This window comes from Pseudomonas sp. MWU13-2517 (assembly GCF_023242545.1).
Classification (GTDB): Bacteria; Pseudomonadota; Gammaproteobacteria; order Pseudomonadales; family Pseudomonadaceae; genus Aquipseudomonas.
The window spans coordinates 229,606-287,147 of record NZ_JALMFA010000007.1 but is presented as its reverse complement, the minus strand read 5'-3'; the positions used below and the strand labels follow the sequence as shown (position 1 = coordinate 287,147).

The 57,542-nt window shown below is 60.2% G+C and carries 51 protein-coding genes (2 of these 51 only partly in view); 29 read left to right on the top strand and 22 right to left on the bottom strand.

The window, feature by feature from the left end; translation table 11 throughout:
* Positions 1–2,459, bottom strand: partial view of a preprotein translocase subunit SecA gene (secA, locus tag M5B97_RS12785; RefSeq protein ID WP_123715719.1) — the 5' portion only. Its footprint begins 277 nt before the window's first position; only the first 2,459 of its 2,736 coding nucleotides appear in the window; its start codon is at positions 2,457–2,459; the stop codon falls past the left edge of the window.
* A gap of 305 nt (positions 2,460–2,764) precedes the next feature.
* Between secA and M5B97_RS12780 the strand changes: the two genes are divergently transcribed.
* Positions 2,765–3,220 carry a DciA family protein gene (locus M5B97_RS12780; protein ID WP_123715720.1) on the top strand — a complete coding sequence of 152 codons (456 nt, stop codon included), beginning with the start codon at positions 2,765–2,767 and terminating at the stop codon, positions 3,218–3,220.
* Between the two features lie 4 nt (positions 3,221–3,224).
* Here M5B97_RS12780 and M5B97_RS12775 read toward each other — a convergent pair whose 3' ends face one another.
* Positions 3,225–4,703 (bottom strand): helicase HerA-like domain-containing protein, encoded by a 1,479-nt coding sequence (locus M5B97_RS12775; protein WP_248731634.1) that lies wholly within the window; start codon positions 4,701–4,703, stop codon positions 3,225–3,227.
* Positions 4,704–4,908: 205 nt separating this feature from the next.
* Between M5B97_RS12775 and M5B97_RS12770 the strand changes: the two genes are divergently transcribed.
* Entirely contained in the window at positions 4,909–6,798 is a 1,890-nt protein-coding gene (locus M5B97_RS12770; RefSeq protein WP_248731633.1) for a methyl-accepting chemotaxis protein, read from the top strand.
* A gap of 34 nt (positions 6,799–6,832) precedes the next feature.
* On the opposite strand, the gene M5B97_RS12765 is transcribed toward M5B97_RS12770, so the two are convergent.
* Positions 6,833–7,003, bottom strand: coding sequence for a hypothetical protein (locus M5B97_RS12765; RefSeq protein WP_248731632.1), 171 nt, complete (start codon positions 7,001–7,003; stop codon positions 6,833–6,835).
* A gap of 80 nt (positions 7,004–7,083) precedes the next feature.
* On the bottom strand, positions 7,084–7,932 hold the full coding sequence (gene purU, locus M5B97_RS12760; RefSeq protein WP_019821236.1) for a formyltetrahydrofolate deformylase: 849 nt from the start codon (positions 7,930–7,932) through the stop codon (positions 7,084–7,086).
* A 348-nt stretch (positions 7,933–8,280) separates the two neighbouring features.
* On the opposite strand from purU, the gene mvaT reads away from it, so the two are divergent.
* Positions 8,281–8,655 carry a histone-like nucleoid-structuring protein MvaT gene (gene mvaT, locus M5B97_RS12755; RefSeq protein ID WP_003175830.1) on the top strand — a complete coding sequence of 125 codons (375 nt, stop codon included), beginning with the start codon at positions 8,281–8,283 and terminating at the stop codon, positions 8,653–8,655.
* Positions 8,656–8,741: 86 nt separating this feature from the next.
* Here the strand turns inward: mvaT and sbcB are convergent, their stop codons facing one another.
* A complete protein-coding gene (sbcB, locus tag M5B97_RS12750) occupies positions 8,742–10,169 on the bottom strand; it encodes an exodeoxyribonuclease I (protein WP_248731644.1) in 1,428 nt (475 codons plus the stop codon).
* Between the two features lie 167 nt (positions 10,170–10,336).
* On the opposite strand from sbcB, the gene M5B97_RS12745 reads away from it, so the two are divergent.
* Genes M5B97_RS12745 through M5B97_RS12720 form a run of 6 tightly spaced genes read left to right on the top strand, consistent with a single transcriptional unit; the run spans position 10,337 to position 17,007 of the window.
* A complete protein-coding gene (locus tag M5B97_RS12745) occupies positions 10,337–11,029 on the top strand; it encodes an RDD family protein (protein WP_248731631.1) in 693 nt (230 codons plus the stop codon).
* Entirely contained in the window at positions 11,026–12,006 is a 981-nt protein-coding gene (locus M5B97_RS12740) for a stage II sporulation protein M (RefSeq protein WP_134660124.1), read from the top strand. Before M5B97_RS12745 ends, M5B97_RS12740 begins: the two co-directional genes overlap by 4 nt.
* Positions 11,993–13,522 (top strand): DUF4129 domain-containing protein, encoded by a 1,530-nt coding sequence (locus M5B97_RS12735; RefSeq protein WP_248731630.1) that lies wholly within the window; start codon positions 11,993–11,995, stop codon positions 13,520–13,522. The genes M5B97_RS12740 and M5B97_RS12735 overlap by 14 nt, the downstream gene beginning before the upstream one ends.
* Positions 13,519–14,676: a DUF4350 domain-containing protein gene (locus tag M5B97_RS12730; protein ID WP_134660126.1), complete on the top strand. Its 1,158-nt coding sequence runs from the start codon at positions 13,519–13,521 to the stop codon at positions 14,674–14,676. Before M5B97_RS12735 ends, M5B97_RS12730 begins: the two co-directional genes overlap by 4 nt.
* The gene (locus M5B97_RS12725; protein WP_134660127.1) at positions 14,673–15,668 is read left to right on the top strand and encodes a MoxR family ATPase; all 996 of its coding nucleotides are present in this window, start codon (positions 14,673–14,675) and stop codon (positions 15,666–15,668) included. The genes M5B97_RS12730 and M5B97_RS12725 overlap by 4 nt, the downstream gene beginning before the upstream one ends.
* Positions 15,669–15,675: 7 nt before the next feature.
* Complete coding sequence (locus M5B97_RS12720; RefSeq protein ID WP_248731629.1) at positions 15,676–17,007, top strand: DUF58 domain-containing protein; 1,332 nt, start codon at positions 15,676–15,678, stop codon at positions 17,005–17,007.
* Between the two features lie 58 nt (positions 17,008–17,065).
* Here M5B97_RS12720 and M5B97_RS12715 read toward each other — a convergent pair whose 3' ends face one another.
* Together M5B97_RS12715 and M5B97_RS12710 are read right to left on the bottom strand one after the other, a co-directional pair.
* On the bottom strand, positions 17,066–17,425 hold the full coding sequence (locus M5B97_RS12715) for a PilZ domain-containing protein (RefSeq protein ID WP_134660268.1): 360 nt from the start codon (positions 17,423–17,425) through the stop codon (positions 17,066–17,068).
* Positions 17,426–17,650: 225 nt separating this feature from the next.
* On the bottom strand, positions 17,651–18,025 hold the full coding sequence (locus M5B97_RS12710) for a tetratricopeptide repeat protein (protein ID WP_134660129.1): 375 nt from the start codon (positions 18,023–18,025) through the stop codon (positions 17,651–17,653).
* A 175-nt stretch (positions 18,026–18,200) separates the two neighbouring features.
* On the opposite strand from M5B97_RS12710, the gene pyk reads away from it, so the two are divergent.
* Complete coding sequence (gene pyk, locus M5B97_RS12705; protein WP_123715747.1) at positions 18,201–19,652, top strand: pyruvate kinase; 1,452 nt, start codon at positions 18,201–18,203, stop codon at positions 19,650–19,652.
* 55 nt (positions 19,653–19,707) lie between these two features.
* Here the strand turns inward: pyk and M5B97_RS12700 are convergent, their stop codons facing one another.
* On the bottom strand, positions 19,708–20,457 hold the full coding sequence (locus M5B97_RS12700) for an enoyl-CoA hydratase-related protein (protein ID WP_248731628.1): 750 nt from the start codon (positions 20,455–20,457) through the stop codon (positions 19,708–19,710).
* A 30-nt stretch (positions 20,458–20,487) separates the two neighbouring features.
* Positions 20,488–21,420: an iron-sulfur-binding ferredoxin reductase gene (locus M5B97_RS12695; protein ID WP_248731627.1), complete on the bottom strand. Its 933-nt coding sequence runs from the start codon at positions 21,418–21,420 to the stop codon at positions 20,488–20,490.
* A 216-nt stretch (positions 21,421–21,636) separates the two neighbouring features.
* Here M5B97_RS12695 and M5B97_RS12690 point away from each other — a divergent pair, with 216 nt between their 5' ends.
* The 4 genes from M5B97_RS12690 to M5B97_RS12675 all read left to right on the top strand — a co-directional run bounded on the left by M5B97_RS12690 (position 21,637) and on the right by M5B97_RS12675 (position 27,893).
* Positions 21,637–23,160 carry a fumarate hydratase gene (locus M5B97_RS12690; RefSeq protein WP_104994706.1) on the top strand — a complete coding sequence of 508 codons (1,524 nt, stop codon included), beginning with the start codon at positions 21,637–21,639 and terminating at the stop codon, positions 23,158–23,160.
* A gap of 152 nt (positions 23,161–23,312) precedes the next feature.
* Positions 23,313–25,079 carry an ATP-binding protein gene (locus tag M5B97_RS12685; RefSeq protein WP_248731626.1) on the top strand — a complete coding sequence of 589 codons (1,767 nt, stop codon included), beginning with the start codon at positions 23,313–23,315 and terminating at the stop codon, positions 25,077–25,079.
* On the top strand, positions 25,073–26,407 hold the full coding sequence (locus tag M5B97_RS12680) for a sigma-54 dependent transcriptional regulator (protein WP_248731625.1): 1,335 nt from the start codon (positions 25,073–25,075) through the stop codon (positions 26,405–26,407). Before M5B97_RS12685 ends, M5B97_RS12680 begins: the two co-directional genes overlap by 7 nt.
* A 166-nt stretch (positions 26,408–26,573) precedes the next feature.
* Positions 26,574–27,893 (top strand): MFS transporter, encoded by a 1,320-nt coding sequence (locus M5B97_RS12675; RefSeq protein ID WP_123715752.1) that lies wholly within the window; start codon positions 26,574–26,576, stop codon positions 27,891–27,893.
* Between the two features lie 98 nt (positions 27,894–27,991).
* On the opposite strand, the gene M5B97_RS12670 is transcribed toward M5B97_RS12675, so the two are convergent.
* Positions 27,992–28,747, bottom strand: coding sequence for a hypothetical protein (locus M5B97_RS12670; RefSeq protein ID WP_123715753.1), 756 nt, complete (start codon positions 28,745–28,747; stop codon positions 27,992–27,994).
* Between the two features lie 193 nt (positions 28,748–28,940).
* Between M5B97_RS12670 and M5B97_RS12665 the strand changes: the two genes are divergently transcribed.
* Positions 28,941–29,573: a flavin reductase family protein gene (locus M5B97_RS12665; protein WP_123715754.1), complete on the top strand. Its 633-nt coding sequence runs from the start codon at positions 28,941–28,943 to the stop codon at positions 29,571–29,573.
* Between the two features lie 126 nt (positions 29,574–29,699).
* Here the strand turns inward: M5B97_RS12665 and M5B97_RS12660 are convergent, their stop codons facing one another.
* Together M5B97_RS12660 and M5B97_RS12655 are read right to left on the bottom strand one after the other, a co-directional pair.
* Positions 29,700–29,945, bottom strand: a complete 246-nt coding sequence (locus tag M5B97_RS12660) for a hypothetical protein (RefSeq protein ID WP_123715802.1) — start codon at positions 29,943–29,945, stop codon at positions 29,700–29,702.
* A 41-nt stretch (positions 29,946–29,986) separates the two neighbouring features.
* Complete coding sequence (locus tag M5B97_RS12655) at positions 29,987–30,328, bottom strand: antibiotic biosynthesis monooxygenase family protein (RefSeq protein WP_110621500.1); 342 nt, start codon at positions 30,326–30,328, stop codon at positions 29,987–29,989.
* A 328-nt stretch (positions 30,329–30,656) separates the two neighbouring features.
* On the opposite strand from M5B97_RS12655, the gene M5B97_RS12650 reads away from it, so the two are divergent.
* Positions 30,657–31,586, top strand: coding sequence for an AraC family transcriptional regulator (locus M5B97_RS12650; protein ID WP_123715755.1), 930 nt, complete (start codon positions 30,657–30,659; stop codon positions 31,584–31,586).
* Between the two features lie 59 nt (positions 31,587–31,645).
* Here the strand turns inward: M5B97_RS12650 and M5B97_RS12645 are convergent, their stop codons facing one another.
* From M5B97_RS12645 to edd, 4 genes are read right to left on the bottom strand one after another with little or no spacing between them, the layout of a single operon-like run.
* The gene (locus M5B97_RS12645; RefSeq protein ID WP_167659665.1) at positions 31,646–33,073 is read right to left on the bottom strand and encodes an ATP-binding protein; all 1,428 of its coding nucleotides are present in this window, start codon (positions 33,071–33,073) and stop codon (positions 31,646–31,648) included.
* A gap of 31 nt (positions 33,074–33,104) precedes the next feature.
* Complete coding sequence (locus M5B97_RS12640; protein WP_123715803.1) at positions 33,105–33,839, bottom strand: response regulator transcription factor; 735 nt, start codon at positions 33,837–33,839, stop codon at positions 33,105–33,107.
* Between the two features lie 32 nt (positions 33,840–33,871).
* On the bottom strand, positions 33,872–34,828 hold the full coding sequence (locus M5B97_RS12635; protein WP_248731624.1) for a glucokinase: 957 nt from the start codon (positions 34,826–34,828) through the stop codon (positions 33,872–33,874).
* The gene (edd, locus tag M5B97_RS12630; protein WP_123715757.1) at positions 34,825–36,651 is read right to left on the bottom strand and encodes a phosphogluconate dehydratase; all 1,827 of its coding nucleotides are present in this window, start codon (positions 36,649–36,651) and stop codon (positions 34,825–34,827) included. The genes M5B97_RS12635 and edd overlap by 4 nt, the downstream gene beginning before the upstream one ends.
* A gap of 221 nt (positions 36,652–36,872) precedes the next feature.
* On the opposite strand from edd, the gene gap reads away from it, so the two are divergent.
* The 7 genes from gap to M5B97_RS12595 all read left to right on the top strand — a co-directional run bounded on the left by gap (position 36,873) and on the right by M5B97_RS12595 (position 45,709).
* Entirely contained in the window at positions 36,873–37,874 is a 1,002-nt protein-coding gene (gene gap, locus M5B97_RS12625) for a type I glyceraldehyde-3-phosphate dehydrogenase (RefSeq protein ID WP_123715758.1), read from the top strand.
* Positions 37,875–37,961: 87 nt separating this feature from the next.
* Positions 37,962–38,480, top strand: a complete 519-nt coding sequence (locus tag M5B97_RS12620; RefSeq protein WP_248731623.1) for a sigma-70 family RNA polymerase sigma factor — start codon at positions 37,962–37,964, stop codon at positions 38,478–38,480.
* 73 nt (positions 38,481–38,553) lie between these two features.
* Positions 38,554–39,522 carry a FecR domain-containing protein gene (locus tag M5B97_RS12615; protein WP_248731622.1) on the top strand — a complete coding sequence of 323 codons (969 nt, stop codon included), beginning with the start codon at positions 38,554–38,556 and terminating at the stop codon, positions 39,520–39,522.
* 116 nt (positions 39,523–39,638) lie between these two features.
* Positions 39,639–42,197, top strand: a complete 2,559-nt coding sequence (locus tag M5B97_RS12610) for a TonB-dependent receptor (protein WP_248731621.1) — start codon at positions 39,639–39,641, stop codon at positions 42,195–42,197.
* 135 nt (positions 42,198–42,332) lie between these two features.
* Positions 42,333–42,941 (top strand): biliverdin-producing heme oxygenase, encoded by a 609-nt coding sequence (locus M5B97_RS12605; RefSeq protein WP_248731620.1) that lies wholly within the window; start codon positions 42,333–42,335, stop codon positions 42,939–42,941.
* Between the two features lie 89 nt (positions 42,942–43,030).
* Positions 43,031–43,432: a YbaN family protein gene (locus M5B97_RS12600; RefSeq protein WP_134660269.1), complete on the top strand. Its 402-nt coding sequence runs from the start codon at positions 43,031–43,033 to the stop codon at positions 43,430–43,432.
* A gap of 138 nt (positions 43,433–43,570) precedes the next feature.
* On the top strand, positions 43,571–45,709 hold the full coding sequence (locus M5B97_RS12595) for a methyl-accepting chemotaxis protein (protein ID WP_248731619.1): 2,139 nt from the start codon (positions 43,571–43,573) through the stop codon (positions 45,707–45,709).
* Here M5B97_RS12595 and M5B97_RS12590 read toward each other — a convergent pair whose 3' ends face one another.
* Entirely contained in the window at positions 45,710–46,273 is a 564-nt protein-coding gene (locus tag M5B97_RS12590; protein WP_248731618.1) for an NAD(P)H nitroreductase, read from the bottom strand.
* A gap of 139 nt (positions 46,274–46,412) precedes the next feature.
* On the opposite strand from M5B97_RS12590, the gene M5B97_RS12585 reads away from it, so the two are divergent.
* Genes M5B97_RS12585 through M5B97_RS12575 form a run of 3 tightly spaced genes read left to right on the top strand, consistent with a single transcriptional unit; the run spans position 46,413 to position 50,035 of the window.
* Positions 46,413–47,840 (top strand): di-heme oxidoredictase family protein, encoded by a 1,428-nt coding sequence (locus M5B97_RS12585; RefSeq protein WP_248731617.1) that lies wholly within the window; start codon positions 46,413–46,415, stop codon positions 47,838–47,840.
* A 30-nt stretch (positions 47,841–47,870) separates the two neighbouring features.
* Complete coding sequence (locus tag M5B97_RS12580; RefSeq protein ID WP_134660141.1) at positions 47,871–48,935, top strand: imelysin family protein; 1,065 nt, start codon at positions 47,871–47,873, stop codon at positions 48,933–48,935.
* 2 nt (positions 48,936–48,937) lie between these two features.
* Entirely contained in the window at positions 48,938–50,035 is a 1,098-nt protein-coding gene (locus M5B97_RS12575) for a DUF1513 domain-containing protein (RefSeq protein WP_248731643.1), read from the top strand.
* A gap of 66 nt (positions 50,036–50,101) precedes the next feature.
* Here the strand turns inward: M5B97_RS12575 and M5B97_RS12570 are convergent, their stop codons facing one another.
* The 5 genes from M5B97_RS12570 to colR form a co-directional block, all read right to left on the bottom strand.
* On the bottom strand, positions 50,102–50,329 hold the full coding sequence (locus M5B97_RS12570; RefSeq protein WP_248731616.1) for a hypothetical protein: 228 nt from the start codon (positions 50,327–50,329) through the stop codon (positions 50,102–50,104).
* On the bottom strand, positions 50,326–51,045 hold the full coding sequence (locus M5B97_RS12565; RefSeq protein ID WP_248731615.1) for a lipopolysaccharide kinase InaA family protein: 720 nt from the start codon (positions 51,043–51,045) through the stop codon (positions 50,326–50,328). Before M5B97_RS12565 ends, M5B97_RS12570 begins: the two co-directional genes overlap by 4 nt.
* Before the next feature lie 4 nt (positions 51,046–51,049).
* Positions 51,050–51,730: a class I SAM-dependent methyltransferase gene (locus M5B97_RS12560; protein WP_134660143.1), complete on the bottom strand. Its 681-nt coding sequence runs from the start codon at positions 51,728–51,730 to the stop codon at positions 51,050–51,052.
* A 190-nt stretch (positions 51,731–51,920) separates the two neighbouring features.
* A complete protein-coding gene (locus tag M5B97_RS12555) occupies positions 51,921–53,201 on the bottom strand; it encodes a HAMP domain-containing sensor histidine kinase (RefSeq protein ID WP_123715772.1) in 1,281 nt (426 codons plus the stop codon).
* Positions 53,191–53,874 carry a two-component system response regulator ColR gene (gene colR, locus M5B97_RS12550; protein ID WP_010565305.1) on the bottom strand — a complete coding sequence of 228 codons (684 nt, stop codon included), beginning with the start codon at positions 53,872–53,874 and terminating at the stop codon, positions 53,191–53,193. Before colR ends, M5B97_RS12555 begins: the two co-directional genes overlap by 11 nt.
* A 270-nt stretch (positions 53,875–54,144) precedes the next feature.
* Here colR and M5B97_RS12545 point away from each other — a divergent pair, with 270 nt between their 5' ends.
* The 3 genes from M5B97_RS12545 to M5B97_RS12535 all read left to right on the top strand — a co-directional run.
* Positions 54,145–54,843: a response regulator transcription factor gene (locus M5B97_RS12545; RefSeq protein WP_123715773.1), complete on the top strand. Its 699-nt coding sequence runs from the start codon at positions 54,145–54,147 to the stop codon at positions 54,841–54,843.
* Positions 54,833–56,131: an ATP-binding protein gene (locus M5B97_RS12540; protein ID WP_248731614.1), complete on the top strand. Its 1,299-nt coding sequence runs from the start codon at positions 54,833–54,835 to the stop codon at positions 56,129–56,131. Before M5B97_RS12545 ends, M5B97_RS12540 begins: the two co-directional genes overlap by 11 nt.
* Before the next feature lie 86 nt (positions 56,132–56,217).
* Positions 56,218–57,542 carry the 5' portion of a glycosyl hydrolase family 8 gene (locus tag M5B97_RS12535; protein ID WP_248731613.1) on the top strand. It continues 103 nt past the right edge of the window, so only the first 1,325 of its 1,428 coding nucleotides appear in the window; the start codon lies at positions 56,218–56,220; the stop codon falls past the right edge of the window.

Genomic DNA, 57,542 nt, shown 5'->3' with positions numbered 1-57,542 from the left:
CGCTTGATCGAATCCAGCAGTTCGGAGAACAGCGTGAACGACTCGCGCTTGTACTCCTGCTTCGGGTTCTTCTGGGCGTAGCCACGCAGGTGGATGCCGTGACGCAAGTGGTCCATGGTCGACAGGTGGTCTTTCCACAGGTCGTCCAGCACGCGCAGTACGATTTGTTTCTCGAACGTGCGCAGTGCCTCGGCACTCGCCTGCTCTTCCTTTTCGTTGTACGCGGCCAGCAACTCAGCCATCAGCTTCTCGCGCAGCGTCTCTTCGTACAGGTGATCGTCTTCGTCCAGCCACTGCTGAACCGGTAGGTCGACACCGAAGTCGCTCTTCAACGCCGCTTCCAGGCCCGCGACGTCCCACTGCTCAGGCAGGGACTGTGGCGGGATATGGGCGCTTACGGTGGCGTTGAGCACGTCCTGACGGAAGTCGGCGATGGTCTCGCCAATGTTGTCGGCGGCCAGCAACGTGTTACGCATGTGATAGATCACTTTACGCTGTTCGTTGTTGACGTCATCGAACTCAAGCAGCTGCTTACGAATGTCGAAGTTACGGCCCTCTACCTTGCGCTGGGCCTTCTCGATGGCGTTGGTCACCATGCGGTGCTCGATCGCTTCACCCGACTGCATGCCCAGGGCCTTCATGAAGTTCTTCACCCGGTCCGAGGCGAAGATACGCATCAGGCTGTCTTCCAGCGACAGGTAGAAGCGGCTGGAGCCGGCGTCACCCTGGCGACCGGCACGGCCACGCAACTGGTTGTCGATACGACGCGACTCATGACGCTCGGACGCAATCACCTGCAAGCCACCGGATTCCAGTACGGCCTGGTGGCGCTTCTGCCAGTCGGCCTTGATCTGGGCGATCTGCTCGGGGCTAGGGTTTTCCAGTGCCGCGACTTCCACTTCCCAGTTACCGCCCAACAGGATGTCGGTACCACGACCAGCCATGTTGGTGGCAATAGTCAGCGCACCTGGACGACCGGCCTGGGCAATGATTTCGGCTTCTTTTTCGTGGAATTTGGCGTTGAGCACCTTGTGCTCGATGCCTTCCTTGTTGAGCAGGTTGGACACGTGCTCGGAAGTCTCGATGGTGGCAGTACCTACCAGTATCGGACGGCCTTGCTTCATGCCCTCTTTGATGTCGTTGATGATGGCCGCGTATTTCTCTTCGGCCGTCAGGAACACCAGGTCGTTGAAATCTTTACGCGCCAGCGGCTTGTTCGGTGGAATCACCATCACGGCCAGGTTGTAGATCTGGTGGAACTCGAACGCTTCGGTGTCGGCTGTACCGGTCATGCCGGACAGCTTGTTGTACAGACGGAAGTAGTTCTGGAAGGTGGTGGACGCCAACGTCTGGCTTTCAGCCTGGATGTTGAGCCCTTCCTTGGCCTCGATGGCCTGGTGCAGGCCTTCGGACAGACGACGACCCGGCATGGTACGACCGGTGTGTTCGTCAACCAGTACGACCTGGCCGTCCTGGACGATGTATTCGACGTTGCGATGGAACAGCTTGTGAGCGCGCAGGCCGGCATACACGTGGGTCAACAGGCCCAGGTTGTGTGCCGAGTACAGGCTTTCGCCCTCGGCCAGTTCGCCGATCTGGGTCAGCATCTCTTCGACAAACTGGTGACCGGCTTCGTTGAGTTCAACCTGACGGGTCTTCTCGTCGATGGTGAAGTGACCTTCTTTGGTCACCACACCTTCGACTTCCTCGATGTGCTGCACCAGACGCGGGATCAACTTGTTGATCTCGGTGTACAGGCGCGAGCTGTCTTCGGCCTGGCCGGAGATGATCAGCGGGGTACGGGCTTCGTCGATCAGGATGGAGTCGACTTCGTCGATCACGGCAAAGTTGAGTTCACGCTGGAATTTTTCTTCCATGCTGAACGCCATGTTGTCGCGCAGGTAGTCGAAACCGAATTCGTTGTTGGTGCCGTAGGTGATGTCGGCGGCGTAGGCGGCACGTTTCTCTTCCGGCGGCTGGAACGGCGTTACCACGCCGACGGTCAGGCCGAGGAATTCATACAGCGGGCGCATCCAGTTGGCGTCCCGGCGAGCCAGGTAGTCGTTCACCGTCACCACGTGCACACCCTTGCCGGACAGTGCGTTGAGGTAAACGCCCAGTGTTGCCACCAGGGTCTTGCCTTCACCAGTGCGCATTTCGGCAATCATGCCTTCATGCAAGGTCATGCCGCCGATCAGTTGAACGTCGAAGTGGCGCATGCCCATGACACGCTTACCGGCTTCACGGGCGACCGCAAAGGCTTCGGGAAGCAGTTTATCGAGGGTTTCACCTTTGGCTATGCGGGCCTTGAACTCTTGGGTCTTGGCGCGCAATTGGTCGTCCGAAAGGGCAACCATCTGCTCTTCGAGGGCATTGACCAGCTGCACCGTCTTGAGCATGCGTTTGACTTCGCGCTCATTCTTGCTTCCAAAAAGTTTCTTTAACAAAGGCGCAAACATATCGGCAGGTTCTTCCACACATAGGGATGGAGGGCGCACCGTGAGTGGCCCGAGCAGCCCTCACGGCCGCATGCGAACGCGCATTCTACCCGGAATCGTGGGTGAGGAAAGTGGCGTTGTTCCCAGAGGCAGGCATGGAGCTGTGAGAGGGCTTGTTTAAAATAAGGGCTTTTGCGCGAACTTCAACCCATGGAGCACAGAAGTTACCGATTGATTTCACGGGTAAAACCGCTCGGATGCGTGGCCCGCGGGCATACCGGCGCTTTCTGTTAAGATAGCGGCTCTGTTACTTTAGGTGTCTAAACATGGCATTTCGCCCGCTTACAGCCCGTGCCCCTGGCGTGTTGCTCCGCGAAGCCAAGCCCTTGAAAGCCATCTTTGGCCATGCGCAACGCTTGGGCCATTTGCAACGCCTGCTCGAAAGCCAGCTGCAACCCGCCGCACGAGAACATTGTCATGTAGCGTCCTGGCGTGAAGGGCAGCTGCTATTAATTGTCACAGACGGCCATTGGGCGACCCGCTTGCGTTATCAGCAAAAACGCTTGCAGCGACAATTGATGGCATTCGACGAATTTGCCAGCTTGACGCGCATTCAGTTCAAGGTGCAGCCCTCCACCTCGCCGCAAAAAACGGCAGGCCAGACCATGGACCTTTCGGAAAATGCGGCCGAAGCGATTCAGGCTACGGCCGATGAGATCCGGGATCCGGGCCTGCGCGCGGCGCTGGAGCGGTTGGCCGCCCATGCCAGGCCCAAATCCTGAACCGCTACTTGCGCTTGCTGCCACCCAATAACGACCCCAACAAGCCACGTACCAACTGGCGGCCCATCTGATTGGCGGCCTGCTGCATCGCCGACTTCAGGGCCTTGCCTGCCGTCGTTCCCAGAAATGCGCCGGCTTTATCGGTAAAGCTCGGTTCTTCGGCCGCCGGAGTGGCTTGCTCCTGGGTACCCAGGTCTTTGCGGGCCATCAGCACTTCATAGGCCGATTCCCGGTCTATCGGCTTGTCGTACCGCCCCAATAAAGGCGAACCGGCGATCAACGCAGCCCGCTCAGCTTCACTGAGTGGCCCGATCCGTGATTGTGGAGGCGCGACCAGCACCCGCTGGACAACTTCCGGCGTACCTTTTTCCTGCAAGGTGCCCACCAGCGCCTCACCCGTGCCCAGTTCCGTCAACACCGACAAGGTATCGAACGCAGGGTTGGGACGAAAACCATCGGCCACCGCCCGCAGGGATTTCTGCTCTTTGGTGGTAAATGCCCGCAAACCATGTTGTATGCGCAGGCCCAGTTGCGCGAGCACCGTGTCAGGCAGGTCACCCGGGGATTGCGTGACAAAATACACGCCCACCCCTTTGGAGCGAATCAGGCGCACCACTTGCTCCAAACGGTCCTGCAGGGCCTTGGGCGTATCCGCGAACAACAAATGCGCCTCGTCGAAGAACAGCGCCAGAAGCGGTTTGTCTGCGTCGCCGCGCTCGGGGAGTTGTTCGAACAACTCAGCCAGAAGCCACAGCAGGAAGGTCGCGTAGACCTTCGGCGCCTCATGCACCAAGCGGCTGGCGTCCAGCAGGTGGATCCGCCCGCGCCCGTCGCTGGCGGGCTGCAAAATATCTTCGAGTTGCAAGGCCGGCTCGCCAAACAAGGCTTCGGCACCCTGCTGCTCCAGCACAGCGAGGCGTCGCAATAGCGCCTGACTGGAGCCGGTGGTCATCAACGCCGCATCGTCGCCCAGCAGTTCCGGGTGATAGCGCAAGTGGTTGAGCAGTGCCTTGAGGTCCTTGAGGTCCAACAGCAACAAGCCCTCACGGTCCGCCACCTTGAAGGTTGCATAGAGCGCCGACTGCTGACTGTCGGTAAGTTCCAACAGGCTACCGAGCAACAACGGCCCCATTTCGCTGATGGTCGTACGCAACGGATGGCCGGATTGCCCCTGGATATCCCACAACGTTACCGGGTAGGCCTTGGCGGTGTAATTGAGGAAAGGCATTCCTGCAATGCGCTCGGCGACCTTACCCTGGGGGTCGGCTGCGGCACCCAGGCCGCAGAGATCACCCTTGATGTCGGCGGCGAATACCGTCACGCCCGCATCACTGAAGGCTTCCGCCAGACGCTGCAGGGTGACGGTCTTGCCCGTGCCGGTGGCACCGGCAATCAAACCATGCCGGTTGGCCAGGCGCATCGCCTGGGCAATGGGCTGGCCGTCAAGGCCGGCACCGATAAGAAGTTGCGTGGAGTCAGGCATTTCGTCACCTATGGTTAATCTTTAGTGCAGCCAAGCCGATACAAGCCAATGTGAGACCCACAAAGTCTAAAAATAGGTCAGAGGGCTCCTACAAAAACCCACAGAACTATTGCCAGAAGTACCACACCTTTTTTGACGCTGCCATTTTGCGCCTCCCAAAAGGACGCGCTTTGGATATTTAAGACCTTAGCGGACCCTACAAGCCATGAATAAAAACCTGCGCTTCAGCCACAAAATCCTGCTTGCAGCCTCCCTTATCGTCATCGCCGCCTTCGCGCTGTTTACCCTCTACAACGACTACCTGCAACGCAACGCGATCCGCGACGACCTCAATAACTACCTGCATGAAATGGGCGATGTCACCGCCAGCAATATTCAAACCTGGCTCACCGGGCGCATCGTCCTGGTGGAAAACGCCGCACAAAATATTGCCACCAATCCCGAACCGTCCGCCGTCGCCACCCTGCTGGAACAGAAAGCACTGACCTCCTCATTCATGGCGACCTACGTCGGCGACAGCAAAGGGACCTTTACCATCCGTCCCGACACCAAGATGCCGGACGGCTTCGACCCGCGAGTCCGCCCCTGGTACAAAGGCGCCCAAAGCAGCAACGGTTCTACCCTGACCGAACCCTATATCGATGCAGCAACCGGGCAGTTGATCATTTCGATCGCCACGCCCAGCGCCAAAGGCGGCCAGAGTATCGGCGTGGTGGGCGGCGACCTGAGCCTGCAAACCCTGGTGGATAACATCGGCGCACTGAACTTCGGTGGCATGGGCTACGCGTTCCTGGTCAGTGCCGACGGCAAAGTGCTGGTGCACCCGGACAAGAACCTGGTGATGAAGGCCCTGGCGGATGTGTACCCGAAAAACACCCCGAAGATCAGCGCTGACTTCAGCGAAGTGGAGGCGAACGGCAAAACCAATATCGTGACCTTTACCCCGATCAAAGGCTTGCCGTCGGTCAACTGGTACCTGGGTATTTCGGTGGATAAAGATAAATCCTTCGCAATGCTCAGCCAGTTCCGCACGTCGGCGGTGATCGCCACGATCATCGCGGTGGTGATCATCATCGCCCTTCTGGGCATGCTGATCCGCGTCCTGATGCAACCATTGCACGTGATGACCCGGGCCATGCAGGACATCGCCGATGGCGAGGGCGACCTGACCCGACGCCTGACGATCCAGAATAATGATGAGTTCGGCACCCTGGGCAAGGCCTTCAACCGTTTCGTGGAGCGTATCCATACTTCGATTCGCGAAGTGTCCTCCGCCACCGAGCAAGTCAACGAAGTGGCCTTGCGGGTGGTCAGCGCCTCCAACTCGTCAATGGTCAACTCGGACGAACAGGCCAATCGCACCAACAGCGTCGCCGCCGCCATCAACGAATTGGGTGCCGCCGCCCAGGAAATCGCGCGCAACGCGGCACAAGCCTCGCAGCAAGCCAGTGACGCACGGAGCTTGGCCGAAGACGGCCAGCAGGTGGTGGAAAGCAACATCAGGGCGATGAACCAACTGTCCGAGATGATCAGCGCTTCCGGCAACAATATCGAAGCGCTTAACAGCAAGACGGTCAATATCGGCCAGATCCTCGAGGTGATCACCAGCATCTCTCAGCAGACCAACCTATTGGCGCTCAACGCCGCCATCGAAGCGGCACGCGCCGGGGAAGCCGGCCGAGGGTTTGCGGTAGTGGCCGACGAAGTGCGCAACCTGGCCCATCGCACCCAGGAATCGGCGCAACAAGTACAGAAAATGATCGAGGAGCTTCAGGTCGGCGCTCGGGACTCCGTCAGCACCATGAGTGAAAGCCAGCGCCACAGCCAGGACAGCGTGGAAATCGCCAACCTGGCCGGCGAACGCTTGAGCAGCGTGACCCAACGCATTGGCGAGATAGACGGTATGAACCAGTCCGTCGCTACCGCCACCGAAGAGCAGACCTCGGTGGTGGAGTCGATCAACATGGACATCACCGAGATCAACACCCTTAACCAGGAAGGTGTGGAGAACCTGCAATCAACCCTGCGCGCCTGCACCGACCTTGAGCAACAAGCATCGCGCTTGAAGCAATTGGTGGGCAGCTTCCGGATCTGACGCCTGCGCCCGCCGCTTCCAGTGCGGCGGGCCGCTATTTTTGCCGGGTCTCGTCTTTGTGCTGCTCCTGCTCCCACAACTCGGCTGCGCCGGGAAACTCGGTGCCATCCTCTGCGTCCAGGTCGTCCGGGTCATACCGGCTCAAACACCCCTCCCCCAAGGTTGCGGGGGCTTTTGATGTGGCTTTGTCCAGTGGGTCGCTCATCGTTCAGTCCTGCGCAGATGTAAAAAGGGCCTGGGTCGATTTAACGCCCAAGCCCTTGTTGGTTCAATCACAACGCGGGATCAGAACACAACGGTCTTGTTGCCATGCACCAGGACGCGATCTTCCAAGTGATAACGCAGGCCACGCGCCAGCACCATCTTCTCGACGTCACGCCCGAAACGCACCATGTCTTCAATGCTGTCACTGTGACTGACACGAACCACGTCCTGTTCGATGATCGGACCTGCGTCCAACTCTTCGGTAACGTAGTGGCACGTTGCGCCAATCAACTTCACGCCACGCAGGGATGCCTGGTGATACGGCTTGGCCCCGACGAACGACGGCAAAAAGCTGTGGTGAATGTTGATCACCTTGCCGGCGTATTCGCGGCACAGTTCCGGCGGCAGGATCTGCATGTAGCGCGCCAGCACCACCACGTCGGCATCGTGCTGCTTGACCAGACGAGAGACCTCGGCGAACGCCGGCTCCTTGTCCTGCGGATTGACCGGTACGTGGTAGTACGGGATGCCATGCCATTCCACCATGCTACGCAGGTCGTCATGGTTGGAGATCACACAGGCGATCTCGCAATCCAGCTCATCACTGTGCCAGCGGTGCAACAGGTCGGCGAGGCAGTGGGACTCACGACTGGCCATCAGCACGACACGTTTTTTCTGCTCGGTGTCGGTGATGTGCCATGTCATCGAGAACTCTTCCGCGATCGGCGCGAACGCCTCACGGAAGGCTTCAAGACCAAAGGGCAGCGTGTCGGCACGAATTTCGTGCCGCATGAAAAACCATCCGCTGAGATCGTCCGAGTGATGGCTCGCTTCGGTGATCCAGCCGTTATGGGAGGCCAGAAAGTTACTGACTTTGGCAACGATGCCAACCCGGTCCGGGCAAGCAATCACCAGCCGAAAAGTGCGCATTAGGGGGAAACTCCAGAACTTCGCAAAGGCCGCCATTCTAGCGATTGCGCAGAAAAACTGCAGTATTCCTTGCGCCCTGTTCTGAGCCCGGGTCGCGCCCCGCCTTAATAGCTTAAGGATTTACCACCTCTATATGACCGTACAACGGCAAGCTCACGCATTTATCAAAAAAATAAACCAGACTATCTTTAGGCTTGCGACCTACTAATTAACTCGACTGCGCAGCATTACGACAAACATTCAAAGTAATTCACATAAATGCCTGCTTAAATGTTTACTTGATGAAATTGCCTGACTATTATTAGGCCACTCTCCCTCTCAATCAGCGCTCTACATAAGGTAGTCCACATGTCACTGATCAACGAATACCGCGCCACCGAAGAAGCTATCAAAGAGCTGCAAGCCCGTTTGAAAAACCTGTCCCAAGACGACAAGCTGAAAACCGAGCTGGAATTCGAAGGCAAACTGCGCACTCTGATGGGTGAATACTCCAAATCCCTGCGTGACATCATCGCGCTGCTGGATCCAGAGTCGAAAGTTAAAGCACCGCGTGGCGCCGTGAAAACCACCGGCACCAAACGTGCTCGCAAGGTCAAGCAATACAAGAACCCGCACAATGGCGAAGTGATTGAAACCAAAGGCGGCAACCACAAAACACTGAAAGAGTGGAAAGCCAAGTGGGGCGGCGATGTGGTTGAAGGCTGGGCTACCCTGCTGGGCTAAGCCAGGTCGGGCTCTCGCCTGATACGCGATACACGAAAAACGCCAGCTTGCTGGCGTTTTTCATGCCTGGACTCTGCAACTAGCGACTACACGTTCAAACGAGCAGCCAGCGAATCGGCATACTCCTGCCATTGGTCCAGTACCTGGCACTGAAACGGTGTAGCACTAACAGCCAACTCTGAGCATGCTTGTTTAAATGCGAACAGCGTATTGGGTGCTCCCCATTCAGCATTTGACAAACGCTGCTGACAAAAAAGTTTCCAACGTTGTTGCTCGTCGTTGTCCAGGGTTTCAGGAAAGTTACGGGCACGGTAGCGAAATAATAATTCCGGCAAACGATGATCATCGAAAGGCCACTGCTGACGTGCTAGTTGTGCAGGCTCCGCCGCACGGACTTGTTCGCATAAACGGCGATCGCGGTCGCCGATAAAACCATCGTAGAGCTGCTGCTCGGGGTCGGCAGTCGATGCAAAATCTTCCTCGCTGTAAATGGCTGCCAACTTGTCACGCCAAACTTCCTGTGCGTCAGTTAGTCGCAGTGCCCGCGCCTGACAGGTGTCCATATCCAACTGAAGACGCTCGCGGTCCTGCGCCCGTAACACATTCAGCGGGGCAACGACCGGACAACGGTTGATATGCAACAACTTGAGAGGAACCGGCAGTTCACCTTCCCCTAGGTCATCACGGCGCGTGTAGAGGCGCTGACGCAACACATCGGCGTCCAGGTCCAGCAAAGCCTGGGGGTCAAGCCCGAGGTCGCAGACGATCAACGCATTGCGATTGCGCGGGTGCCAGGCTAACGGCAGCACTACCCCCAGGTAATGGCGCTCGGCGGAGAACCGCCCGGAAATATGCACCATCGGTTGCAACAGGCGCACCTGATCCATCACCCGTTGCTTACTGCGCAGTTGAAACAGCCATTCATACAACTTGGGCTGTTTTTCTCGAACCAGCCGTGCCAGGGCGATGGTTGCACGCACATCGGACAACGCATCATGAGCCTGCCCGTGATCGATACCATTGGCTTGCGTCAACCGCTCCAGTTTGAGGGTTACCCGCCCATCCTGCTCCGGCCAGGCAATCCCCTCGGGACGCAGGGCGTAGGCGGTGCGGACTACATCGATCAAATCCCAGCGACTGTTTCCCCCCTGCCACTCCCGTGCGTAAGGATCGAAAAAATTTCGATACAAGCTGTAGCGCGTCATTTCATCGTCGAACCGCAGGGTGTTATAGCCGGCACCGCACGTGCCGGGCGCAGCCAACTCGGTGTGCACCCGCGTCATGAAGTCGGCTTCGGCCAAGCCCTTCTCCGCCAGCACGCCAGGGGTAATACCGGTGATCATGCAGGCAGCCGGATGGGGCAGGATATCGTCGCTGGGTTGACAATAAAGATTGAGCGGCGGGCCAATCTCGTTGAGTTCGAGGTCGGTACGAATTCCGGCCACCTGGAGCGGGCGATCGCTGCGTGGGTTGATGCCGGTGGTTTCATAGTCGTACCAGAAAATGGAGGTCACGAGCTGTTCCTGTGCTGAAGATCGACAAAGTCTAGGCGCAGCGAGGCGTCCGGGGCCAGCGATACCTGTACTGTACAAATACCCAGTAAAACCTTGGAGGGTTGCTTCCACCGTCGACACTGCTAGCATCCGTGTCTGTTAACCGCTCAGCACTGCCAAGGATCGCAATGCCATCAGCCCCGCTGGATACCCGCTACCAGATCGAAACCCCGGAGGGTATCGACCTGCCCTTGCGCCCCGCCGGCTTGCCGGCACGAGCATTAGCCTTCGCTTTTGACCTGGGTCTGCGTGGGCTGCTCATGGCTATCCTGATCGTGCCCCTGGCGCTGCTTGGCAACATCGGCATCGGCCTGGGCTCGCTGCTCCTGTTCCTGGTCAGTTGGTGGTACATGGTGCTGTTTGAAGTCCTCAACCAGGGCAGTTCCCCAGGCAAGCAGGTCATGGGCCTGCGTGTCGTGCAGGACGACGGCACACCCATCGGCTGGTCGGCCTCCCTGATCCGCAACCTGTTGCGCTTTGTCGACATGCTGCCTTTCGGCTACTTCCTCGGCGCCATCAGTTGCCTGCAACACCCACATTTCAAACGGCTCGGCGACCTGGCCGCCGGGACGCTGGTGGTCTACCGCGAGAAGCCGCTGGTTCGGCCCCGCATACCTCAAGCTGCCGCCCTGCGCCTGCCTTTTGCACTGGACCTGAACGAACAACGTGCCATCCTCGCGTTCGCCGAACGCCAGGGCGAACTGTCGGCCGAGCGAGTGCATGAACTGGCCTCGATCCTCGCTGTGCCCCTGCACGTGTCCCCGGCCCGTGCAGCGGAACAACTCAACGGTGTGGCTCGCGGCTTGTTGGGGCCGACATGAAGCAGAGCCAATTTGAAAGCCGCCACCAGCAGCAATGGCAAACCTTCGCCAGACAACTGGAACAGTTGGAACAAGGTAAAGCCAAGGCCGGTGATGTCACCGACTTCCCCTATCAGTATCGGCGGCTTTGCCAACACCTGGCCCTGGCCCAGGAGCGCGGCTATAGCAGCTACCTGGTGGACCCGCTACAGCAACTCGCACTGCGCGGGCACCAACAACTGTACCGTCATCGCAGCCAACTGGCGGCGAACGTATTGGCTTTCATCCTGGCCGACTTCCCCCGCCTGGTGCGCGAGCAGTGGCGCTTTTTGCTGGTCGCCAGCCTGTTGTTCTTTGGCAGCCTCGTGGGTATAGCCCTGCTGGTCTATCTGTTCCCCGACCTGATCTACAGCATCGTCAGCCCTCAACAGGTCGCTGAAATGCAAGGCATGTACGACCCCGATGGCAGCCACCTGGGACGCGCGGCCGAACGAGCCTCCAGCGAAGACTGGATGATGTTTGGCTATTACGTGATGCACAACATCGGCATCGCCTTCCAGACATTTGCCGCCGGCTTGCTGTTTGGCCTGGGCAGTGTGTTCTTCCTGATTTTCAACGGTTTGATCATCGGGGCGATCTCCGGGCACCTGACCGAAATCGGCTATGGCCAGACGTTCTGGTCATTTGTGATCGGTCACGGTGCATTCGAACTCAGTGCCATCGCTCTGGCCGGCGCGGCAGGTTTGCAACTGGGCTGGTCGCTGATATCTCCCGGGCATTTGACGCGCAGCGAGTCCCTGCGCCTGGCAGCGCGCAAAAGCGTGCAGATGCTCTGTGGCGTGATGGTATTCCTGCTGATCGCTGCGTTTATCGAAGCGTACTGGTCATCCATCGCCACGATCGCCCCCTGGATCAAATACCTCGTGGGCGCCGTACTGTGGTTGTTGGTGGCCGCTTACCTGAGCCTGGCTGGACGGTCCCGTCATGCGCCTGACTGATGCCAGCGTGGTGATTCGCCCCCGTACCTCCTGGGAAGCCATGGACCTTGGCGTACTCATGGCCAGGGCACATCGCCGGCTGTTAATGAGCAGTTGGGCGATGGTCACTTTGCCGATATTTACCTTGCTCACGGTATTGCTGTGGGAATACCCGTCTTTTTCACTGTTCCTGTTCTGGTGGCTCAAACCGGCCTTCGACCGCCTCCCGCTGTACATCCTTTCCAAGGCCCTGTTTGGTGAAATACCCAGCACCAGGCAAGCCGTGCGCCATTGGCCGCGCCTGCTCAAGGGCCAACTGCTGGCCAGCCTGACCTGGCGCCGACTGAGCCTGAGCCGCAGCTTTGTGCTGCCGGTAAACCAGCTTGAGGGGCTGGACGGCCTGGCACGTCAGAAACGCCTGGGAGTATTGCTGCAGCATAACGCTGGAGCAGCACGCTGGCTGACCACCATCGGGATGCACCTGGAAATCGGCCTATGGTTTGGTTGCATGGCCCTGTTCTATCTATTCATTCCAGAACAGCTGGAACTGGACTGGGACTGGCAACGAATGGCGTTGGCATCAGGCTCGAACGACCTATGGGTGGAACATCTGGGCAATGCTGCCTACGCCTTGATACTGGTGTTCTGGGAACCCATCTACGTCGCCTGCGGTTTCAGTCTGTATCTCAACCGCCGTACTGCCCTGGAGGCCTGGGATCTGGAACTGATATTCCGCAGCCTGCGCCAGCGTCTAAGTGGCATCGTCCCGCTGCTACTGGTGGTGGTCGGGTTGATGCTCGCGCAAGTCACTCCACCGGCCATGGCAGCCGAACCCGTGGGCTCCAAACAGCTCAGTACTCACTCCGCCAGCCAATCCATTCAGGAGGTGCTGGAGCATCCTCCCTTCAAGAACCCTGAAACCGTCACCCGTTATCGCTTTGGCGAAGAAAAAACCGCCGTCAGGAGCAAAACAAAAGGCGACGGTAAATTGCCCGCATGGCTGCAGGCACTGTTGGATAACCTCAACAGTAATGCCTTCAAACACGTCGCCGAAGGCTTGAAAATACTGCTATGGAGCCTGTTGATTGGCGCAATTGCCCTACTGGTGTGGCGCTACCGTGAATGGATGCGTACGTTTGTGCAACGTAGCCGACAGCCCTTACCCAAAGCGGTCAAACCGGTTCCCGCTCAGTTGTTCGGGTTGGACCTGGGGGTTGAAACCTTGCCGGAAGATATTGCCGGCACTGCCGAACAGCTATGGTCCACCCAACCCCGGGAAGCCTTGGGCCTGCTGTATCGCGGCCTGCTCAGCCGGCTACTGCACGAGTTCAACCTACCGCTGAAAAACGCCGATACCGAAGGCCAGGTACTGGAACACGTTCATCGTTTACAGCAACCGCAGTTGCTGGCTTTCAGCGACGAACTGACACGCCACTGGCAAAACCTTGCGTATGGGCACCGCCTTCCTCCGACTGCTGCCCAACAACAGCTTTGCAACGATTGGCGTGTGCTCTTCAGTTCGGGAATGCACCAATGAACAGGCCATTGCTGTGGGTGGCGCTGCTGCTGGTTTGCCTGCTGGGAGCTGGCGGTCTGTACGCGTGGCACAAGGCGATCCCTTATGACGAAGTAATCGACCACGGCCCGTCCGCGCAGGCACAGGCCAATCCCTATCTGGCAGCCGAGTACTTCCTACGCAGGCAAGGCCTGACAGTGGAGCATGCGAATGGCATCGAACGGCTGGCCGATCTGCCAGCTAAAGGCCAAAGCCTGTTGCTGCTGGGCGAGCGCAGCAACATGACCCCGCGCCAGGTCGAGCAACTGTTGGGTTGGACAAAGGCCGGAGGCCACCTGCTGGTGGTGGCCGAGGCGTTGTGGGATGAGGAAACGGGCAAGAGTGGCGACCTGCTGCTGGATCGCCTGGAGATTCACCAAACCCTGAGTGATACGTTCGACGAGCCGGCATCGCCACGTAAAAAGAAAGCACCGGACTTGACCAAGCTCTACGTCGACAATGAAACCGCCCCGGCTTACTTCAGTTTCGATACCAACTTCAACCTCACCGACCCAAGACACCTTGCCCAGTTTTCAGCCAATAGCGCCAAGTCCAGCCACCTGATGCAACTCGACCTTGGGCAAGGCCATGTGACGGTGGTCACCGACAGCGACCTGTGGAAAACCCCGAATATCGGTAAACACGATAACGCCTGGCTGCTGTGGTACCTCAACCAGAACACTGGCGTGACGTTGTTGTTCAACAACAACGCGGACAATTTACTCACCTTGTTGTTGCGCTATTTCCCCCAGGCTTTGGTGGCACTTTTCGCACTGATAATCCTGGCGCTGTGGCACGCCGGCATGCGCGAAGGCCCGATACAACCGCCAGAACCCAAGGCGCGCCGACAGTTGCAGGAGCATTTGAAGGCCAGCGCCGATTTTCTGCTGCGTCGCGGTGGGCAGGGCGCATTGTTGCAAGCGTTGCAACGCGACATCCTGCGCGCCGCCCGCAAGCGCCACCCAGGCTTTGAACACCTCGACACCGCAGCACAATGGCAGGTACTGGAACACCTGACCCGACAACCCTCCCATGCCATCAGCCAGGCGCTCGGCCCACTCCCGCCGAGGCGGCTCTCCAGCGCCGATTTCAGCCGGCAAGTGACGTGCCTGCAAACCCTCAGGAATGCCCTATGAGCGAATACCCACCGACCAAAGCCCTGACCGGCGCAACCCTGCAGCATGCCAGCCAACAGGCCCAGGCTTTGCGCGTTGAATTGCGCAAAGCCGTGATCGGTCAGGATCAGATCATTGATGACGTGCTCACAGCACTGATTGCGGGAGGCCATGTATTGCTCGAAGGGGTGCCTGGCCTGGGCAAGACCCTATTGGTCCGCGCATTGGCCCGCTGTTTTGGTGGCGATTTCGCACGCATCCAGTTCACCCCTGACCTGATGCCCAGCGATGTCACCGGCCACGCCGTCTATGACCGGCATACCGAACAGTTCAAGCTGCGCAAGGGGCCGGTGTTCACTCACTTGCTGCTGGCCGACGAAATCAACCGCGCTCCAGCCAAGACCCAGGCCGCGCTGCTTGAAGCCATGCAGGAACGGCAAGTGACCCTTGAGGGCGAAGCGTTGCCCATCGGCCAACCGTTCATGGTGCTGGCCACCCAGAACCCCATCGAACAGGAAGGCACCTACCCCCTGCCGGAAGCCGAGCTGGATCGCTTTATGCTCAAGGTGCGCATGGACTATCCCGACGCCCAGCAAGAAGTGGATATGGTTCGCGAAGTAACACGCTCATCCCGGGCGGACATGCTGGACGTGCAACCATTGCGCACTGTGCTGCACGCCGACGATGTGGTGCAGATGCAACAGATCGCCAGTGAGATGCCCCTGGATGAACAAGTGCTCGATTATGCGGTACGCATCGCGCGCACCACACGCAGTTGGCCAGGGCTGACCATCGGCGCCGGCCCACGGGCGTCCATCGCTCTGGTGCGCGGAGCTCGCGCGCGTGCCCTGCTGCGCGGCGGGGAATTTGTCACACCAGACGACATCAAGGGCTGCGCCCTGGCTGTACTGCGTCACCGGGTACGTATTGCGCCTGAGCTGGACATCGATGGGCTGGAGGTAGACCAGGTGCTCAAGCAGTTGCTTGATCAGATTCCGGCTCCAAGGCAATGACGCGGAAATGAAACCGACCCGTCTGCTGCTGATCTGGCTTGGCGTGCTGCTCGGCTTGAACATTCTGCTGGGCGCTGCGGCAGCCTTGCAGTTCAAGCTGCCCGACACTGTATATTCGGTGGCCTGGGGCTTGTTGCTGGCATTGTTGCTGCTATCGCTGCTGGACGCATTCCGCCTGCGCCGCCGCTCTTCGCCACGGGTAGAAAGGCAAATACCCGGCAGCCTGGCGCTGGGACGCTGGGGGGAAGTCAGGCTGGCAGTGGAACACAATTACCCGCAACCCTTGACCTTGACGGTGTTCGATCACGTTCCTGATGGCTTGAGCGTGGAGAACCTGCCGCAGTCCATCGAGCTGCGTCCTGGCGAGCATAGCGCGCTGGGGTACCGTGTTCGTCCCTTGCGACGAGGGCATTTCAGCTTCAGCCGTTGCGAAATCCACCTGCCCAGCCCCTTGGGGTTGTGGTCGGCACGACGCTTGATTGAGGCCAGGGATGTTACCCGCGTTTACCCGGATTTCGCCCGCTTGTACGGCGCGCAGTTGCAGGGTGTGGACAACTGGCTGAGCCAACTCGGCGTACGTCAACGCCCGCGTCGAGGCTTGGGGCTGGAGTTTCATCAGTTGCGCGAGTTTCGCGAGGGTGACAGCCTGCGCCAGATCGACTGGAAAGCGACTGCACGGCAACGCACGCCAATTGCCCGGGAATATCAGGATGAGCGCGACCAGCAAATCGTGTTCATGCTCGACTGCGGTCGACGCATGCGCAGCCAGGATGACGAGCTCTCCCACTTCGATCACGCCCTCAACGCCTGCCTGTTGCTCAGCTATGTCGCATTGCGACAGGGTGATGCGGTGGGACTGTGCACCTTTGCCAGCGACCAACCGCGTTACCTGACGCCGGTCAAGGGCAGTGGTCAACTGAACCTCTTGCTCAATACGGTTTACGACCTGGATACCACTCGTAAAACAGCCGACTACCAGGCCGCCGCAAGCCATCTGCTGGCTCGACAAAAGCGCCGGGCGCTGGTGATCGTCGTGACCAATCTGCGCGATGAGGACGATGAGGCACTCATGACCGCGGTCAATCGGATCAGCCGGCAACACCGGGTGATGGTGGCCAGCCTGCGAGAACATGTCCTCGATGAACTGCGCCAGGTCCCCGTGCAGACCCTGTCGGAAGCGCTGGCCTACAGTGGTGCGATCGATTACCTCAACAGCCGCAACGAACTCCATGATCGTTTGAACGCCCACGGGCTATCGATGCTTGATGCCTTGCCGTCCGAGTTGGGAGCCAAGCTGGTCACGCGCTATCTGGGTTGGAAAAAAGCTGGGGTTTTCTAAAAGAAAGCACGGTCCCGGTCGAGGAAAAGCCCCTGACCGAGCCGACGACGCGCAGTGTTCAAGCAGAAGCCTGCAGCGGATCGAAACTGAAATAATGCAATAACGCAGTGATCAACCGCCGATACTCTTCGGGCGCCTGACGTATGCAGAAGCCTGAATCGTACTGCTGCGGGTTGATATCCTCATGACTCCACAAACACGTCGCCGTGAGGTCAACGGCCTGGAACTCGCCTCCCAGCCCTGGAAGCTTCAGACGCAGCTCGAAGTCCACGTTAACCATCATGGGTAATTGGCTGATCAACATCAGCCCGTCTTCAGACACATTGCCCAGAAAGCCGATTGGCTTGTCGGTCAGACGATTGAACACCTGCAAAAAACAAGATAACTGATGCCGTTCGATCCTTCGTTCGGTAACCATGGTGAGATCGCCGTCCAGTGGCCATGAATCTGGCCGTGCCAGTGATTCGGAACGAGCCAATTGCCCGCTCTCCCAGGATATCGGTGTGACAATAGTCAGTGTATTGCCACGAAACAGCTGCCAAATCCGGGCTACTCATCCGCTCGAATAGAAAACTTGTACAAACGGACATTCAAAGGATAGCTCAAGCCTGGCAACGGGCCAGCAATGCAACGACAAATACCATTACAACGATGCGGGACGCGGCTGTGCCACGCTGGCGCCGGGGTAGTGCCCCAACTGCTGCAAGGTATCGAGCCTGGCACGGGCGCGATAGGCGTATTCACTCGCAGGATACTGGCTGATGATGAATTGATAGGTTTGCGCGGCATCCACGAACAGCTTCTGGCGTTCCAGGCATTGCCCGCGCAGCATGGAAACTTCGGGTTGCACGTAACGGCGGGAACGGCTTTCACGGTCGACCTGGGACAACTCAAGGGTGACACGCTCGCAATCACCCACCCCGTAGGCACGGTAAGCATTGTTCAAATGATGGTCCATCGACCAGCGGGTACAGCCGACAACACTGACGGCCAAGGCAGCAACGAGCAAAATTCGCATGGGGGTTCTCCTGTCTTGTGCAGTGTATCGACCCCTTGTCGAAAATCTTCAAGGGCGTTCACCTATTCAACCGCAACGAAAACAAGTCAATCATCGATAAGTAGTGCAAACGAACAATGACTACAACGAAAGAGCATAGTAGCCTTCTCCAGCGCTTGAACTCAGGAGTCTGTGCATGTCCGTCCGTCGTACCAAAATCGTCGCAACCCTAGGTCCGGCCAGCAATTCGCCGGAAGTCCTCGAACAACTGATTCTGGCTGGTTTGGACGTCGCCCGTCTGAACTTCTCCCACGGCACCCCGGACGAGCACAAGGCTCGCGCCAAACTGGTGCGTGACCTGGCCGCCAAGCACGGTCGCTTCGTTGCATTGCTGGGTGACCTGCAAGGCCCGAAAATCCGTATCGCCAAATTCGCCAACAAGCGTATCGAGCTGAAGATCGGTGACACCTTCACCTTTTCCACCAGCCATTCGCTGACCGAAGGCAACCAGCAAGTCGTGGGTATCGACTACCCGGACCTGGTCAAGGACTGCGGCGTCGGTGACGAGTTGCTGCTGGACGACGGTCGCGTGGTCATGCGCGTCGATACCGCCACGCCTACTGAACTGCATTGCACCGTGATCATTGGCGGCCCGCTCTCCGACCACAAAGGCATCAACCGTCGCGGTGGTGGCCTGACGGCGCCGGCGCTGACTGAAAAAGACAAGGCCGACATCAAGCTCGCCGCCGAAATGGAAGTGGACTACCTCGCCGTGTCCTTCCCGCGCGACGCCGCCGACATGGAATACGCCCGTAAGCTGCGTGACGAAGCCGGCGGCACCGCCTGGCTGGTGGCGAAGATCGAACGCGCCGAAGCCGTGGCCGATGACGAAACCCTCGACGGCCTGATCAACGCTTCGGACGCCGTGATGGTTGCCCGTGGCGACCTGGGTGTGGAAATCGGCGACGCCGAGCTGATCGGTATCCAGAAGAAAATCATCCTGCACGCCCGTCGCCACAACAAAGCGGTGATCGTGGCGACCCAGATGATGGAGTCGATGATCCAGAACCCGATGCCGACCCGTGCCGAAGTGTCCGACGTGGCCAACGCCGTGCTCGACTACACCGACGCCGTAATGCTCTCGGCTGAAAGCGCCGCCGGCCCGTACCCACTGGAAGCTGTTCAAGCCATGGCGCGTATCTGCGTCGGCGCTGAAAAGCACCCGACCAGCAAGACCTCCAGCCACCGTATCGGCAAAGTGTTCGAAAGCTGCGACCAGAGCATCGCCCTGGCCGCCATGTACACCGCCAACCATTTCCCGGGCGTCAAAGCGATCATCGCCTTGACCGAAAGTGGTTACACGCCGTTGATCATGTCGCGCATCCGTTCGTCGGTGCCGATTTACGCGTTCACCCCGCACCGTGAAGCCCAGGCCCGTACGGCGCTGTTCCGTGGCGTGTACACCGTTCCGTTCGATCCGGCGTCGCTGGCGCCGAACGAAGTCAGCCAGAAGGCGATCGACGAACTGGTCAAACGTGGCGTTGTAGAGAAAGGCGACTGGGTCATCCTGACCAAGGGCGACAGCTACCACACCACGGGTGGCACCAATGGCATGAAGATCCTGCATGTGGGCGACCCACAGGTCTGAGTGACACGCTGATAAACAAAAGCCCTGCCATGTGAATGGCGGGGCTTTTTGTTTCTCAGGATCGGTTGATAAACCCCGACAACGCGGCAATCGCCTCCGGCGACTTCAATCGCTGGACAAACAAAGCGCCCTCCTCCTCGATCACCTGGCGCAATTGCTCGCGATCAACACTCTTCATGAGTTGCTTGGTCACCTGCACCGCTCCCGGTGCAAGGCCTTCAAAGCGCTCGGCGATCTCCCGCGCCTTGGCCAACGCCGCCTCGCCGCTGTCCAGCGCCTCGGTGGCAATCCCCCAGGCTGCCGCCTGCTCGCCGGTAAACCCCTCGCCCAGCAGCAACAATTCGGCAGCCTTCGCATGCCCCAACAACCTCGGCAGAATAAGGCTCGAACCAAACTCGGGGCACAGCCCCAGGTTGACGAACGGCATGCGCAGCCGCGCATCACGGCTGATATACACCAGGTCGCAATGCAGCAACAGGGTCGTGCCAATGCCCACTGCAGCCCCCGCTACAGCGGCGATCACCGGTTTGCGGCAGTTGAGCAGGCTTTTCATGAAATAAAACGGTGGGCTGTCGAGATCGCTGGGCGGCTGTTCAAGAAAATCGCCGATGTCGTTGCCGGCGGTAAAACACACACTGCTGCCCTGGATCAGCACGCAGCGGATACTTTCATCCGCATCCGCCTGCTCCAGTGCCTCGGCCAGTTGCATGTACATGGCGCGGGTCAGGGCGTTCTTCTTGTCGGGGCGATTGAGCTGCAAGGTCAGCAGCCCACGTTCGCGTTGCTGCTGGATGGCGTTGGTCATGGTGAATCTCGCGGCTGTAGAGTTCAGCGCTCAACCACGGGGCAGGAACACATCGGCCAGCAGTTGATTACGCGGCAGTCCCGCCAGGAACAGGCGCTTGGAAAACGCTTCGACACTGGCCGGGTGCCCGCAGAGTAAGGCCATAGTTTGCCTTGAAACAAGCCGCAGTTGCGCCAATGCCAGGGTCGCCTGCGCCGCCGTCCACAGTTCCACCGACACGTTTGGATGCTGTGCAGCCAACTGCGCCAGGGGTTCGGCCAAATAATGCCCGGCAGCATCATGGGCTAGATGAATCACGCGAATGTCACCCTGATGATCCTGGCGCAAAGCCTCACGCAACACGCCCCACAGCGGCCCCAGGCCCGTGCCGGACGCCAGCAGCCACAAGGGTCGATTTTGCCAGTCGGGGTCGTATTGCAGCGCGCCGCCGCGCAGTTCACCCAAGCGCAGACGGTCACCCGGCTGCAACTGCCGGGCAAGATCACTGAACTCACCAGGCAGGCGGCAATCGAGGTGAAACTCCAGGAACGCATCCTCTTGCGGCAAGCTCGCCAAGGAGTACGGCCTCGCTACCTGCCCCGCCCACAACACCAGGTGCTGCCCGGCCCGATAACGCAGGCCTCGTTCCGGTTGCAGGCGCAGGCGCAGTACCGTCGGGCTGAGCCAGTCCACACCCACCACCTGGGCCGGCAAACCGTCACGCGTGGGGTCGAACGCTTCGACGTGCAGATCGCCGCTGACCTGGCACTGACACGCCAGGCGCCAGCCATCCTGGCGTTGCGCCGGACTCAAGGCGTCGGGCAGCTTGTCCTCTACCTCACCCAGGCAACGCACCAGGCACGCATGGCAACTGCCCGCCCGGCAACTGTAGGGCACGCCCACACCAGCCTGGTTCAGGACATCCAGCAGATTACTGCCGGCGGTCACCGACCAATGGCGCTCACCGACGTACAGTTCAGGCATATAAGGACTCAATCATTAGGGGCGCACACAGGGAATCATGCCTGCGACAGTTTGACCATAGTCGGGTGTATCGGCCACCGCGCCGGGTTATACTGCCGCGCCTTTTTAGCGTCGCGCCTGCACCACTTTGGCGTGCCTTGGAAAGGTGGCGTCAGCCGACCGATGCAACACTGACGCCACCTTTATTGAATGTTCCCTTATAGAGGAGCGCGACTCATGACCGTGATCAAGCAAGACGACCTGATTCAGAGCGTTGCCGACGCCCTGCAATTCATTTCCTATTACCACCCCGTTGACTTCATCCAGGCCATGCACGAAGCCTACCTGCGCGAAGAATCGCCAGCGGCCCGTGACTCCATCGCCCAGATCCTGATCAACTCGCGCATGTGCGCCACCGGCCACCGCCCGATCTGCCAGGACACCGGTATCGTCACCGTGTTCGTGCGCGTGGGCATGGACGTGCGCTGGGACGGCGCCACCATGGGCCTGGACGACATGATCAACGAAGGCGTGCGTCGCGCCTACAACCTGCCGGAAAACGTCCTGCGTGCATCCATCCTTGCCGACCCGGCAGGTGCGCGCAAGAACACCAAGGACAACACCCCGGCCGTGATCCACTACTCCATCGTCCCGGGTAACACCGTGGAAGTGGACGTGGCAGCCAAGGGCGGCGGTTCCGAGAACAAGTCGAAAATGGCCATGCTCAACCCGTCCGACTCGATCGTCGACTGGGTACTCAAGACCGTTCCGACCATGGGTGCCGGCTGGTGCCCACCGGGCATGCTGGGCATCGGCATCGGCGGCACCGCCGAGAAAGCCGCCGTCATGGCCAAGGAAGTGTTGATGGAATCCATCGACATCCATGAGCTGAAAAAGCGCGGCCCGCAGAACCGTATCGAAGAGATGCGCCTGGAGCTGTTCGAGAAGGTCAACCAACTGGGCATCGGCGCCCAGGGCCTGGGTGGCCTGACCACCGTACTCGACGTGAAGATCATGGACTATCCGACCCACGCGGCATCCTTGCCGGTGTGCATGATCCCCAACTGCGCCGCCACCCGTCACGCACACTTCGTGCTCGACGGTTCGGGCCCGGCGTCGCTGGAAGCGCCACCGCTGGATGCCTACCCGGAAATCGTCTGGGAAGCCGGCCCTTCGGCCCGCCGCGTAAACCTCGACACCTTGACCCCGGAAGAAGTGCAGAGCTGGAAGCCGGGCGAAACCGTGTTGCTCAACGGCAAGATGCTCACCGGTCGCGACGCGGCGCATAAGCGCATGGTCGAGATGCTGAACAAGGGCGAAACCCTGCCGGTGGACCTCAAGGGCCGCTTCATCTACTACGTCGGCCCGGTTGATCCGGTGCGCGAAGAAGTCGTTGGCCCGGCAGGCCCGACCACCGCGACGCGGATGGACAAGTTCACCCGTCAGATCCTCGAGCAAACCGGCCTGCTGGGCATGATCGGCAAATCCGAACGTGGTCCAACTGCGATCGAAGCGATCAAGGACCATAAAGCCGTGTACCTGATGGCCGTCGGCGGCGCCGCTTACCTGGTGGCCCAGGCCATCAAGAAGTCGCGTGTCGTGGCTTTCGCCGAACTGGGCATGGAAGCGATCTACGAGTTCGAGGTGAAAGACATGCCGGTCACCGTCGCGGTGGACAGCAAGGGCGAATCCGTCCACATCACCGGTCCTGCCATCTGGCAGAAAAAGATCAGTGACAGCCTGGCGGTAGAAGTGCAGTAAGCGCTTCCTCGCAAGGATAAAGGCGACTGCGGCCAATGGCCCAGTCGTCTTTTTTTATCCTGGGTGCAGCCCAATGTGCACGGGGCGCTCACCACCGACTCCAGCCGCTCGTGATATGGTGCTTACCCCTGACTGCGCCTGCCCATCACCGTATGATCGTGATCCCTCGCCCACTGCGCCTGACCTTCTACTCCCTGTTGATCATCGCCGGTGCGCTGCTGGCCGCAGCCTTGGCCACCCGCCACGCCGAACGCCAGGCCCTGGTAGACGACGCCACACGCGCCAAACAGCAGCTCACGCTCTACGGTAACTCCCTGCACACCCTGATCGAACGCTACCGTGCCCTGCCCGCCGTGCTGGCGCTGGACTCGGAAATGATCAACGCGCTGAAAGGCCCGCTGGATGCCATCACCCAGGACGTGCTCAACCGCAAACTTGAACGTATCAACGGCGCGGCGCAGTCCTCCACCCTGGAACTGATGGACCGCACCGGCCTGGCTGTCGCCGCCAGCAACTGGAACCTGCCCAGCAGCTATGTTGGCCATAACTACGCATTTCGCCCCTATTTCAGCCAGACCCTGAGCCAGGGTACCGGGCGCTTTTATGCGGTGGGCGTGACCACCGGCATTCCCGGTTACTTTCTCTCCAGCGCGGTGGTGGATGAACACGAGCAGTTTCTCGGCGCCATGGTGGTGAAGCTGGAGTTCCCCGAGCTTGAACGCGAGTGGGCCCAGGGCAACGACCTGCTGCTGGTGAGCGACGCGCGCGGCATCGTATTTATCGCCAACCAGCCAGGCTGGCGGTATCGCAACCTGCGCCCGCTGTCGGACGGCGACCTCGCCGAGCTCAAGGCCACGCGCCAATACGACAAAAAACGTTTGCAGCCGCTGGAGACCCAAGCACTGCAACGTTTCGACGACAACAGCCACCTGATGCGCGTCAACGGTCCCGACGGCAGCGCCAATTACATCTGGGAGTCGCTGCCGCTGAAGGCCGAAGGTTGGACGTTGCACCTGCTGCGCAAACCTCAGTTCGACTTTGAAGACCAACGCAATGCCGGCCTCGCCGCCGCCGGCTCCTGGCTGGCGCTGGTGTTCCTGACGCTGTTTCTGACCCAACGCTGGCGCCTGGCCCGTTTGCGCCAGCGCAGCCGCGAAGAACTCGAACAACTTGTGGCGGAACGCACTCAAGCCTTGCGCATGGCCCAGGATGGCTTGGTGCAATCGGCAAAGCTGGCGGCATTGGGCCAGATGTCTGCCGCCCTCGCCCATGAAATCAACCAGCCACTGACCGCCCAACGCATGCAATTGGCGACGCTGCGCCTGTTGCTGGACCATGGCCGCGTGGACGACGCCTACAAAGCGCTCACCCCGCTGGACGACATGCTCACGCGCATGGCCGCGCTTACCGGCCACCTCAAGACGTTCGCCCGCAAAAGCCCCAGTGGCCTGCGTGAACGCCTGGACCTGGCCACTGTGGTCGACCAGTCGCTGCACCTGCTCGATGCGCGCCTGCGCGATGAGGCCATCGGTGTCGTGCTGGACCTGGCCCGTCCCGCCTGGGTGCGCGGCGATGCCATCCGCCTTGAACAGGTGTTGATCAACCTGTTGCGCAACGCGCTGGATGCAATGGCCGACAAACCGCGCAAGCGCCTGGAAATCCGTCTGCATGCCGATCAGCAATTGTGGCAACTGACCGTCAGCGACAGCGGCGGCGGGATTGCCGATGAACATTTGAGCAGCGTGTTCGACCCCTTCTTCACCACCAAACCGGTGGGTGACGGGCTGGGCCTGGGACTGGCCGTGTCTTACGCTATCGTGCACGAATTGGGCGGGCGCCTGATGGCCGGTAATCGTGGCGACGGCGCCGTGTTCACCCTGACCTTGCCTATTGCACTGGAGACACCCGACCTATGTTGAACGCGGTGATTGTCGTCGATGACGAAGCCAGCATTCGCACGGCCGTCGAGCAATGGCTGAGCCTGTCGGGGTTTGACGTGCAGTTGTTCAATCGCGCCGAGGCCTGCCTGGCGCAACTGCCCAAGGACTTTCCCGGTGTCATCTTGAGCGACGTGCGCATGCCCGGGCTCAGCGGCCTGGAGTTGCTGGCCGAAGTGCAACGCCGCGATGCCGACTTGCCGGTGATCCTGCTTACGGGTCATGGCGACGTGCCGATGGCGGTGGAAGCCATGCGCGACGGCGCCTACGATTTCCTGGAAAAACCCTTCAGCCCCGATGCCCTGCTCAATAGCCTGCGTCGCGCCCTGGACAAGCGCCGGCTGATCCTGGAAAACCGTCGCCTGCACCAACAGGCCGACCACCGGGCACAACTTGAATCCAGCCTGCTTGGCGTGTCCCGGGGCTTACAGACCCTGCGTCGCCAGGTACTGGACCTGGCGAACCTGCCGGTCAATGTGCTGATCCGTGGCGAGACCGGCAGCGGTAAGGAACTGGTCGCCCGCTGCCTGCATGATTTCGGCCCGCGGGCGAAGAAGCCATTTGTGGCGCTCAACTGTGCGGCGATCCCCGAGCAGCTGTTTGAAGCCGAGCTGTTCGGCCACGAAAGCGGTGCCTTTACCGGCGCCCAGGGCAAGCGTATCGGCAAGCTGGAATACGCCCACGGCGGCACGCTGTTCCTGGATGAAATCGAAAGCATGCCCCTGGCCCAGCAGGTGAAACTGCTGCGCGTGTTGCAGGAGCAAAAGCTGGAACGGCTGGGCTCCAACCAAAGTATCCACGTGGACCTGCGCATCATCGCCGCCACCAAACCCGACTTGCTCGAAGAGGCCCGTGCCGGGCGCTTTCGTGAAGACCTGGCTTATCGATTGAACGTCGCCCAGTTGCGCCTGCCGCCCTTGCGCGACCGCCGCGAAGATATTCCACTGCTGTTCGATCACTTTGCCCAGACTGCCGCCGAACGCCTGGGCCGTAGCGCCGCGCCGCTGAGCGGCGTGCAATTGGGACGCCTGCTCAGCCATGACTGGCCGGGCAATGTACGCGAGCTGGCCAACGTTGCCGAACGCCAGGTACTGGGGCTGGGCGAACAGGAGCCGGACGCTATCGAGGCCGGGCAATCCCTGGCCGCGCAACAGGAAGCCTTCGAGGCTCATTGCCTGAAGGCGGCATTGACCCGGCATAAGGGCGATATCAAGGCGGTGCTGGCGGAACTGCAACTGCCGCGCCGGACCTTCAATGAAAAAATGCAGCGCCATGGCCTCGCCCGAGACATGTTCATGAAGGATGAATGAGCGGACTTTCGCTCATCACCTGAAAACCATCGGCGGTTTTCCGCTCAAAATAATCCTGCAACCCTTCTAGACCGGGCCTTCATCCTCCTGGCACAGCTCCTGCTATAGCCCGAACCAGGCTGCGCACGCGCTGCTCCATAAAAACAACTAGATGAAGGATCCTTCAATGGATAACTCCAACACCCTGCCTCTGGGGTCGGCGGCCGCGCCGGCAAAAGAGCGCACCACCTCCAGCCGCATCAAATCGATTTTCAGTGGTTCGGTCGGCAACATGGTCGAGTGGTACGACTGGTACGTCTACGCCGCCTTCTCGTTGTACTTCGCCAAGACCTTCTTCCCGGCAGGCTCCTCCACCGCTCAATTGATGAACACCGCTGCGATCTTCGCCGTGGGTTTCCTGATGCGCCCTATCGGCGGCTGGTTGATGGGGATGTATGCCGACTATAAGGGCCGCAAGGCTGCACTGATGGCATCGGTCTTGCTGATGTGCTTCGGTTCGCTGCTGATCGCCCTGAGCCCCGGCTACGACACCATCGGCATCGGCGCGCCGATCCTGTTGGTCTTCGCCCGCCTGCTGCAAGGTTTGTCGGTCGGTGGCGAATACGGCACTTCGGCCACTTACCTGAGTGAAATGGCGACCAAGGAACGTCGCGGTTTCTTCTCAAGCTTCCAGTACGTGACCCTGATCTCCGGGCAGCTCATCGCGCTGGCGGTGTTGATCGTGCTGCAACAAGTGCTGACCACCGAACAACTGTATGCCTGGGGCTGGCGCATCCCGTTCGCCATCGGCGCCCTGTGCGCGGTCGTCGCGCTGTACCTGCGTCGTGGCATGGAAGAAACCGAGTCGTTCACCAAAAAGGAGAAGGCCAAGGAAAGCGCGATGCGCACCTTGCTGCGCCATCCCAAGGAACTGATGACCGTGGTTGGCCTGACCATGGGTGGCACCCTGGCGTTCTACACCTACACCACTTACATGCAGAAATACCTGGTGAATACCGTCGGCATGAGCATCTCCGACTCCACCACCATCTCGGCAGCCACGCTGTTTCTGTTCATGTGCCTGCAACCCCTCGTCGGCGGGCTCTCGGACAAGGTTGGGCGTCGGCCGATCCTGATCGCCTTCGGCATCCTCGGCACGCTCTGCACCGTACCGATCCTCACCACCCTGCACACCATCCAGACCTGGTGGGGCGCGTTCTTCCTGATCATGGCGGCGCTGATCATCGTCAGCGGCTACACCTCGATCAACGCCGTGGTGAAGGCCGAGCTGTTCCCCACCGAGATCCGGGCTCTGGGCGTGGGCCTGCCGTATGCGCTGACCGTGTCGATCTTCGGCGGTACCGCTGAATACATCGCGCTGTGGTTCAAGAGCATCGGCATGGAAACCGGTTACTACTGGTACGTGACCGCCTGTATCGCAGTGTCGTTGCTGGTCTACGTGACCATGAAAGACACCCGCAAGCACTCGCGCATCACTACGGACTAAGAATGTGAGAGGGGGCTTGCTCCCGATGGCGGTGCGCCAGTCACAAATAACTGACTGACGCACGCCATCGGGAGCAAGCCCCCCTCCTGCATTTGGAATCAGGAAATTTCCGCTACCGGAGCGCGCCCATACTTGCGTTGCGCATACGACGCGCCGGCAATCATCACCACCAGTACGGCCGCCAACACCGCCGACGAACCGATGGTGCCGAAATCCAGGCCGCCCTTTTCATAGGGCTTGGTGAGGAAGTCACCCAGCGTCGCACCAAACGGCCGGGTCAGCACGAACGCCACCCAGAACAACAGCACCGACGAGATCCTGGTGAAGTACTTGAGTGCCACCACCACCGCAATCGCCGAGCCGATCAACAAGGCGCCGCCGGCGAAACCCAGCCCGGAGTCATCCGCCAGGAAGTCGCCCAATGCCGTGCCCAAGGTGTTGGAGAACAGGATGGCCATCCAGTAGAACAATTCACCCCGGAAGGTCTGCACTTTGTTCACGTTCAGCGAGTCGCCGCTGAGGTGCCACAACGCGAAGATGATCATCAGGATCGCGATCAGGATCATGGAACCTGTGGCGTAACCCAGCCCCAGGGTGCGGTCCATGAAGTCAGACATGGTGGTGCCCGCCGTGCTGGTGGACAAAATCACGATCCAGTACAGCACCGGGTTGTAGGTTTTCGACCAGAGTTGCGTCAGCAAGGTAACGAGGAACACGCTGATCAAGATCATCGAGCTGATGGCGTAGCCAACGTTCAGGGTCATCGACAGCAAATCCCCAGCGGTTTCGCCTAAGGTAGTTGCGCAGATTTTCATGACCCAGAATGCCAGGGTGATCTGAGGAAGTTTGTTCATGGTGCAGAAGGCTCCGAAGCACAGTCTTTCAATACGTCGACTTAGAGGGGTGTCGACCTGGCGCGCAGACTGAATGCAGAGCTGTGAAAATTCGGTGGGCAATCAATGAAAATTCCATACGGCCGATGGAAATTCAGCGCTGTGCCTTGCAGTATGGCCTCCTCCCCAAAGCCACCAGCAGGAACTCCTGGCCATGTCTGACGATATCCACTTCTACGAACCCGCCAACGGTCACGGCCTGCCCCATGATCCGTTCAATGCCATCGTCGGGCCACGGCCGATCGGCTGGATTTCTTCCCACGACCGCGAAGGCCGCCTGAACCTGGCGCCCTACAGTTTCTTCAATGCGTTCAACTACATTCCGCCGATCATCGGGTTTTCCAGCGTCGGGCGTAAAGACAGCCTCAACAACATCGAACAGACCGGCGAGTTTGTATGGAACCTGGCCACCCGCCCGTTGGCCGAGCAGATGAACCAGAGTTGCGCCGCCGTATCGCCAGAGGTCAACGAATTCGAATTATCCGGCCTGACGCCGGTGGCCTCGAAAATCGTGGGCGTACCGCGGGTGGGCGAGAGCCCGGTATCGTTTGAATGCAAGGTGACACAGATCATTCAACTGCAACGCGCCGACAAGCAGCTGGTGCCGAGCTGGCTGGTGCTGGGCGAGGTGGTCGCGGTGCACATCGCCAAGTGGTTGCTCAAGGATGGCATCTACGATACCGCTGCCGCCGAACCGATTTTGCGCGGCGGCGGCCCGGCGGACTACTTCCAGTTGGGGCCGGAAGCGCTGTTCAAAATGTATCGCCCAGGCGCAACACCACGCTGACTGAACGGCAATAAAACCTGTGGGAGCGGGCTTGCTCGCGAGAGCGGTGGGTCAGTCACAGCACTATCGACTGACGCGCCGCATTCGCGAGCAAGTCCGCTTCCACATTGGGATTGGCAGCGTTCTTCAGTTGGCGGCAGTTGCCCAAGAGAGTTGACCGTCTTCATCCACATCGACCAGGTAATCAAGTTGCAGCGTCGCTGCATCATCGGCGTCGGAGGCGGTCTTGAACTTTTGTCCATCAAGGATCTTGTGAAAACGGGGTGCGCCCATGCCATCCAGTGCCTTGACGGCAACGGCGGCGCTATAGCCCCCTTCGCCCGGTACTACGGCGGAAACGGCTTCGTGGTGGGCAAATTGTTTACGTGCCATGTTGCAGGTCCTGGCCAATGGAAAGTCGGCCATTCTAACCCTCAACCGGCGAGTTGCAGGTACTCGCCGTAGGCTTTCACGGCAGATGCATCGGTGAAGGTCTGGAAGTCCATGCTGCGCACTACCATGTCGTTCAACAGCTCGGTAAAGATCATCAGGGCCGGCGAATTGAAGTAGGCACTCATCGCCTGCTCACTGCTCCAGAAACCCGAGACCAGCCACACATCGGGATCGACCTGGGAGTGCTGCAACGAGAATTGCAGGCAACCCTGAGCCTGACGGCCCGGTTCGATCAAACTGCTCAAGCGTGCACCGAGTTCGGTGCTGCACCCGGTACGGGCACGGATAAAGGCCATATGGCTCGCGGGAATGGGGGTGGACATGTTCGACTCTCCCGTTGAGAAGTGATACTCGGCAAGCACGGTGAGGGCGTGTTGCCACAGGATCAAAGATAACGGCGCGGGTGCGAGCGCGGTTAGTCGATTCCTGCAGGCTTATTGCACAATCCTGCGAAAAGCGTAGACAGGTCATCTGGCGTGCAGGATATATGCCAGGCACACACTCAGTGTTTCAGGGAGATGACGGGGCCTGCGCTTGCCTGATTCACGACATATCGCAGGATCAGGCAAGGATTGTGCAGAATCGACGTAACACTTTTTGAAAAGCCCCCACTAAGCTGAGCCCATCGAACAAGCGTGTAGAGGACACTCCATGTCGTCGCCTGAACATCAACTGATTCCCCTCGATGCCGAGATGGAAAAACAGCGCGCCGAGCTGGCCAGCATCGTGCAACGCCATACCTGGGAAGACGGTTCCTACGGCACGGCAATCACCTCGCTGTACCTGAACCGCCATAACACTCCGCGCGATTTCATGCCGGTATTGGTAGAGCCGGCCTTGTGCATCCTCGCCAGTGGCAGCAAAGAAGTACGCCTGGCCGACGAAATCTTTGCCTACGACCCGCTCAACTACCTGGTGTTCTCGGTTGCCATGCCGGTGGCCGGGCGAATCATTGATGCCACGCCGCAAGACCCCAACCTGTCGGTGCGTATCAACATCGACCCGGCTCAGCTCACCGCCCTGATCGCCGAGGCCGGGCCGATGGGCGTGCCTTCGCGCCCTACGTCCCGCGGCATGTACGTCGACCGGATCGACAGCCAATTGCTCGACGCCGTGCTGCGCCTGGCGCGCCTGTTGGACACGCCCAAAGACATCGCCATGCTCGCGCCATTGATCAACCGCGAGATCCTCTACCGTCTATTACGTGGACCGCAGGGCTATCGGCTGTATGAAATCGCCGTAGCCAACAGTCAGAGCCACCGTGTCAGCCAGGCGATCACCTGGTTGAACGGCAACTACGAACAACCGTTGCGTATCGATGACCTGGCCAAGGAGGTGAACCTCAGCGTTTCGACCTTGCACCATCGCTTCAAGGCGATCACCGCCATGAGCCCGCTGCAATATCAGAAGCAGTTGCGCCTGCAGGAAGCGCGACGGCTGATGATCGCCGAGGGGCTGGAGGCGTCGGCGGCGGGGTATCGGGTCGGGTATGAAAGCCCCTCGCAGTTCAGCCGGGAGTACAGCCGGTTGTTTGGGGCGCCGCCCTTGAGAGATTTGGCCAGGCTGCGTCAAAGCATCTGATTCACACAGAGCAACATGTGGGTAGGGTTTGCTCCCCCACATTTGCCAGCGGTGTTTTTTCAGTCCAGGGTCCGGGGCAATTGCAGGGTCACCCGCAGGCCACCTTCCCGAAGATTCTGCAGGCTCACTTCCCCACCATGGCTATGGGCGATGTTGCGCGCGATCCCCAATCCAAGGCCGTAGCCCTGTTGCTGCCCGGCCAGGCGAAAGTGCGGTTCGAAGACTTGCTCCAGACGCTGCTCCGGCACGCCGGGGCCTTCGTCGTCGACGTGCAGGATAAAGTCCACGCCATCATCCTCGATATGCAAGTGAGCGTTCTGCCCGTACTTCAAGGCGTTGTCGATCAGATTGCCGATGCAGCGCTTGAGCGCCAGTGGCTTGCCCGGGTACGGCGCCAGTGCACGACCGTCCTGGGTGATACGGCCATTACCGTTGGGTGCCAGGTACGGTTCTACCAGGCAGTCGAGCACATGATTCAAGTCCACCGGCTCGATGTTTTCATGGATGTCCGTGTCTTTCACACATTGCAGCGCGCCTTTTACCAGCAGCTCCAATTCGTCCAGGTCGCGGCCGAATTTGGTTTGCAGGTTCTCGTCCTCCAGCAACTCCACGCGCAGGCGCAAGCGGGTGATCGGCGTGCGCAGGTCATGGGAGATCGCGCTGAATAATTGGCTGCGCTCGGTCAGGTAACGGCTGATGCGCTCACGCATGGCGTTGAAGGCACGGCCCACTTCCACCACTTCGCTGCCGCCGCCTTCGGCCACCGGCTCTACATCGGCACCCAGAGACATATCCCGCGCCGCCCGCGCCAGACGCTTGAGCGGCCGGCTCTGCCAGTGCACCAGCAGGCCGATGAACAGCAACAGCAAGCCGCTGGTCAGCACGATAAACCATACCTGCTGGGCCGGCAGGCCCTGTTCTTCCAGGCTGGTGTAGGGCTCGGGCAACAGCGAGGCAATGTACAGCCATTCACCCGGCGCAAGCTGGATCTGGGTCACCAGCACTGGCGGGTTCACCGGTTCCAACGTCAGCGCGTAATGCGCCCAGGAGCGCGGCAGTTCATCGAGCTTCAAGCCGGCGTTGAAAATCCGCAGGTCTTCGGCACTGACAAACTCGACCGAGATATGCACATCGGCGCCGAGGGTCTGGCGCAGCACTTCATCCACCGCTTCAAGCACGGCCTGCTTACGCGGCGTCTGCGGCAGTATCGCCATGTCCAATGGCCGATCATTGAGGGTCACCACGAAACGGGTGCCGCCCATGCTGCGCAGTTGATCGAGCACCAACGGACGATAGGCCACCGGCAACGAGCGGAAGTAACTCACGCTGGCGGTCATCGAATGCGCCAGGCTTCGGGCGCTGGTGACCAAACCTTCAAGCTGAGTCGCGCGCAATTGCGAGACCCAGATGACGCTGGACAGTGCCTGGGCAAACAGGACCACGAGCAGGGTCAGCAGCAACATGCGTCCCAGCAATGAGCGCGGCACAGGAAAGCGCGCGCGGCGCTCGGTCAAACGCTCAGTGGGCATTGCCGGCAACCACGCTGGCTGCCAGTTGATAACCGCTGCCGCGCACGGTGCGGATCAGCCGTGGGGGTTTTTCGGTATCGCGCAGGCGCTGGCGCAAGCGGCTGACGGCCATGTCGACGATACGGTCCAGTGGCATCAGGTCGCGGCCGCGCGTGGCGTTGCCGATGGTGTCGCGGTCGAGAATCTGTTGAGGATGGTCAAGGAACAGCTTGAGCAGCGCAAAGTCGGCACCGGAGAGGATCACCTCTTCGCCATCCACATGAAACAAGCGGTGGCTGATCATGTCCAGCCGCCACTCGTCAAACACCAGAACGTCTCCTGCACCGCTGCGCTCCTGGCCAAACTGGGCGCGACGCAACAGGGCCTTGATCCGCGCCTGCAACTCACGGGGGCTGAAGGGCTTGCCGATGTAATCGTCGGCACCCAGCTCCAGGCCGATCACCCGGTCGGTTTCGTCGGAACTGGCAGTCAGCATGATGATTGGCACCTGCGCCTGACGCGGATGCTGGCGAACCCACCGACACAGGCTGAAACCGTCTTCATCGGGCAGCATCACATCAAGAATGACCAGATCGCACGGCGCCTCGCTCATGGCTTGGCGGAACCCCGCACCGTCCGACACACCACGGACTTGAAAACCGGCGCGGCTGAGGTAGGTTTGCAGCAATTCGCGGATTTCCTGGTCGTCGTCGACGAGGAGAATCGATTTACTGATTACGCTCACGGGGTCCTCCTTGTTGTTATGGGTGGCGCGGGTCAAGCAAATGCCTGTTCCAATGCAACTCCGGCACCGGTCAAGCCGGAATACGGCGCCGTCACCAACCACACCGGGATGCCCCTGAAGTAGTCGCTCATGCAGCCTTTGTCACTGAAACTCTGGGTAAAACCACTGTTGATAAAGAAGTCGGCAAACCTCGGTATCACCCCGCCCACGATATACACGCCGCCGCGCGCGCCCGTGGTCAGCACGTTGTTACCGGCCACGCGGCCCAACCAGATGCTGAACTGGTTCAAGACTTCCATGGCCACCGGGTCACCGGCCAGACCCGCCGCCGTAATGGCTTCGGGGGTGTCCAGCACCGGAGTATGACCATCCACCGCACAGATCGCGCGGTAGACGCGCGGCAGGCCGCCACCGCTCAGAGCGGTTTCGGCGCTGACGTGGCCAATCTCATTGTAGATATGCTGCCACAGCTGGGTTTCACGCGGGCTGCTCAGGGGCAGATCGACATGGCCGCCCTCCCCTGGCAACGCCGCCCAACGGCCGCCGCCCAGATCCAGCAACGTACCGACGCCCAAACCGGTGCCCGGGCCGATTACCACCGCAGGGCGAAACGCTTCCGGCGTACCTTCGCAGACCACGCGAAATTCCTCGGGCTTGAGCCGCGTCATGCCCAGGGCCATGGCCGTGAAGTCATTCACCAGCAGCAACTCGTCCACCTGCAATGCCTGGCAAAACGCAGACTTGCTCAGGCGCCAGTGATTGTTGGTGAATTTGAATTCATCACCGCTCACCGGCCCGGCGACTGACAGGCACACCGCGCCGATATCGCCGATTTCCAACCCCTCTTCCTTGAGGTAGACCTTGATGGCCTCCTCTGGACTTGAGTGAGCCGCCGTGGCATGCACCCGGATCGAATGCAGTTCCTGATCCCGCCACAACGCAAAACGAGCGTTGGTTCCCCCGATGTCACCGACCAGCGCTAGCTTCACTTAAGCGTCTCCAAGGCAGAGGTAAAGGCGCTGGCGCCCTGCTCTGCGGAGCTTGCGGCCAAGCGCATAAATGCAAACAGCTCGCGGCCAGCCCCCACGTTGTTGCCCAACAGGCCCGTGGCAGGCGTGCGCGCTGCAAATTCTTCGGCGTCCACCTTAAGCTCCAAGGTGCCCTTCACGCCATCCACGCGAATGATATCGCCATTCTGCACCCGTGCCAGCGGCCCACCGCTCTGGGCTTCGGGGTTGACGTGGATCGCGGCGGGGATCTTACCCGAGGCGCCGGACATACGCCCGTCCGTTACCAACGCCACTTTGAAACCACGATCCTGCAGCACGCCGAGGAACGGGGTCATTTTGTGCAATTCCGGCATGCCGTTGGAGCGCGGGCCCTGGAAGCGCATCACCGCGACGAAGTCTTTTTCCAACTGACCGGCCTTGAACGCGTCGGCCAGGTCCTGTTGATCCTGGAACACCACGGCCGGCGCTTCGACGATTTGATGTTCAAGGGCCACGGCCGAGACTTTCATCACGCCACGGCCGAGGTTGCCTTCCATTACGCGCAGACCGCCCTCGGGCGAGAACGCACGGGCCACGGGGCGCAGGATGGATTCATCGAGACTTTCGATCGGGCCGTCGCGCCAGATCAATTCGCCGTCGACCAGGAACGGCTCCTGGGTGTAGCGGCTCAGGCCCTTGCCGGCCACGGTGTTGACGTCTTCGTGGAGCAGGCCGGCCTCGAGCAGCTCGCGGATCAGGAACGACATGCCACCCGCCGCCTGGAAGTGGTTGATGTCGGCCTTGCCGTTTGGATACACGTGGGACAGGGTCGGCACTACCTCGGAGAGGTCGGCCATGTCCTGCCAGGTGAGGATGATGCCCGCCGACATCGCGATGGCCGGCATGTGCAGGGTGTGGTTGGTAGAACCGCCGGTCGCATTGAGGGCGACGATGGAGTTGACGATGGATTTCTCGTCGACGATCTCGCCGATCGGCGTGAAGTTGCCGTTGGCCTTGGTCAGGCGCGTGACCTGGTGCGCAGCTTCGCGGGTCAGCGCGTCACGCAGCGGGGTGTACGGGTTGACGAACGAGGCGCCCGGCAGGTGCAGGCCCATCACTTCCATCAGCAACTGGTTGGTGTTGGCGGTGCCGTAGAAGGTGCAGGTGCCGGGGCTGTGGTAGGACTTCATCTCCGATTCCAGCAGCTCTTCGCGGGTGGCCTTGCCTTCGGCGTAGCGCTGGCGCACATCGGCTTTCTGTTTGTTGGAAATGCCCGACGGCATTGGGCCGCCCGGGACGAAGATCATTGGCAGGTGGCCATAACGCAGCGCGCCCATCATCAGGCCGGGGACGATCTTGTCGCAGATGCCCAGCATCAAAGCCGCGTCGAACATGTTGTGGGACAGCGCTACCGCCGTAGACATGGCAATCACTTCGCGGCTGAGCAGGCTCAGCTCCATGCCGGGCTCACCTTGGGTCACGCCGTCGCACATGGCGGGGGTGCCGCCGGCGAACTGGCCGACCGAGCCGACTTCACGCAGGGCTTTCTTGATCTGTTCAGGGAAATGTTCGTATGGCTGGTGCGCCGAGAGCATGTCGTTATATGAGGAAACAATTGCCACGTTGGCGGCATTCATCATACGCAGACTATTTTTATCTTCAGTACCGCAGCCGGCCACGCCATGGGCGAAGTTGGCGCATTGCAGCTTGCCGCGCATCGGACCGTCGCTGGCGGCGCCGCGAATGAGCGCAAGGTAGGCCTCACGGGTGGCGCGGCTGCGGGCGATAAGCCGTTCGGTGACCTCAAGAACGCGGGGATGCATGTGTAGAACTCCAGGCTAACGGATATGGCGACCCTCGTTCCTGGGCTGAGCAAACGCCCGCATCTTGTGGGATGGCAGGGTGTCGTTTGCATCATCGGACCAGTTGATTCAGGTCACTCGTTGTAGATTGAACAAAATATTGCCACTAAAAAGGCTTGTTTTCTATTTTTATGCGAATAATCTTGTAATTCTTACAACAAATCGACGACAGGCACTTTCCAATGACTCTTCGTATCGCAATCAATGGTTTTGGCCGTATCGGCCGTAATGTCCTGCGCGCACTGTATACCCAAGGCTATCGCCAGGATTTGCAGATCGTCGCCATCAATGATCTGGGCGACAGCGCGATCAATGCCCACCTGCTCAAATACGACACTGTGCATGGCACTTTTGACGCAGAGGTCGCCCACGATCAGGAAAGCCTGACCGTCAATGGTGACCGGATTGCTGTCAGTGCCATTCGCAACCCTGGCGAACTGCCATGGGCCGCGCTGAAAATCGACGTGGTCTTCGAATGCACCGGTCTGTTCACCGACCGTGCCAAGGCTGCCGCCCATATTACTGCCGGCGCGCGCAAGGTGATCATCTCCGCACCGGCCAAAGGCGCGGACGCCACGGTGGTCTACGGCGTCAACCATGACATTTTGCGTCAATCCCATCAGATCATCTCCAACGCCTCGTGCACCACCAACTGCCTGGCACCGGTCGCCCAGGTACTGCACCGTGAGCTGGGGATCGAAAGCGGCTTGATGACCACCATTCACGCCTACACCAACGACCAGAACCTGACCGATGTCTACCATACCGACCCGTACCGTGCGCGCTCGGCCACCCAGAACATGATCCCAAGCAAGACCGGCGCGGCCGAAGCAGTCGGCCTGGTGCTGCCGGAGCTGGCAGGCAAGCTGACCGGCATGGCCGTGCGTGTGCCGGTGATCAACGTGTCGCTGGTCGACCTCACCGTGCAACTGAAGAAAGAAGCCACAGCCGAGGAAGTCAACGCACTGCTCAAAGAAGCCAGCCAGCATTCGAAAATCCTCGGCTATAACACCCTGCCGCTGGTTTCCAGTGACTTCAACCACAACCCGTTGTCGTCGATTTTCGATGCCAATCACACCAAGGTCAGCGGCAAGTTGCTGAAAGTGCTGGCGTGGTATGACAACGAGTGGGGCTTCTCCAACCGTATGCTGGATAACTGCCTGGCGCTGTGCAACGCCGAGTAAGCCAATGATTGGCTCACAGAAATAGCCACTTGCCATTTCAGTTGATGATAAGCATTATCATTAACTGCAAATCGGTCTGGTATCACTGTGAGCCAATCTCGTTTCAACCAAGTCTTTATCACCCAACGGGTGATTCTGCTACGCACCTTGCAGCGGATGGTGAATAACCACAGCACCGCCGAAGACCTGTTGCAGGAAACCTACCTGCGCGTCACTCGCGCCCTCGGCGAAAGGCCGATCGATCACCTCGAACCCTTTGTTTATCAGACTGCGCGCAACCTGGCGTTGGATCATCTGCGCGCGCGCAGGATTCAGGCACGTACACTTCAGGAAGATGTACCACTGGACATCCTGCAAAGCGTTGCCGCCCCCATCAGCACCCCGGAAGACGCCACCCAGGCCGAGCAACTGCTTGAACACCTGAGTGTCAGCCTCGGCCAGTTGAGCGCCCGCCAGCAACAGATTTTCATCCTCAGCCGCCTGCACGGTTGCAGCTATCAAGAGATTGCCGATCAACTCCAGGTGTCCTTGAGCACCGTGCAAAAGGAACTGAAATTGATCATGGCCATCTGTGTAGGTGTGGCCGAACGGCTGGATCAGCCTTAAGCTGCACCCGCAGAAATGTCGATCCAAGCTGTAGGAAAGATAAATAGAACGTGGCGAAGACCCGAGGAACACCGTGACTGATCCGAATAAACTGCGCCCCCATGAGCTGGCTCATGAGGTGTTGCAAGATGCGGCCATGGACCAAGCCCTCGATTGGTTGATCGCCTTGCAATGCCCGCAGCCCGGGCAACAAGCCGAGTTTGACGCCTGGCTGGCCAGCGACCCGGCGCACCCGCAGGCTTTCGCCAAAGCCCAGGCCGCGTGGGGTGGCGCGCCGGTGCACAGCGCCGCCGTGGCCCTGGCCGCCCCCCGCAAACCCAGCGCCTGGCGCCGTATCAAGCCGCACTGGAAACCTTTGGCCACGGCCGCCTTGCTACTGGTCGGCCTGTTCAGCTTCAGCAATTTGCCAGTGCGCCTGCAAGCCGATCACCTTACGGTCGTGGGCGAACGCCAGCGCCTGCAATTGGACGATGGCTCGAAAGTATTGCTGAACACCAATTCGGCGCTTTCCAGCAGCATCAAGGATCACCAGCGCGTCGCGCGCCTGTATCAAGGCGAGGCGTTTTTTGAAGTCGTGCCCAGCCGCGGCCTGCCCCTTGAGATTGATGCAGGCCCGGTGCGCGCCAGTGTGCGCGACACCGACTTCGCCGTGCGTTACTTCAACGGCGAAGCCCAGGTGCAGGTGCAGCGCGGCGATGTCGACCTGAGCAGCACCTTCAACGACGCCCGGGTGCGCCTGAGCGCCGGTGAGAGCATCCGCATCGGCCCCAAGGGCTTTGGCCAGCCCGCCAAGCTCGACGCCGGCAAGGATCTGGCCTGGGTCCAGGGCCGACTGGTGTTTGAGAACTGCCCGATGAGCGAAGTGCTGGCCGAACTGCGCCGCTATTACCCGGGTTGGATCGTCAACAACAACGACAAGCTCGCCAGTGTCACCGTCACCGGCAATTACCGCCTCGACCAACCCTTGGACGTGGTGCGCTCCCTGGCGCACATCACCTCGGCCAAGCTGTCGGAATACCCGGCGCTGGTCATTCTGAACTAAATGAGAATTATTTTTACTCGATAGCAGGCGGTGGTACGTCTCGTCTTAGCCAATGCAACTGATTCCTATTTGGTTCAGTCCGCAACTATAAGATTCGTACCTCCGGAGCGCTCTCGATGTCCTCTCGTTTCAACCGCCGGTCTTCCTCGCCCGTTCTGTCCCTGCTGACCGCCGCCATCCTCCTGGCCGGCGCGCCCATGACGACCGCCATGGCTGCAGAGCCGGTCGCCCGCAGCCATGGCAATTACACCTTCAGCATCGAGCAGCAGCCCCTCGTCTCGGCGCTGAATGCCTTTACCGCGGTCACCGGCTGGCAAGTCGGCTTGCCGGCGGAACTGGGCCAGGGCGTGTCGTCCCCTGGCGTACGCGGCCCGCTGTCACCGGAAAAAGCCTTGGACCGACTGTTGGTGGGGACCAACCTGAGCTACCGCAAACTGGGCAGTAACAATATCGTCCTGGAAAAGCGCGCAGCCGGCAGCACGCTCAACTTGCAACAGGTGACGATCAGCGCGACCCGTAATGAACAGGACGTCAACAGTGTGCCGAGCACCGTCACGGTGCACGACCGCGAGGAACTGGACCGCCAGAACGTCAACACCACTCGCGAACTGGTGCGTTACGAACCCGGCGTCTCCGTCGGCGGCGCCGGCACCCGCTCCGGCAACGCGGGCTATAACATCCGCGGTATCGACGGTGACCGCATCCTCACCCAAGTGGACGGTGTCGAAGTCCCCGATAATTTCTTCAACGGCCCTTACGCCAAGACGCGTCGCAATTACGTCGACCCGGAAATCGTCAAGCGTGTAGAAATCCTGCGCGGCCCGGCCTCGGCCCTGTACGGCAGCAGTGCGATTGGTGGCGCGGTGAGCTATTTCACCCTCGACCCGGACGACATCATCAAGCCAGGCCAGGACGTCGGCGCCCGCCTGAAAACCGGCTACAGCTCCGCCGACGAAAGCTGGTTGACCTCCGGCACCGTCGCCGGCCGAGTGCAGGACTTCGACGGTTTGCTGCACCTGAGCCAGCGTAACGGTCATGAAATGGAGTCCTACGACGGTAACAACGCCACCGGCCTGGCCCGCACCGGCGCCAACCCGGAAGATGCGCGCACGACCAATATCCTCGCCAAGTTGGGCTGGAATTACGGCGAGGACAATCGCCTCGGCCTGACGTACGAGAAATTCAAGGATGACCGTGACGTCAACTTGAAGAATGCGGTGGGCGGGCCGTTCGTCGGCGGGCGCGGTTTCAATCTGTACCGTGACCGTCGCGGCAACGACACCATCACCCGTGAACGCTTCGGGCTGGAAAACAGCGTAGCCCTCGAATCGCCGATAGCCGACCGTATCAAGACCAGCCTCAATTACCAGATCGCCAAGACCGACCAGACGACGGCCGAAATCTATCAGTCAGGCCGCCGCGTCCTGCGTACCCGCGACACGCTTTACGAAGAACGCCAATGGGTATTCGACGCCCAGTTGGACAAGGCTTTCAGCCTCGGCGAGACCGATCACCAGGTGACGTATGGCACCACCCTCAAGCAGCAGAAAGTCACCGGTTCCCGCGAGGGCTCGGCGACCTGCCTTGCCGTCGGCTCCGGCTGCACAGCCATCGGTGCGCCCAGCCCGACCGCCAGCGACAGCGTGAAGAAGTCCAGTGACTTCCCGGACCCGACCATCAACACCTACTCGCTGTTCGCCCAGGACCAGATCGCCTGGAACAAATGGACCTTCCTGCCTGCGGTGCGCTACGACTACACCCAGCTCAAACCCAAGCTGACCCAGGAGTTCCTCAACACCGTCAACCCCACCGGCCAGGACACGGTCAACGACAAGGATAAAACCTGGCACCGTGTGACCCCCAAGTTCGGCCTGACTTATGCGCTCACCGATCAATACACCTTGTTCGGCCAATACGCCGAGGGCTTCCGCACGCCGTCGGCCAAGGCGCTGTATGGCCGCTTTGAGAACCTCAACCTGGGTTACACCGTAGAGCCCAACCCGGACCTCAAGCCGGAAACCAGCAAAGGCATCGAAACCGGGATTCGTGGCAAGTTCGACGCAGGTTCCTTCGACATCGCGGTGTTCTACAACAAGTACCGCGACTTCATCGACGAAGACAACGCCGTAGTCGGCGGCACCGTCGAACAGTTCCAGGCCGTCAATATCAAGCGCGCCACCATCAAGGGCGCAGAAGCAAAGGGCCGTCTGAACCTGGATGCTTTCGGCGCCCCTCAGGGTCTGTACACCCAGGGTTCGGTTTCCTACGCCTACGGCCGTAACGACGAAACCGGCGAGCCGCTCAACAGTGTCAACCCGCTCAAGGGTGTGTTCGGCCTGGGCTACGACCAGGACAACTACGGTGGCCTGCTGAGCTGGACCTTGGTGAAACGGCAGAATCGCGTCGACAGCACCACCTTCCACGCGCCTGATGGCAACGGCCCGTTCAAGACTCCAGGGTTCGGCGTGCTCGACCTGACCGGCTACTACAAAGTCACCCAGGACGTGACCCTCAACGCCGGCCTCTACAACCTGACCGACAAGAAGTACTGGAACTGGGATGACGTACGCAGCTACGACAGCGTCGGCGAAGCCGCCGTGACCGGCCCGGCCAACCTGGACCGTCTGACGCAGCCTGGCCGCAACTTTGCGATCAACCTGATCTGGGACATCTGATCGATGCGCCTCACCTCGCCGGAATTAATCGCCGGCAGGTGAGGATTTTTTACTGTGCCACGTCTTCCTGTTCGTCTAGTTGATAACGGCTCTCTTTAGAGCCACAAGGCGCTACCCTTCTCAAGGACTTTTTCGATGACCGCTTCTCCTACCGCAGAACGCCCGAGCCTGCGCTCCCAGCGCCTGAACCAGATCACCAACGAGCCACACACCAAGCTCGACGCCCTGGTCAAAGCCCACGCCCCGTTCGAAACCCAGGCCAACTTCGCCCGTTTCGTGGTGGCGCAATACCTGTTCCAGTCGGAATTGGTGGCCCTGTACAACGACCCGGAACTGATCAAAATCGTCCCGGACCTGGCCGAGCGCTGCCGCGCCGAAGCCGCCAGGCTGGACCTGGGCGACCTGGACACCGACGTGCCGGCACCGGTCGCAGGTGCAGTGAAGAACCCAGGCAAAGCCGAAGCCCTGGGCTGGCTGTTCGTGTCGGAAGGCTCCAAGCTGGGTGCAGCGTTCCTGATCAAGCGCGCCGTGGGCCTGGGCCTGAGTGAAACCTTCGGTGCCCGCCACCTGGGTGAACCGGCCGGCGGCCGCGCCGAAGGCTGGAAGCGCTTTACCCGTACGCTCGACGGCCTGGTATTCACCGCCGAAGAAGAAGCTGCGGTAGAAAAAGGTGCGATCGACGCATTCGTGCGCTTCACCGTGCTGCTGGAACAGGCGTACGCTAGCGCCCCCGAACTGGCCTGACGCCCCGATTGGAATGCAATCAACTGTGGGAGGCGCTACCCCTCCCACACTTGGATCTCGTTTCAGACTGATTTTCTGTGATCCCACCTATGACCGGCAAAACCCAATCCACCTCGAAAATCGCCCAGATCCTGTTCGGCCTGCTGGCCTATGTCAGCCTGGGCATCGGGTTGGTGGCGATCGTCATACCGGGTTTGCCCACCACCGAGTTCATCCTGCTCGCCGCCTGGGCCGCGACCAAAAGCTCGCCGCGCCTCAGCGCCTGGCTGGAAAATCACCGGCTGTTCGGCCCCATCCTGTTCAACTGGCGCAACGGCAAGATCATCACGCGTCGCGCCAAAGTCAGCGCCACCGTGAGCATGCTGCTGTGTGCCGGCCTGATGCTGGTGATGCTTGATCACGGTTGGCCGATCTACCTGGCAATTGCCGGGATGAGCCTGGGCAACCTGTGGATCTGGTCGCGCCCGGAACAGCTCGCAGCCCCCGTATAATGCCGCGTGCAGGGTTTCCCCTACCACTCATCGCCTTCTCCTCATGAATCACCAGACTGCGCCGATGCTCCGGATATAGCGCCGAATGGACTTGGCTAGCCTTGCTTGCCTTTCAACACGTCCATTCACGAGTGACCTATGTTCGACACCCTCTCCATCCGCTTGAAAATCGTGCTGCTGTCCGGACTCTGTCTGCTGGGGGTGATCGCGCTCATCGTCAGCATCAACCTCTACAACACCAACCAGAACGATAAATTAGTCAGCGATTCAAGTTCGCGCATGCTCACCGCCAGCGTGGAACAATTGCTGCAAGCCAAGGCGGGCGAACAAGCCGCACAAATGCAGAAAACCTTCGGCGACAGCCTGGTGGCCATTACCGCACTGGCTGACCAGATCAAAGACCTGCGCAACACCGGTGCCAAGCGCGGGCTGGAGGCCGGCGCGCTGCGTGAAGAACTCAATCAGAGCCTGAAGACCGCCTTCGAGCGCAACCGAACAGCGTTGGGTGTCTGGCTCTCGTTCGAACCCAACGCCCTGGATGGCAAGGACAGCGAATTCATTGATGACAAGGCACGCGTCTCCAATGAAAAAGGCCGCTTCTCCAGCTATTGGAGCCGCGCTGGCGGTGAAGGCTTGAACACCATCATGGTTGAAGATGACCTGACCAAGACCACGCTCAACCTCAGCGGCACTCCCTACAACAGCTGGTACACCTGCCCACGAGACAGCCGTAGCACTTGCCTGCTTGACCCCTACGAAGACACCGTGGCGGGTAAACCTGTGCTGATGACCACCATTTCCCTGCCGCTGATCGTGGACGGCAAAGTCATCGGCGTTGTCGGCATCGACATCGCCCTTAACGCCTTGCAAGCCAACACCGACGCAGCGCAGAAAGACCTGTTCAACGGTGCGGCGCACCTGGAGATTCTCTCCAGCACCGGTTTGATCGCCGCCTACAGCGGCGAACCCGGCAGGGTCGGCAAGAACCTGATCGACATCATCGGCACGGAAGGCAAGGACATCGTGCAACTGCTGGCCACCGGCACCCCTATGATCCGCGAACAGGACGATACGATTCGCGCGGTGTACCCGTTCAAACCGATTGCCGACGCCAAGAACTGGGGCGTGGTAATCAAACTGCCCAAGAGCGTGATGCTCGCCGATAACGTGAAGCTGCAAGCGGTACTCGACGAAGCCCAGGCCAGCGGCCTGGTCAAAACCCTATTGATCGCCGCTGCCGCCGCGCTGCTGGGCTTGCTGCTGATCTGGCTGACCGCTACCGGCGTCACCCGTCCGATCAACAATGTGGCCGCGATGCTCAAGGATATTGCCAGCGGCGAAGGTGACCTGACCCAGCGACTGGCTTACGCCAGGAAAGATGAACTGGGCGAACTGGCGAACTGGTTCAACCGCTTCCTCGACAAGCTGCAACCAACCATCGCACAGATCAAGCAAAGCATCACCGAAGCCCGTGGCACGGCTGATCAGTCATCCGAGATTGCACGCCAGACCAGCGAAGGCATGCAGGTGCAGTTCCGTGAAATCGACCAGGTGGCCACGGCCTCCAATGAAATGAGCGCCACCGCCCATGATGTGGCCAACAGCGCTTCCAATGCCGCCAATGCCGCACGCGGGGCGGACCAGTCGGCGCGTGAAGGCATGTCGATCATCGAGAAGAGCACCCGCGACATCACCACTCTCGCCGAAGAAGTCAGCAAGGCGGTAAATGAAGTGGAAGCCTTGGCGGTAAACAGCGAGCAGATCGGCTCGGTGCTCGAAGTGATCCGCAGCATTGCCGAGCAGACCAACCTGTTAGCGCTCAATGCCGCCATCGAAGCGGCGCGTGCCGGGGAAAGCGGCCGTGGTTTTGCGGTGGTGGCCGACGAAGTACGCAACCTGGCCAAACGCACCCAGGACTCGGTAGAGGAAATCCGCCTGGTGATCGAGCGCATCCAGAGCGGCACCCGGGGCGTGGTAGCGACCATGCATTCAAGCCAGCAGCAGGCCCAGAGCAATGCCGGGCAAATCCATCAGGCCGTGCAGGCGCTGGGCAAGATCAGCGATGCGGTGACGGTGATCAGCGACATGAACCTGCAAATCGCCAGCGCCGCCGAAGAGCAGAGCGCGGTGGCCGAAGAGGTCAATCGCAACGTCTCGGCGATTCGCACCGTCACCGAAACCCTCACCGGCCAGGCGACCGAGTCGGCGGCCATCAGCAGCCAGCTCAATGCGCTGGCCGGCCAACAGATGAAGCTGATGGATCAGTTCAAGGTCTGACTACGAACCGGTCCAGGCGCTGACAAACGGCGCCACATCTTCTTTCGGTGCAATGCGCGGCGGGTTCTGCGGGGTGCCCAGGTAGAGGAAGCCAATCACTTCCTCATCCGCCGTCAACCCCAGGCCTTTGGCGACGTGGGCCGAGTAGGACAATTCGCCGGTGCGCCACACGGCACCAATCCCCTGGGCGTATGCCGCCAACAGAATGCCATGGGCCGCACAGCCGGCCGCCAGCAACTGTTCGGACTTCGGCACCTTGAAGTGTTCCTGCAGACAGGCGATCACTACCACGACCAACGGGGCACGCAACGGGCCGTTCAGGGCTTTGTCGATGACGGCTTGCGGAGCATCGGCATCTTGCAGGCGTGCAGCTTCGGCCAACAACTTGCCCATTTGTTCACGAGCGGCGCCTTCCACGGTGAGGAAACGCCAGGGGCGCAACTGGCCGTGGTCCGGCGCGCGCATGGCGGCAGCGAACAGCACATCGCGCTGCTCCTGGGTCGGTGCCGGCTCCAGCAAACGCGGCACGGAAACACGGTTGAGCAAAGCGTCGAGAGCCTGCATTGGCCACCTCCAGAAATAAATGTGCGGCCATTCTAGCGGGAATGAATCGGGTTCCACCAAACGATAATTGCTCTTATTCAATCCGCGCTGCCCTGTTAGACTTTGCGGCTTCATTTTGCGCCCTCGTTCAGGAAACTCGATGTTCCGTTCGCTTTTTCGCCTGTCTGCAGCGTTGATGGCCTTGAGCCTGACCGCCTGCGATGCCCCATCCAGGTTTACCCAGGCAGAGCCGGGGGAATCGCGGGCCGGCGGCGCGACGACGGTGAACAAGCGCGACCAGAACGCGTTTTCCCTGCCCTCAGCCAACCTGGCGCCGAGCCGTCGCCTGGATTTCAGCGTCGGCAACAGCTTCTTTCGCAGCCCCTGGGTGATCGCACCGTCCACCACCACCGCCCGTGATGGCCTGGGGCCGCTGTTCAACACCAACGCCTGCCAGAATTGCCATATCAAGGACGGCCGCGGACACCCACCATTACCCGACGCGCCGAATGCGGTGTCGATGCTGGTGCGCCTGTCGATTCCGGCCGCGCCGCCGGATGCCAGGCTTATCGAGCAGCTTGGTGTGGTGCCCGAGCCCATCTACGGCGGGCAATTGCAAGACATGGCCGTGCCGGGCGTAACCCCTGAAGGCAAAGTGCGGGTGGACTACACACCGGTCAACGTCAGCTTCAAGGACGGCACGGTGGTTGAGTTGCGCAAGCCGAACCTGCAAATCACCCAGCTCGGCTACGGACCGATGCATCCAGATACACTCTTTTCAGCGCGAATCGCACCGCCGATGATTGGCCTGGGCCTGCTCGAAGCGATCAGCGATGCCGACATCCTGCGCAATACCGACACAAAAACGGCCGACAAAGAGGCCCTCGTCGGCCGCGCCAATTGGGTGTGGGATGACGCCCAACACAAGACCGTCCTCGGGCGTTTCGGTTGGAAGGCCGGGCAGCCCAACCTCAACCAACAAAATGTTCACGCGTTTTCTGGTGACATGGGCCTTACCACGTCCCTGAGACCCTTTGATGATTGCACGGATGCCCAAATTGCCTGCAAACAGGCCCCCAACGGCAATGGCCCCGATGGCGAGCCGGAAGTCAGCGACAACATCCTGCGCCTGGTGCTGTTCTACACGCGCAACCTCGCGGTTCCCGCACGCAGTGACGTCAACACGCCACAGGTGCTGGCCGGCAAAAACCTGTTCTACCAGGCCGGTTGCCAGGGTTGCCATAAACCGACGTTCACCACGGCCGCTTCTGCCTCCGAACCCGAACTGGCCAACCAGACGATTCGTCCTTATAGCGACCTGTTGCTGCACGACATGGGCGAAGGTCTGGCCGACCACCGCAGCGAGTTCAAGGCCGGTGGCCGTGACTGGCGCACACCGCCGTTGTGGGGTATCGGCCTGACGCAAACCGTGAGTGACCACACCCAGTTTTTACATGATGGTCGCGCCCGCAACCTGCTCGAAGCCGTGCTATGGCACGGCGGTGAAGCACAGGCGGCGCAGCAGCATGTGCTGTCCTTCAATGCCGAGCAGCGCGCCGCGTTGCTGGCGTTCCTGAATTCTTTATAAGCTTCGCCCCAATACAGAAGGGAGCTCTATATGTTCCGTCCCAAGTTGTTGTTCACCAGCCTGGCCGCGTTAGCCCTCGGTGCCTGTTCGCCCCAGGACCCACAAGCGGTGACCTCGGCGGCCATCGCCAAGCAGGTCATTCTGCCGACCTACAGCCGCTGGGTCGAAGCCGACCGCCAGTTGGCCGTCAGCGCCCTCGCCTATTGCCAGGGCAAGGAAAGCCTGGACACCGCGCGCGCCGACTTCCTCCACGCACAAAAAGCCTGGGCCGAGCTGCAACCGCTGCTGATCGGCCCGTTGGCCGAGGGCAACCGTTCGTGGCAGGTGCAGTTCTGGCCGGACAAGAAAAACCTGGTGGGCCGCCAGGTCGAGCAACTGGTCAGCGACCACCCGCAGATCGACGCCGCTGCCCTGGCCAAGTCCAGCGTCGTGGTACAGGGCCTGTCGGCTTACGAATACATCCTCTACGACGCCAAGACCGACGTCGCCGATGAAGCGCAGAAGGCTCGCTACTGCCCGTTGCTGGTGGCCATCGGCGAACGCCAGAAAACCCTCGCTGAAGAGATCCTCGCCAGTTGGAACAACACCGACGGGATGCTCGCGCAGATGACCAAGTTTCCCAACCAGCGCTACGCCGATTCCCACGAAGCCATCGCCGACCTGCTGCGTGCGCAGGTAACCGCGCTGGACACCCTGAAGAAAAAACTCGGTACGCCGATGGGCCGCCAGGCCAAGGGTATCCCGCAACCGTTCCAGGCTGACGCATGGCGCAGCCAGGCGTCCCTGCAAAGCCTGGAAGCCAGCCTCGCCGCCGCACAGACCGTATGGGCGGGTGTGGAGAACAAGGGACTGCGCAGCCTGTTGCCGTCGGATCAAAAGCCGCTGGCCGACAAGATCGACGCCGCCTATGCCGCCGCCCTGAAACTGTTCGCCAGCAACCAGCGCACCCTCAATGAACTGCTGGCCGACGACGCCGGGCGCCAGCAGCTCAACGACCTTTATGACAGCCTCAACGTGGTCCACCGCCTGCACGAAGGTGAGCTGGCCAAGGCACTGGGCATCCAACTGGGCTTCAACGCCAACGACGGTGACTGATGATGCTCAGGCGACAGGCTTTGGCGGTTGGCAGCATGCTGCTCAGTGCACTCACGTTGGGTGGCTGGACGCTATTCAAGCAAAAGGACAAAAGCCCACTGTTGCTCTCGGCGCGCGATGACGCCGACGGCAAGCACTACGCGGTAGGTTTTCGCCTGGACGGCAAGCAGGTATTTGCTACCCAGGTCGGCCAGCGCTGCCATGACATCATCCACCACCCGACGCTGCCGATTGCACTGTTCGTCGCCCGTCGTCCGGGTACCGAGAATTACCTGATCGATTTGCGTGATGGCACGCTGCTGCAAACCGTCACCTCGAACGCCAATCGCCACTTCTATGGTCACGCGGTCATTCACCACAGCGGCGACTGGCTCTATGCCACCGAGAACGACACGTCCGACCCGGGGCGCGGTTTGCTCGGTGTGTATAAGTTCGAGGGCGAGCGGCTGGTGCACAGGGGTGAGATTTCCACCCACGGCATCGGCCCGCACCAGGTGTCGTGGATGCCCGACGGCGAAACCCTGGTAGTGGCCAACGGCGGTATTCGCACCGAAGCCGAAAGCCGCGTGGAGATGAACCTCGACGCCATGGAACCGAGCCTGGTGCTGATGCACCGCGATGGCACCCTGATCAGCAAGGAAACCCTCAGCCAGCAGATGAACAGCGTGCGCCATATGGGCATCGCCCAAGACGGTACTGTCCTCACCGGGCAGCAATTCATGGGGCCGTCCCATGAACGCTCGGAACTGCTGGCGATCAAGCGGCCAGGGCAACCGTTCGTGGCGTTCCCGGTGGCCGACGAACAATTGCTGGCGATGGGTCACTATACCGCCAGCGTCGCGGTGCACAGCGAACTGCGCCTGGTGGCGCTGACCGCGCCACGGGGCAATCGCTTTTTCATATGGGACATCGATAGCGGTGAGCTACGCCTGGATGGGCCTTTACCCGACTGTGCCGGCGTCGGTGCGGTAACGGATGGCTTTGTCGTCACCTCCGGCCAGGGGCGCTGCCGGTTCTACGATTGCCGTCAGACACCTTTGGTTGCCACACCGTTGGAATTACCGGCGGGGCTTTGGGATAACCACTTGCATCTGATTTAAAGGCAAAAAAAAGGGCCTCGCATCGCAAGGCCCTGTTTCGGGGGTTGAATCGTTTCAACGTTCTTCTCAACTTTGCGGCCTCATCCCTTGAGACATCCCGAACATGAACAACAGCAGATCATTATCGGGCCTTGCCTTTACGCTCGCCTTGGCGACACGCGGTAACAGGCATTGCCCGTTACCTGCCACCGCACTGAGCACTTGTATGCGAGGTTGCTCCCACGCAGCCAGGGCCAGGGCTGCAATACCCAACGCACCGACCAGAAACAAACCTCGTGCTATTTCTAGCTTCATCTGGTTAAACCCTTGATAGCGCTGCCAAACGCCGCCTCATAAAAGTAGCTGAGTTTTTTCCAGTCGGTATCGTTCCACGACGAATGGCGACGCAGTTGCAGCATGTCGTGGGAAGCGGCCTGATAAGCGGTAAAACGCTGGCGGCACTTTTCAAAATCCAGCAGCGCGACTTCCACATTGGCCGCGTCACCCTCGCCCGTTACCCGCACAAAGATGTGCTTGATATACAGGCAACCATGCTGCCAACGCCCCTTGTGCATACGCGCCAGGGTGCCGGCCAGTTCCTTGAGCAGACGCTCATGAACAAGCTCGCCGTACTGTTCACGGCCGCCGGCGGCATACCAGTTTTCAATCTCGTCGAAACCGTCCAGCGCCGCAGTCACCAACAGTGCTTTCCATTGGTGCTCCGGATCACGACGCGCTTCGCAAAACACCAGTTCCGGTACACGTACATCAAGCAAACGCAGGCCCTTGAGGGCATCACGTTCACGTAGCACGGTCGGGCGTCCGAACGGGTGGAGCCAACTGCGGTAGATATGCCCGGTCTGACGCTTGCTGTAGAGCAACCGTCCGTTGGTGCCGATGATGCGCTGCACACCACTTTCACCGCCACGTCGACGATTGGGTTCCTCGACCCACTCCCCCTTCTGGCGCCAGAAATAATCAAACCGCTCCTCGGGAGCTACATGACTACCTGCTACGCACTCAACTGCCATCCTCTCACCTCTTACGCAATACATACACACGCCACATGGCGTAGAGCGGCATGAAGTCCAGGGATTCCTGAACACGGAAACCGGCCTGCTCAAATTCTGCCTCGACAGTAGCAGCCGGTAACACAAACCGATTTTGGTAACCTTCCTGCTCACTTCTTTCGCGACGCCGTGCCTCGGTGCGCTTGCGTTTCCAGGCTTTAAAATTGCCATCGACCCACAGCGAGAGGATCACACTGTCGCGCGTTACACGCTGAAACTCCCGCAGTATCGCCAGCCTGTGCTCCGGATCACCAATATGGTGCATCAAGCGCATGCAAAAAATACTGTCGACCGCATTGTCCGGCAAATCGATATCAAAGGCGGATGTCTGCAAAGGACGTACCCGTTTCACCACATCCGCCGATTGGGCGACTGTGGCGACCTTCAACATCGACGCCGAATTATCAGCGCCGATAATCACACGGTTGGGTTTTTCGGCCAGCAATGGCCAGAAACGCCCGGCACCGCAAGGCAGGTCCAGTACCAGCCCAGGCTCACCAGCCATTGCCAGCGCAGCACGCGCCAACTGCTCGTCGCGTTTGTGGGACAACCGGCGAGCCAGATTGTCCTGATGCTTGAGCAAATATTTCTGCGCGTGTTGGTCGTCGTACTTTTCGGAAAATTCGAGCTTGATCGGGGAAGGCATCTAAAACATCTCCAGTTGCTGATGCCTACAACCTTAAGCAGCAAACTGTGAGCGACAGGTCAACTGGTTGTGAAAAACTTGTCCTGTCCAACCCCATACATTTCAAGACTTTACAGACACAAACGATGGCATGGGGCCATGTTCGCCGAAAAGCACGGAAACTGCAGCAGCCTAGCGGCAGGATGGCGAGTCAAGGTTTGACCTGACTCAACTCCACGTGAAAGCGGCAGCCGTTGGGCTCCATGGTGCTCAGGCTGACGCTCCAGCCTTGGCTCTCGCAGATACGTTGCACCAGCGACAAACCTAATCCCAGGCCCTCGCCGCGCTTCTCGCTGCCCCGCACGAAAGGCTCGAACATCGCCTCACGCTTGTCTTCCGGAATGCCCACGCCGGAGTCTTCGACGATAAAACCGCTCGGCTCCAAGGTGAGGCGGATAAACCCTTGCTCGGTGTAATGCAGAGCGTTGCGCAACAAGTTGCCCATCACCGCGTGCAGGAACGTGGTGTTATAGCGGGTAGGCAAGGGATTGCCCGGAAGGTAAATCAACTCAAGACCTTTTTGCTCGATAGGCTCGCGCCAGATACCGAGCAAGTCTTCGGCCACCTGGGTGAGAGTGACCTGCGGTGACATGGCGGCATCATCGTGTTTGGCGCGGGCCAGCATCAGGAAGGTTTGCACCAGTTCGCGCATTTCCTCGCTGGCGCGGGCGATGCGCTGGACCTGGGCACGGCCTCGTTGATCAATAGCCGGGTTCTCCAGCAACAGTTCGCAGGAACTGGCCAACACCATCAAGGGTGTACGCAATTCATGGCTCACGTCGCTGGTAAACAATTGCTCACGGGACAGTGCCTGACGCAAGCGGCCGAGTGTGGCGTCGAACGCCACGGCCAGTTCACCCACCTCATCAGCCGCGTAATCCGGCGCCAATGGCGGCGCCAGGCCAAGCAATTGGTCGCGATGACGTACCTGGCGGGCCAGACGTACCACCGGAGCCATCACCTTGCGCGCCAGGACCCAACCGAGGAACACCGCCAGCGCCAGGCTGAGCACGAAGCCCACCAGCACCACAGCAAACAACACGCGCTCACGCTCTTCAAAGTCGCTCTGGTCTTGCAGCAGCACATAACGCCGACCGTCGACCACTTCGACCATGGCGTGGTACGACAGCGACTCACGGAACACCTCATGAAAGCCCGGGTCCAGGTGTCGCAAATCCTTGGGCAGTTCGAAATCGCCGCGCCCACCGCTGAAATAGAACAGCTGATCCGGTTCCGGCCGATGGCTCCAGTCTTCGACACTGTCCATCAATAGCAACCGTTGCAGGTCGCCACCCAGGCCCGCCGAGATCAATTTCTCTTCCACCAGGTGCACAGTCGCAACAATGCCCATGGCGAAAGCCCCCGCCACCAATGCGCTCATCAAGGCAAAGGCGATGATGATCCGCTGGGCAAGGCTTTGCTTAAACTCCATCACGGCCCTCGGCCAGGCGATAACCCACACCGTGCACCGTTTGCAGCAATGGCTTGGCGAAAGGTTTGTCGATCACCTGGCGCAATTGGTGAACGTGGCTGCGCAGGCTGTCGCTGTCCGGGCAGTCATCGCCCCATAGGGCTTCTTCGAGAATTTCCCGGCGCAGCACGTGCGGGCTTTTCTGCATCAGCACCGCCAACAGTTTCAGGCCCACCGGGTTGAGCTTGAGCAGGCGCCCTTCGCGGGTGACTTCCAGGGTATCCAGGTCATAGTGCAAGTCGCCCACCTGCAGGGCGCGGCGGCCACCACCCTGGGCACGACGCAGCACCGCTTCAATGCGCGCAGCCAATTCGGACAAGGCAAACGGCTTGAGCAGGTAATCGTCGGCGCCGGACTTGAAGCCCTGCAGCCGGTCATCCAGCTGATCGCGGGCAGTGAGCATGATCACCGGTGTGTCACGGCGCGCATCTTCGCGCAGGCGTTTGCACAAGGTGTAGCCATCAATGCCTGGCAGCATGATGTCGAGCACAATCAAATCGTAATGTTCGGTCGCCGCCAGGTGCAGGCCGGACAAACCGTCCTGCGCGCAGTCAACGGTATAGCCCTTGAGCCCCAGGTAGTCCGCCAGGTTGGCCAGAATATCGCGGTTGTCTTCAACCAATAAAATTCGCATGGGCAGTGTCTCCGTACTGTCGTACCAGCCGTGCTGGCTCGCGCAGCTTAAGGCCTAGAGGGGCTCAGGGATAGACCTGTCGGGCTTATCGATTAATGTTTTCAACCAATCTCATGCCTTGACGAGTTTTTCACTATTGGCTCACACACGGACCACATCGCCACGCGCAAGATCATCGCCCAATAGAGGTCGAGTGTGCGTTCCGCCCTTGCCTCCGCCCAGGCAAGGGCGTAACACTTGCGGCCTTGCTCCGGCGACGGCCTCTTTTTAATGTCCGACACCCTTCTGCTGATTGAAGACGACCGTCCACTGGCCGCGCTGACCGCCGAGTTCCTGCGCGCCGAAGGCTTTACCGTTGCGGTGGAGCACCGTGGCGATCGCGCAGCGCAGCGCATTCTCGACGAACGACCGGCCCTGTTGATCCTGGATGTGATGTTGCCGGGTATCGACGGTTTCACCCTGTGCCGACAGATCCGTGACCGCTACCCGGGGCTGATCCTGATGATGACGGCACTGGATGAAAATGCCGAGCAACTGACCGGTTTCGACGTCGGAGCGGACGACTACGTAGTCAAGCCCGTCGACCCACTGCTATTGCTGGCCAGGGTTCGCTCGTTGCTGCGACGCCACCCACAAGCACCGCGTTCGGTTTATCAGTGGGGTGCGTTTCGATTGGACCTGCATGCCCATTTCGCCTGGCTCGATGAAACGCTCTTGCAGTTCTCGGTCGCCGAGTTCGAATTACTGGCCATTTTTGCCCGCCACTGCGGCGTGCTGCTGACCCGCGAAAAATTGCTTCAGAGCCTGCGAGGCCTGGAGTACGACGGCGTCAATCGCTCCATTGATATGCGTGTATCACGCCTGCGCAAGAAACTCATGAGCCTGAAGTGCCCCGTGACCATCCAAACCATCACGGCCCAGGGCTACCTGTTCGTCGAGATCCCTCAGGACGCCCTCCATGCTATCTAACGTACGGCCATGGGCAGCCGTCGCGGCGGGCATCAGTTGGGCCGCTTTGACGCTTTATCTACTGTGGCAATGTGCCAACGCGTCGGTATTTGTCGGTGAGTACAGCTTTCTGCGCTTGATGGCCGGCCCTGGCTACCTGGTGGCCGAGCAGCTCAAAACCCTGCCCGCCGACCAGCGCGAAGCGCGTATGGAAACGCTGCGCGCTCGCTTCCAGTACCCGGTCCACCTGGTGAACATCGACGATATCGAGCTGCCGCCCGAAGCGCTGATCATGCTCAGGCACCAACAACCGGCGCAGAACAGTGACGAAGACATCACCTATTTCCCGCTCGACGGCGACACGCTGATCCAGTTCGGCCCGATGTGGGGAACCGCGGAGGTCAAGGACCTGCTGCAATTTCCCGTTTACTGGATCACCGCGTGTGTGGCCGGCCTGCCGGTGCTGCTACTGCTCTGGCTTGGCCTGCGCGCGCGCAGCCGGCGCCTTAACGACCTTGAAGCACTCGATACGTGCATCGGCGCCCTGGCGCGCACACCCAATGCGATGTTGCCGGCCATGGGCAAGGAATGGACGCCGTTGCTGCAGACGCTGCAGCAACATGCCCAGGACATTACCGCCATGGGCGAACGCCATCGGGAAGTGTCCCAGGCCGTCTCCCATGAACTGCGCACGCCACTGGCGCGCATGCGCTTTGCCTTGACCCTGATGGGCAAAAGTGAAGACCCGGTCACGCGCACGCGCCTTCAGGAACGCTTGCTGACCGACGTCGAAGAGCTGGAAGCCTTGGTGCGTGCAAGCCTGGCCTTCGCGCGAATGGCCGGCGCGCCGTCGGACCTGCAACACGAGCCCATCCGCATCCGCGAATGGCTGCACCAGGAGTTTGCCTTGCTGGATGGTCACCATCGCCGGCTGAGCCTGGAGACCGACCCAACGGATCTGGAGTTGATCGGCGACCGCGCCCTGCTGCACCTGATCGTGCGCAACCTGCTGAGTAATGCCATCACTTATGCTCGTGACCAAGTGTGTGTCAGCGCGGCTTATCATGGCCAACATCATCTGGTCCTGCATGTCGACGATGACGGTCCTGGCGTAGTGGCAGAAAACCGCGAAAAAATCTTCGAGCCCTTTGTGCGGCTGGCCATGGGCGGTGACGAACCCGGTGGCTTCGGCCTTGGCCTGGCACTGGCCAGGCGCGCGACCCAGTGGCACCGCGGCGAACTATCGGTGGCCCGCAGCCCGTTGGGCGGCGCACGCCTGAGCCTGATCCTGCCGTTGCGTCCTCTATAACCCGCCGCGTGTTACAGCCTGTGACAGCGAACCGTTCGCACTGCCCGTAATCTCGCCGCCTGAATTGCAGGTTGGAGAGCCCGTTCATGCGTCCCTCGAAACAGCATTTGCCAAGACTGATAGGGTCATTGTGCATAGCCGCCAGCTCACTGCTGGCCAGCGGTGCCTGGGCCTTTAGCCAAGCGGCACCCTACTACCCCGGTTCGATCAAACCCAACCACCTGTCCCAAGCGGTCATGGACCAGCAACTGACGCGGTTTTACAAGGAATGGAAAGCCCTTTACCTGTCCGCCGAATGCGGCAACGCTCGCTATTTCATCAAAGTCAATGCCGACGGCAAGCCGGTGGGCGGCGGTACGGCCCCGCACACCATCACCGTATCCGAAGCCCACGGCTATGGCATGTTGCTCAGTGTGATGATGGCCGAGCAGGACCCGGACGCGCAGAAGATCTTTGACGGCATGGTGCTCTATTTCAAAGATCACCCAGCCAAATCCGACCCCGGCTTGATGGCCTGGAATCAGGTCGAAGGCTGCGGCAATTCCACTGGCCGATTTCGGGGCAACGCCAGCGCCACCGACGGGGACCTGGATATCGCCTACGCCCTGCTGCTGGCCGACCAGGCTTGGGGCAGCCAAGGTGCGATTGACTACCGCAGCCAAGCCAATCAAGTGCTGGCAGCGATCATGCACCATGAAGTACATCCGCGAACCCATCATCTGCTGCTCGGTGACTGGGCCGGCACCGACGGCGATTCCGAGCTTGAATATGCCACCCGCAGCTCGGACTTCATGCAGTCGCACCTCAACAGCTTTTTTGCGATGACGGGTGATAAACGTTGGCTGGCCGTTCGTGACAAAACCTACTCGATCATCAACACCTTCACTGAGCGCTACAGCGCGGGCAGCGCCCTGCTGCCAGACTTCATCAGCCACCTCGACACGTCGATCACGCCCGCCCGCGCAGACTTGCTGGAGGGCAGCCATGACGGTGATTACGCCTGGAATGCGGCCCGTTACCCCTGGCGTGTGGGCCTGGATTACTTGATGTACGGCGACGCGCGCGCGCTGGACACCTTGACCTCATTCAACCACTGGGCGCGCATAACCACGGGCGATCAGCCAAGTGCGTTCAACAACGGCTACCGAATCGATGGCAGCGCGTTCGACGAGGACCAGGATGATCCGGCGTTTATTTCCGCGCTGGGGGTCAGCGCCATGATCAGCCCCGGCAACCAGCCATGGCTCAATAACATCTGGGACAACCTGCAACACCGCCCGCTCAAGAACCATGACTACTACGCCAATACACTCAAGCTGCTGGGTATAGTGGTCATGTCCGGCCACTGGGAACGGCCCAGGCCTGCGTCCCATGAAAGAACCGCGCACCTGCCTGTTCATCAGCCACTCGA

Excerpts from the sequence above, each read along its gene's own strand:
- M5B97_RS12780 (WP_123715720.1), top strand. The coding sequence starts at position 2,765 with ATGGCATTTCGCCCGCTTACAGCCCGTGCCCCTGGCGTGTTGCTCCGC.
- M5B97_RS12775 (WP_248731634.1), bottom strand. The coding sequence starts at position 4,703 with ATGCCTGACTCCACGCAACTTCTTATCGGTGCCGGCCTTGACGGCCAG.
- M5B97_RS12770 (WP_248731633.1), top strand. The coding sequence starts at position 4,909 with ATGAATAAAAACCTGCGCTTCAGCCACAAAATCCTGCTTGCAGCCTCC.
- M5B97_RS12765 (WP_248731632.1), bottom strand. The coding sequence starts at position 7,003 with ATGAGCGACCCACTGGACAAAGCCACATCAAAAGCCCCCGCAACCTTG.
- purU (WP_019821236.1), bottom strand. The coding sequence starts at position 7,932 with ATGCGCACTTTTCGGCTGGTGATTGCTTGCCCGGACCGGGTTGGCATC.
- mvaT (WP_003175830.1), top strand. The coding sequence starts at position 8,281 with ATGTCACTGATCAACGAATACCGCGCCACCGAAGAAGCTATCAAAGAG.
- M5B97_RS12745 (WP_248731631.1), top strand. The coding sequence starts at position 10,337 with ATGCCATCAGCCCCGCTGGATACCCGCTACCAGATCGAAACCCCGGAG.
- M5B97_RS12740 (WP_134660124.1), top strand. The coding sequence starts at position 11,026 with ATGAAGCAGAGCCAATTTGAAAGCCGCCACCAGCAGCAATGGCAAACC.
- M5B97_RS12735 (WP_248731630.1), top strand. The coding sequence starts at position 11,993 with ATGCGCCTGACTGATGCCAGCGTGGTGATTCGCCCCCGTACCTCCTGG.
- M5B97_RS12730 (WP_134660126.1), top strand. The coding sequence starts at position 13,519 with ATGAACAGGCCATTGCTGTGGGTGGCGCTGCTGCTGGTTTGCCTGCTG.
- M5B97_RS12725 (WP_134660127.1), top strand. The coding sequence starts at position 14,673 with ATGAGCGAATACCCACCGACCAAAGCCCTGACCGGCGCAACCCTGCAG.
- M5B97_RS12720 (WP_248731629.1), top strand. The coding sequence starts at position 15,676 with ATGAAACCGACCCGTCTGCTGCTGATCTGGCTTGGCGTGCTGCTCGGC.
- M5B97_RS12715 (WP_134660268.1), bottom strand. The coding sequence starts at position 17,425 with ATGGTTACCGAACGAAGGATCGAACGGCATCAGTTATCTTGTTTTTTG.
- M5B97_RS12710 (WP_134660129.1), bottom strand. The coding sequence starts at position 18,025 with ATGCGAATTTTGCTCGTTGCTGCCTTGGCCGTCAGTGTTGTCGGCTGT.
- pyk (WP_123715747.1), top strand. The coding sequence starts at position 18,201 with ATGTCCGTCCGTCGTACCAAAATCGTCGCAACCCTAGGTCCGGCCAGC.
- M5B97_RS12700 (WP_248731628.1), bottom strand. The coding sequence starts at position 20,457 with ATGACCAACGCCATCCAGCAGCAACGCGAACGTGGGCTGCTGACCTTG.
- M5B97_RS12695 (WP_248731627.1), bottom strand. The coding sequence starts at position 21,420 with ATGCCTGAACTGTACGTCGGTGAGCGCCATTGGTCGGTGACCGCCGGC.
- M5B97_RS12690 (WP_104994706.1), top strand. The coding sequence starts at position 21,637 with ATGACCGTGATCAAGCAAGACGACCTGATTCAGAGCGTTGCCGACGCC.
- M5B97_RS12685 (WP_248731626.1), top strand. The coding sequence starts at position 23,313 with ATGATCGTGATCCCTCGCCCACTGCGCCTGACCTTCTACTCCCTGTTG.
- M5B97_RS12680 (WP_248731625.1), top strand. The coding sequence starts at position 25,073 with ATGTTGAACGCGGTGATTGTCGTCGATGACGAAGCCAGCATTCGCACG.
- M5B97_RS12675 (WP_123715752.1), top strand. The coding sequence starts at position 26,574 with ATGGATAACTCCAACACCCTGCCTCTGGGGTCGGCGGCCGCGCCGGCA.
- M5B97_RS12670 (WP_123715753.1), bottom strand. The coding sequence starts at position 28,747 with ATGAACAAACTTCCTCAGATCACCCTGGCATTCTGGGTCATGAAAATC.
- M5B97_RS12665 (WP_123715754.1), top strand. The coding sequence starts at position 28,941 with ATGTCTGACGATATCCACTTCTACGAACCCGCCAACGGTCACGGCCTG.
- M5B97_RS12660 (WP_123715802.1), bottom strand. The coding sequence starts at position 29,945 with ATGGCACGTAAACAATTTGCCCACCACGAAGCCGTTTCCGCCGTAGTA.
- M5B97_RS12655 (WP_110621500.1), bottom strand. The coding sequence starts at position 30,328 with ATGTCCACCCCCATTCCCGCGAGCCATATGGCCTTTATCCGTGCCCGT.
- M5B97_RS12650 (WP_123715755.1), top strand. The coding sequence starts at position 30,657 with ATGTCGTCGCCTGAACATCAACTGATTCCCCTCGATGCCGAGATGGAA.
- edd (WP_123715757.1), bottom strand. The coding sequence starts at position 36,651 with ATGCATCCCCGCGTTCTTGAGGTCACCGAACGGCTTATCGCCCGCAGC.
- gap (WP_123715758.1), top strand. The coding sequence starts at position 36,873 with ATGACTCTTCGTATCGCAATCAATGGTTTTGGCCGTATCGGCCGTAAT.
- M5B97_RS12610 (WP_248731621.1), top strand. The coding sequence starts at position 39,639 with ATGTCCTCTCGTTTCAACCGCCGGTCTTCCTCGCCCGTTCTGTCCCTG.
- M5B97_RS12605 (WP_248731620.1), top strand. The coding sequence starts at position 42,333 with ATGACCGCTTCTCCTACCGCAGAACGCCCGAGCCTGCGCTCCCAGCGC.
- M5B97_RS12600 (WP_134660269.1), top strand. The coding sequence starts at position 43,031 with ATGACCGGCAAAACCCAATCCACCTCGAAAATCGCCCAGATCCTGTTC.
- M5B97_RS12595 (WP_248731619.1), top strand. The coding sequence starts at position 43,571 with ATGTTCGACACCCTCTCCATCCGCTTGAAAATCGTGCTGCTGTCCGGA.
- M5B97_RS12590 (WP_248731618.1), bottom strand. The coding sequence starts at position 46,273 with ATGCAGGCTCTCGACGCTTTGCTCAACCGTGTTTCCGTGCCGCGTTTG.
- M5B97_RS12585 (WP_248731617.1), top strand. The coding sequence starts at position 46,413 with ATGTTCCGTTCGCTTTTTCGCCTGTCTGCAGCGTTGATGGCCTTGAGC.
- M5B97_RS12580 (WP_134660141.1), top strand. The coding sequence starts at position 47,871 with ATGTTCCGTCCCAAGTTGTTGTTCACCAGCCTGGCCGCGTTAGCCCTC.
- M5B97_RS12575 (WP_248731643.1), top strand. The coding sequence starts at position 48,938 with ATGCTCAGGCGACAGGCTTTGGCGGTTGGCAGCATGCTGCTCAGTGCA.
- M5B97_RS12570 (WP_248731616.1), bottom strand. The coding sequence starts at position 50,329 with ATGAAGCTAGAAATAGCACGAGGTTTGTTTCTGGTCGGTGCGTTGGGT.
- M5B97_RS12565 (WP_248731615.1), bottom strand. The coding sequence starts at position 51,045 with ATGGCAGTTGAGTGCGTAGCAGGTAGTCATGTAGCTCCCGAGGAGCGG.
- M5B97_RS12560 (WP_134660143.1), bottom strand. The coding sequence starts at position 51,730 with ATGCCTTCCCCGATCAAGCTCGAATTTTCCGAAAAGTACGACGACCAA.
- M5B97_RS12555 (WP_123715772.1), bottom strand. The coding sequence starts at position 53,201 with ATGGAGTTTAAGCAAAGCCTTGCCCAGCGGATCATCATCGCCTTTGCC.
- colR (WP_010565305.1), bottom strand. The coding sequence starts at position 53,874 with ATGCGAATTTTATTGGTTGAAGACAACCGCGATATTCTGGCCAACCTG.
- M5B97_RS12545 (WP_123715773.1), top strand. The coding sequence starts at position 54,145 with ATGTCCGACACCCTTCTGCTGATTGAAGACGACCGTCCACTGGCCGCG.
- M5B97_RS12540 (WP_248731614.1), top strand. The coding sequence starts at position 54,833 with ATGCTATCTAACGTACGGCCATGGGCAGCCGTCGCGGCGGGCATCAGT.